Origin of the sequence: Serratia sp. S4, from assembly GCF_000347995.1 — a bacterium.
GTDB lineage: Bacteria > Pseudomonadota > Gammaproteobacteria > Enterobacterales > Enterobacteriaceae > Serratia > Serratia quinivorans.
The window spans coordinates 4,195,366-4,253,036 of sequence record NZ_KB661120.1 but is presented as its reverse complement, the minus strand read 5'-3'; the positions used below and the strand labels follow the sequence as shown (position 1 = coordinate 4,253,036).

General features: G+C 57.1%; 47 protein-coding genes (2 of these 47 only partly in view). 31 read left to right on the top strand and 16 right to left on the bottom strand.

The features are described 5' to 3' along the window. Positions 1–1,636, top strand: the 3' portion of a protein-coding gene (locus SERS4_RS0120515) for an ABC transporter ATP-binding protein/permease (RefSeq protein ID WP_026142513.1). Its footprint begins 131 nt before the window's first position; the window shows 1,636 of its 1,767 coding nt (coding positions 132–1,767); the start codon falls outside the window, past its left edge; it ends in the stop codon at positions 1,634–1,636. Positions 1,637–1,679: 43 nt separating this feature from the next. Here SERS4_RS0120515 and SERS4_RS0120510 read toward each other — a convergent pair whose 3' ends face one another. Continuing rightward, positions 1,680–2,069: a tautomerase family protein gene (locus SERS4_RS0120510; RefSeq protein ID WP_012146560.1), complete on the bottom strand. Its 390-nt coding sequence runs from the start codon at positions 2,067–2,069 to the stop codon at positions 1,680–1,682. A 140-nt stretch (positions 2,070–2,209) separates the two neighbouring features. On the opposite strand from SERS4_RS0120510, the gene SERS4_RS0120505 reads away from it, so the two are divergent. Next, positions 2,210–3,160, top strand: coding sequence for a LysR family transcriptional regulator (locus tag SERS4_RS0120505; RefSeq protein WP_017893842.1), 951 nt, complete (start codon positions 2,210–2,212; stop codon positions 3,158–3,160). A gap of 64 nt (positions 3,161–3,224) precedes the next feature. Here SERS4_RS0120505 and lldD read toward each other — a convergent pair whose 3' ends face one another. The 3 genes from lldD to SERS4_RS0120490 form a co-directional block, all read right to left on the bottom strand. Continuing rightward, a complete protein-coding gene (gene lldD, locus SERS4_RS0120500; protein WP_017893841.1) occupies positions 3,225–4,367 on the bottom strand; it encodes an FMN-dependent L-lactate dehydrogenase LldD in 1,143 nt (380 codons plus the stop codon). Between the two features lie 34 nt (positions 4,368–4,401). Next, positions 4,402–5,982, bottom strand: a complete 1,581-nt coding sequence (locus SERS4_RS0120495; protein WP_017893840.1) for an L-lactate permease — start codon at positions 5,980–5,982, stop codon at positions 4,402–4,404. A 334-nt stretch (positions 5,983–6,316) separates the two neighbouring features. Further along, positions 6,317–7,237 carry a LysR family transcriptional regulator gene (locus tag SERS4_RS0120490; RefSeq protein ID WP_017893839.1) on the bottom strand — a complete coding sequence of 307 codons (921 nt, stop codon included), beginning with the start codon at positions 7,235–7,237 and terminating at the stop codon, positions 6,317–6,319. Between the two features lie 152 nt (positions 7,238–7,389). Here SERS4_RS0120490 and SERS4_RS0120485 point away from each other — a divergent pair, with 152 nt between their 5' ends. From SERS4_RS0120485 to SERS4_RS27190, 3 genes are all read left to right on the top strand, one after another. Further along, the gene (locus tag SERS4_RS0120485) at positions 7,390–9,042 is read left to right on the top strand and encodes a multidrug ABC transporter permease/ATP-binding protein (RefSeq protein WP_017893838.1); all 1,653 of its coding nucleotides are present in this window, start codon (positions 7,390–7,392) and stop codon (positions 9,040–9,042) included. Positions 9,043–9,444: 402 nt separating this feature from the next. Continuing rightward, on the top strand, positions 9,445–9,558 hold the full coding sequence (locus SERS4_RS26570; RefSeq protein ID WP_017893837.1) for a YmiA family putative membrane protein: 114 nt from the start codon (positions 9,445–9,447) through the stop codon (positions 9,556–9,558). Between the two features lie 11 nt (positions 9,559–9,569). After that, a complete protein-coding gene (locus SERS4_RS27190) occupies positions 9,570–9,743 on the top strand; it encodes a hypothetical protein (protein ID WP_017893836.1) in 174 nt (57 codons plus the stop codon). On the opposite strand, the gene SERS4_RS0120470 is transcribed toward SERS4_RS27190, so the two are convergent. Next, positions 9,733–10,953, bottom strand: a complete 1,221-nt coding sequence (locus SERS4_RS0120470) for an MFS transporter (RefSeq protein WP_026142512.1) — start codon at positions 10,951–10,953, stop codon at positions 9,733–9,735. The genes SERS4_RS27190 and SERS4_RS0120470 overlap by 11 nt on opposite strands. A 513-nt stretch (positions 10,954–11,466) precedes the next feature. Between SERS4_RS0120470 and agaR the strand changes: the two genes are divergently transcribed. Genes agaR through agaF form a run of 6 tightly spaced genes read left to right on the top strand, consistent with a single transcriptional unit; the run spans position 11,467 to position 16,147 of the window. Next, complete coding sequence (agaR, locus tag SERS4_RS0120465) at positions 11,467–12,240, top strand: transcriptional repressor AgaR (protein ID WP_012146552.1); 774 nt, start codon at positions 11,467–11,469, stop codon at positions 12,238–12,240. A 23-nt stretch (positions 12,241–12,263) separates the two neighbouring features. Then, a complete protein-coding gene (locus tag SERS4_RS0120460) occupies positions 12,264–13,547 on the top strand; it encodes a D-tagatose-bisphosphate aldolase, class II, non-catalytic subunit (RefSeq protein ID WP_017893834.1) in 1,284 nt (427 codons plus the stop codon). 1 nt (position 13,548) lies between these two features. Then, complete coding sequence (gene agaV / locus SERS4_RS0120455) at positions 13,549–14,025, top strand: PTS N-acetylgalactosamine transporter subunit IIB (protein WP_017893833.1); 477 nt, start codon at positions 13,549–13,551, stop codon at positions 14,023–14,025. A gap of 14 nt (positions 14,026–14,039) precedes the next feature. Next, positions 14,040–14,819: a PTS N-acetylgalactosamine transporter subunit IIC gene (agaW, locus tag SERS4_RS0120450; RefSeq protein WP_012146549.1), complete on the top strand. Its 780-nt coding sequence runs from the start codon at positions 14,040–14,042 to the stop codon at positions 14,817–14,819. Then, positions 14,809–15,702, top strand: coding sequence for a PTS system mannose/fructose/sorbose family transporter subunit IID (locus SERS4_RS0120445; RefSeq protein WP_017893832.1), 894 nt, complete (start codon positions 14,809–14,811; stop codon positions 15,700–15,702). Before agaW ends, SERS4_RS0120445 begins: the two co-directional genes overlap by 11 nt. 10 nt (positions 15,703–15,712) lie before the next feature. After that, a complete protein-coding gene (gene agaF, locus SERS4_RS0120440) occupies positions 15,713–16,147 on the top strand; it encodes a PTS galactosamine/N-acetylgalactosamine transporter subunit IIA (protein ID WP_017893831.1) in 435 nt (144 codons plus the stop codon). Positions 16,148–16,187: 40 nt separating this feature from the next. Here agaF and SERS4_RS0120435 read toward each other — a convergent pair whose 3' ends face one another. Beyond that, positions 16,188–17,924, bottom strand: coding sequence for an ABC transporter ATP-binding protein/permease (locus SERS4_RS0120435; RefSeq protein WP_017893830.1), 1,737 nt, complete (start codon positions 17,922–17,924; stop codon positions 16,188–16,190). A 191-nt stretch (positions 17,925–18,115) separates the two neighbouring features. Between SERS4_RS0120435 and SERS4_RS0120430 the strand changes: the two genes are divergently transcribed. Next, positions 18,116–18,823 carry a hypothetical protein gene (locus SERS4_RS0120430; RefSeq protein WP_017893829.1) on the top strand — a complete coding sequence of 236 codons (708 nt, stop codon included), beginning with the start codon at positions 18,116–18,118 and terminating at the stop codon, positions 18,821–18,823. Positions 18,824–18,872: 49 nt separating this feature from the next. Here the strand turns inward: SERS4_RS0120430 and SERS4_RS0120425 are convergent, their stop codons facing one another. Both SERS4_RS0120425 and SERS4_RS0120420 read right to left on the bottom strand, forming a co-directional pair. Next, positions 18,873–19,523 carry a DsbA family protein gene (locus tag SERS4_RS0120425; protein WP_017893828.1) on the bottom strand — a complete coding sequence of 217 codons (651 nt, stop codon included), beginning with the start codon at positions 19,521–19,523 and terminating at the stop codon, positions 18,873–18,875. A 75-nt stretch (positions 19,524–19,598) separates the two neighbouring features. Further along, the gene (locus tag SERS4_RS0120420) at positions 19,599–20,483 is read right to left on the bottom strand and encodes an MBL fold metallo-hydrolase (RefSeq protein WP_017893827.1); all 885 of its coding nucleotides are present in this window, start codon (positions 20,481–20,483) and stop codon (positions 19,599–19,601) included. A 109-nt stretch (positions 20,484–20,592) separates the two neighbouring features. Between SERS4_RS0120420 and SERS4_RS0120415 the strand changes: the two genes are divergently transcribed. Both SERS4_RS0120415 and SERS4_RS0120405 read left to right on the top strand, forming a co-directional pair. Next, positions 20,593–21,501, top strand: a complete 909-nt coding sequence (locus SERS4_RS0120415; protein WP_012146542.1) for a LysR family transcriptional regulator — start codon at positions 20,593–20,595, stop codon at positions 21,499–21,501. 315 nt (positions 21,502–21,816) lie between these two features. Beyond that, positions 21,817–22,971, top strand: a complete 1,155-nt coding sequence (locus SERS4_RS0120405; RefSeq protein ID WP_017893825.1) for an MFS transporter — start codon at positions 21,817–21,819, stop codon at positions 22,969–22,971. On the opposite strand, the gene SERS4_RS0120400 is transcribed toward SERS4_RS0120405, so the two are convergent. Then, entirely contained in the window at positions 22,961–23,884 is a 924-nt protein-coding gene (locus SERS4_RS0120400) for a LysR family transcriptional regulator (protein ID WP_017893824.1), read from the bottom strand. The two genes, SERS4_RS0120405 and SERS4_RS0120400, sit on opposite strands and share 11 nt — an antisense overlap. A gap of 132 nt (positions 23,885–24,016) precedes the next feature. Between SERS4_RS0120400 and lysA the strand changes: the two genes are divergently transcribed. Beyond that, positions 24,017–25,279: a diaminopimelate decarboxylase gene (gene lysA / locus SERS4_RS0120395; RefSeq protein WP_017893823.1), complete on the top strand. Its 1,263-nt coding sequence runs from the start codon at positions 24,017–24,019 to the stop codon at positions 25,277–25,279. Between the two features lie 103 nt (positions 25,280–25,382). Here the strand turns inward: lysA and SERS4_RS0120390 are convergent, their stop codons facing one another. Continuing rightward, on the bottom strand, positions 25,383–26,393 hold the full coding sequence (locus tag SERS4_RS0120390; RefSeq protein WP_017893822.1) for a LacI family DNA-binding transcriptional regulator: 1,011 nt from the start codon (positions 26,391–26,393) through the stop codon (positions 25,383–25,385). Positions 26,394–26,547: 154 nt separating this feature from the next. On the opposite strand from SERS4_RS0120390, the gene SERS4_RS0120385 reads away from it, so the two are divergent. Further along, positions 26,548–27,003 (top strand): GNAT family N-acetyltransferase, encoded by a 456-nt coding sequence (locus tag SERS4_RS0120385; RefSeq protein ID WP_017893821.1) that lies wholly within the window; start codon positions 26,548–26,550, stop codon positions 27,001–27,003. Here SERS4_RS0120385 and galR read toward each other — a convergent pair. After that, positions 27,000–28,019 carry an HTH-type transcriptional regulator GalR gene (gene galR / locus SERS4_RS0120380; RefSeq protein WP_017893820.1) on the bottom strand — a complete coding sequence of 340 codons (1,020 nt, stop codon included), beginning with the start codon at positions 28,017–28,019 and terminating at the stop codon, positions 27,000–27,002. The genes SERS4_RS0120385 and galR overlap by 4 nt on opposite strands. Positions 28,020–28,238: 219 nt before the next feature. Between galR and SERS4_RS0120375 the strand changes: the two genes are divergently transcribed. The 3 genes from SERS4_RS0120375 to lplT all read left to right on the top strand — a co-directional run bounded on the left by SERS4_RS0120375 (position 28,239) and on the right by lplT (position 34,405). Further along, positions 28,239–30,497, top strand: a complete 2,259-nt coding sequence (locus SERS4_RS0120375) for a molybdopterin guanine dinucleotide-containing S/N-oxide reductase (protein ID WP_017893819.1) — start codon at positions 28,239–28,241, stop codon at positions 30,495–30,497. Between the two features lie 558 nt (positions 30,498–31,055). Beyond that, positions 31,056–33,209, top strand: a complete 2,154-nt coding sequence (aas, locus tag SERS4_RS0120370) for a bifunctional acyl-ACP--phospholipid O-acyltransferase/long-chain-fatty-acid--ACP ligase (RefSeq protein ID WP_017893818.1) — start codon at positions 31,056–31,058, stop codon at positions 33,207–33,209. Then, on the top strand, positions 33,209–34,405 hold the full coding sequence (lplT, locus tag SERS4_RS0120365) for a lysophospholipid transporter LplT (RefSeq protein WP_017893817.1): 1,197 nt from the start codon (positions 33,209–33,211) through the stop codon (positions 34,403–34,405). The genes aas and lplT overlap by 1 nt, the downstream gene beginning before the upstream one ends. A 53-nt stretch (positions 34,406–34,458) precedes the next feature. On the opposite strand, the gene SERS4_RS0120360 is transcribed toward lplT, so the two are convergent. The 4 genes from SERS4_RS0120360 to mutH all read right to left on the bottom strand — a co-directional run bounded on the left by SERS4_RS0120360 (position 34,459) and on the right by mutH (position 37,582). After that, a complete protein-coding gene (locus SERS4_RS0120360) occupies positions 34,459–35,499 on the bottom strand; it encodes an NADP(H)-dependent aldo-keto reductase (protein WP_017893816.1) in 1,041 nt (346 codons plus the stop codon). A 197-nt stretch (positions 35,500–35,696) separates the two neighbouring features. Continuing rightward, positions 35,697–35,915 (bottom strand): YgdI/YgdR family lipoprotein, encoded by a 219-nt coding sequence (locus tag SERS4_RS0120355; protein WP_012146530.1) that lies wholly within the window; start codon positions 35,913–35,915, stop codon positions 35,697–35,699. 168 nt (positions 35,916–36,083) lie between these two features. Next, positions 36,084–36,800, bottom strand: coding sequence for a TerC family protein (locus tag SERS4_RS0120350; protein WP_012146529.1), 717 nt, complete (start codon positions 36,798–36,800; stop codon positions 36,084–36,086). Positions 36,801–36,895: 95 nt separating this feature from the next. Then, entirely contained in the window at positions 36,896–37,582 is a 687-nt protein-coding gene (gene mutH / locus SERS4_RS0120345) for a DNA mismatch repair endonuclease MutH (protein WP_017893815.1), read from the bottom strand. A gap of 696 nt (positions 37,583–38,278) precedes the next feature. On the opposite strand from mutH, the gene rppH reads away from it, so the two are divergent. The 12 genes from rppH to recD all read left to right on the top strand — a co-directional run bounded on the left by rppH (position 38,279) and on the right by recD (position 56,914). Continuing rightward, positions 38,279–38,806 carry an RNA pyrophosphohydrolase gene (gene rppH / locus SERS4_RS0120340; RefSeq protein WP_012146527.1) on the top strand — a complete coding sequence of 176 codons (528 nt, stop codon included), beginning with the start codon at positions 38,279–38,281 and terminating at the stop codon, positions 38,804–38,806. Positions 38,807–38,818: 12 nt separating this feature from the next. Then, a complete protein-coding gene (gene ptsP, locus SERS4_RS0120335) occupies positions 38,819–41,065 on the top strand; it encodes a phosphoenolpyruvate--protein phosphotransferase (RefSeq protein WP_012146526.1) in 2,247 nt (748 codons plus the stop codon). Between the two features lie 193 nt (positions 41,066–41,258). Next, entirely contained in the window at positions 41,259–42,131 is an 873-nt protein-coding gene (lgt, locus tag SERS4_RS0120330; protein ID WP_012146525.1) for a prolipoprotein diacylglyceryl transferase, read from the top strand. A 7-nt stretch (positions 42,132–42,138) separates the two neighbouring features. Further along, positions 42,139–42,933 (top strand): thymidylate synthase, encoded by a 795-nt coding sequence (thyA, locus tag SERS4_RS0120325; protein WP_017893814.1) that lies wholly within the window; start codon positions 42,139–42,141, stop codon positions 42,931–42,933. 198 nt (positions 42,934–43,131) lie between these two features. After that, positions 43,132–43,641, top strand: a complete 510-nt coding sequence (locus SERS4_RS0120320; RefSeq protein WP_026142511.1) for a prepilin peptidase-dependent protein — start codon at positions 43,132–43,134, stop codon at positions 43,639–43,641. Next, positions 43,629–44,207 (top strand): prepilin peptidase-dependent protein, encoded by a 579-nt coding sequence (locus SERS4_RS0120315; RefSeq protein ID WP_017893812.1) that lies wholly within the window; start codon positions 43,629–43,631, stop codon positions 44,205–44,207. Before SERS4_RS0120320 ends, SERS4_RS0120315 begins: the two co-directional genes overlap by 13 nt. Continuing rightward, complete coding sequence (locus SERS4_RS0120310; RefSeq protein WP_017893811.1) at positions 44,204–44,650, top strand: YgdB family protein; 447 nt, start codon at positions 44,204–44,206, stop codon at positions 44,648–44,650. Before SERS4_RS0120315 ends, SERS4_RS0120310 begins: the two co-directional genes overlap by 4 nt. Continuing rightward, a complete protein-coding gene (locus SERS4_RS25850) occupies positions 44,640–44,981 on the top strand; it encodes a prepilin-type N-terminal cleavage/methylation domain-containing protein (protein WP_017893810.1) in 342 nt (113 codons plus the stop codon). Before SERS4_RS0120310 ends, SERS4_RS25850 begins: the two co-directional genes overlap by 11 nt. Before the next feature lie 33 nt (positions 44,982–45,014). Then, positions 45,015–48,386, top strand: coding sequence for an exodeoxyribonuclease V subunit gamma (recC, locus tag SERS4_RS0120300; protein WP_017893809.1), 3,372 nt, complete (start codon positions 45,015–45,017; stop codon positions 48,384–48,386). Between the two features lie 229 nt (positions 48,387–48,615). Next, complete coding sequence (gene ptrA / locus SERS4_RS0120295; RefSeq protein ID WP_017893808.1) at positions 48,616–51,504, top strand: pitrilysin; 2,889 nt, start codon at positions 48,616–48,618, stop codon at positions 51,502–51,504. Next, positions 51,501–55,052, top strand: a complete 3,552-nt coding sequence (recB, locus tag SERS4_RS0120290) for an exodeoxyribonuclease V subunit beta (protein ID WP_017893807.1) — start codon at positions 51,501–51,503, stop codon at positions 55,050–55,052. Before ptrA ends, recB begins: the two co-directional genes overlap by 4 nt. Further along, a complete protein-coding gene (recD, locus tag SERS4_RS0120285) occupies positions 55,049–56,914 on the top strand; it encodes an exodeoxyribonuclease V subunit alpha (protein WP_017893806.1) in 1,866 nt (621 codons plus the stop codon). The genes recB and recD overlap by 4 nt, the downstream gene beginning before the upstream one ends. Positions 56,915–56,950: 36 nt before the next feature. Here the strand turns inward: recD and argA are convergent, their stop codons facing one another. Then, positions 56,951–57,671, bottom strand: partial view of an amino-acid N-acetyltransferase gene (gene argA, locus SERS4_RS0120280; RefSeq protein ID WP_012146515.1) — the 3' portion only. The gene runs 605 nt beyond the window's last position; only the last 721 of its 1,326 coding nucleotides appear in the window; its start codon lies beyond the right edge, outside the window; it ends in the stop codon at positions 56,951–56,953.

Below are 57,671 nucleotides of genomic sequence, written 5' to 3'. Positions count from 1 at the left end.
GCTGGCATACAAAGCGATGATCGACGCCCTGAGTGGCGAAACCGCCAAAATGCTGGCCATCCCCATAGGATTGATTTTGGCCTATGGCGTGGCGCGCATCGGTGGGGCGTTATTTGAAGAGCTGCGCAACGTGATGTTTGTGCATGTCAGCCAGAATGCCACCCGACTACTGGGGCTGCGGGTTTTCAGACAGTTGCACGCGCTGAGCCTGCGCTTTCACCTGGAGCGCCAAACCGGCGGGTTATCGTTATCGATCGAACGCGGTACTCAGGCGGTGGCAACGGTGCTTTCGCGGCTGCTGTTCTCCATTTTCCCCATTTTGTTCGAGATCACCCTGGTCGCGGTGATCATGTGGCATCTGTTAAACGGTTGGTTTGCACTGGCCATTTTGCTGACGGTCGGCTGCTATATCCTGTTTACCGTGATGGCGGTCAGTTGGCGTAGCCGCTTTCGGCGCGAGCTTAATCAGGCGAATGCCGATGCCAATACCAAATCTATCGACAGCCTGCTCAATTATGAGACGGTAAAATACTTCGGTAACGAAGACTTCGAGGCCGAGCGTTTTAATATGTCGCGCCGGCTGTATGAATATGCCGCCATCAAGAACCAGTTCAGTTTTACCGCTCTGAACCTCGGGCAAACTGCCATTATTTCCATCGGCCTGATCGTGATGATGGCGATGGCGGCGCAGGGCATTGTGCAGGGGCGCATGACGATTGGTGATTTTGTATTGGTGAATGCCTATCTGCTGCAACTCTATCAGCCACTGAATTTCTTCGGTTTTATTTATGCCGAAGTCAGGCAGGCGCTGATCGATATGGAAAACATGTTCGATTTGTTGCAGGAAGAGCAGGAAATCGTCGATCGGCCGGATGCGAAGGCGCTGCACCTGGCTGCTGGCGAGGTGAGTTTTGACTCGGTCAGCTTTGGCTATGATGCGCGTCGGCCGATCCTGAAAAACGTCAGCTTCACTATTCCGGCCGGTAACACGGTCGCGGTGGTCGGAGCCTCGGGGGCGGGCAAGTCCACGCTGTCCCGGTTGCTGTTTCGTTTCTATGACGTGAGCGGTGGCTCGGTCTCGATTGACGGCCAGGATATCCGCAGCCTGAAACAGGCCAGCCTGCGCGCGGCGATCGGCATCGTGCCGCAGGACACCGTATTGTTTAACGATACGCTGGGCTACAACATTGGCTACGGTAAAACCGGCTCGAGCCAGGACGAGATCGAGCGGGCCGCCAGGTTGGCGCATATACATGAGTTTATCGTCAGCCTGCCCGACGGCTATCAAACCCGGGTGGGGGAGCGTGGGCTTAAGCTGTCCGGCGGTGAAAAGCAACGGGTGGCGATTGCTCGTACCATTCTGAAAAATCCGGCGATCCTGGTTTTCGACGAAGCCACCAGCGCGCTGGATACCCAGACCGAACGCGAAATCCAGTCGCACTTACGTGAAGTGAGCCGTGACCACACCACGCTGGTGATTGCGCACCGTTTATCGACGGTGGTGGATGCCGATGAAATTATCGTGCTGGAGGCCGGTGAAATCGTTGAGCGCGGACGGCATGAAGCCTTGCTGGCAGCCAATGGTCGCTATGCTGCGATGTGGCAAAACCAATATAACGACGAACAGCAGCCCTGAAGGTGTTGACCCCGGGCGCTTTACTGCGCCTGGGGATTGTCGTTTATAGATCGCCGGTCAGGTACTGCGCTACACCGTTGCCGAAACTCCAGTCGCCCTGACTGTTGGTGGTGATGGACACCATCAGGTCACTGCCTTCAATCCCACAGTTCTCCTTCAGCTCCCGGCTGAGATCGGCATAAAACCGCTGTTTCTGCTGCTCGGGTCGCGGGCTGGTAATCACCCGTACCACCACCAAATCGCGGGTGCGAGTCAGGTTAAGGCCGGTGTCTTCAATCACCATGTGGTGAGCCTTGTTTTCATGAACAATCTGGTACCTGTCACGCGGCGGGACTTCAAAGGCGCTGAGCACCGCGCGGTGGGCAGCATCGAGCAGGGTTTTCAGTTCGGCTTCGCTGCGGCCCTCAATGACTTCAAAGATAAGTAATGGCATTTTTATAATCCTGTCAGTGGGTTAATCTCGATGTGAGGCAGCGAGTTATCTTCGCCTTTGAGAACCCATCTTAGCCAAGCGGCGGTGTGGGAAGAAGCGCTATACTTGAACTCATTGTTTATATAAATGAACAGTCGACGATGAAAAACCCAAAAATAGAAACCCTGTGGACCCATTTGCACTGGCTCACCGTGCTGGCCGAGCAGGGCAGTTTTACCCGTGCGGCGGAGCGGCTGGATGTCAGCAAAGCGGCGATGAGCCAAAAAATCAAAGAGATTGAAACCTTGGCCGGGGTGCCGCTGGTGCAACGCACGACGCGCAGCGTCAGACTGACCGATGCCGGGCTGCGACTGGTGGAGGAACTGCGCCAGCCTTTCGCGCAGATAAAGCAGAGTTTCTCCGGCATTTGCGATTCGGCCGGGCCGCTGCGTGGTTCGGTGCGGGTGACGGCCCCGGTGGCATTTGCCCGTCAGCAACTGGTGCCACGTATTACCGGCTTTCTGCGTGCTAATCCGGAGGTGCGGTTGCAGCTTGAGGTGTCCGACCGGCTGGTGTCGTTAACCAGCGAAGGGTTCGATTTGGCGATCCGCCACAGTGACAACCTGCCCGATACCCATGTCGCCTGGCGACTGTGCCAGACCGAAACCTTGGCGGTGGCCTCGGCAGACTACGTGAAACGGCACGGCATGCCGGTTTCACCGGCCGATCTGCAACGGCATCAGTGTCTTTATTATCCCCGCAGCAGTGAATCCCCGAGCTGGAGCTTTGTCGCCAAACAGGCAGCAGAGGGCAAGACAGAAAAGATTCGGGTGCCGGTCAGCGGCCCGTTTGCCACCAATAACAGCGAGTCGATACGTGATGCGGCAGCGGAAGGCTTGGGCATTGCCCTGTTGCCAGACTTTAGCGCGCAGCAGGCATTGGCAGACGGCAGATTGATCGAGGTATTACCGGCCTGGCGGCCGATAGATGCCTTTGCTGACAGCCTTTATGTGGTACGCCCTTATTCGCCCCAGGTCTCGCGAGCGGTGGCGGAGTTCAGCCGTTATCTGCGCAGTGCCTTTGCCGAGGGGTTTTCGTCTGCCGGGTGCTGAATTGCCAGCGTTACCACCCACCAAGGCTGGCGCAATGGTAACGCTAATTGTAAGAACGATACGATTAACGCAGCCCCTGGACCAGCGAGTCGGCGCTGATGTCCGCGATGGTTTTCGCGCCGATCAGCGTCATGGCAACGCGCATTTCTTTATCGATCAGCTCGAGCAGGTTGGCGACTCCGGACTGCCCGGCGGCGGCCAGCGCATAGGCAAAGGCGCGCCCCAGCAGCACGCCGTCGGCGCCCAGAGCAATCATGCGCACCACGTCCAGCCCGCTGCGAATGCCAGAGTCGGCCAGCAGGGTGATATCGCCCTTCACCGCCTCTGCAATTGCCGGCAGCGCATGGGCAGTGGACAACACGCCGTCCAGCTGGCGGCCGCCGTGGTTGGATACCACAATACCGTCGGCCCCGAAACGCACCGCATCTTTGGCGTCTTCGGGATCCAAAATGCCTTTGATGATCATCGGGCCTTGCCAGAACTCGCGGATCCAGTCCAAATCCTTCCAGGAAATCGAGGGATCGAAGTTGGTACCCAGCCAGCCGATATAGTCTTCCAGGCTGGTGGGTTTGCCGCGATAGGCCGAGACGTTGCCCAGATCGTGCGGCTTGCCGCACAGCCCGACGTCCCAGGCCCACTGCGGATGGGTCACCGCCTGCAACATGCGGCGCACGGCGGCATTGGGGCCACTCATGCCGGAGTGGGCGTCGCGGTAACGCGCACCGGGCACCGGCATATCGACGGTGAATACCAGGGTTTTCACCCCGGCCGCTTTGGCGCGCTCCAGCGCATTGCGCATAAAGCCCCGGTCTTTCAATACGTACAGCTGGAACCACATCGGCCGATCGATTGCCGGTGCCACTTCTTCAATCGGGCAAACCGAGACCGTCGACAGGGTAAAAGGAATGCCTTTCTGCGCGGCGGCTTTGGCTGCCTGGACTTCACCGCGTCGGGCGTACATACCGGTTAACCCGACCGGGCCGAGGATCACCGGCATCGCCAGTTTTTCACCGAACAGGCTGGTTTCCAGGCTGAGGTCGGACATATTGCGCAGTATGCGCTGGCGTAGCGCGATGCCCGCCAGGTCTTCCATGTTGCGTCGTAGCGTGTGTTCCGCGTAGGCCCCGCCGTCAATATAGTGAAACAGAAAAGGCGGGAGCTTAGCCTGTGCTGCGGCCCGGTAATCGGTTGAAGCGGAGATGATCATATTTATACCTTATTTCGATAATGGGCTTTTACGCTCAGAGGATCATTGCCTGCGCCATCACAGCGGCGATCCCCCCGTACACCAACATGGGCAATACGGTCTTTTTGATAATTTTGCCTTCGGCATTGCCGATCCCGAGGATTGAGCAAACGGCGATAATATTGTTCAGGCATATCATGTTGCCCATCGCTCCCCCGACGGATTGCAGTGCCAGCGTCAGGTTGACGTTTAGCCCGCTGCTCAGGGCGATAGACTGCTGGATGCCGCCGAACGTCAGGTTGGAAACGGTATTGGAACCGGAGAAAAACGAACCCAGCGCCCCAAGGAAAGAAGAGAACAGCAGCCAGCTTTCCCCCGTCAATGCCGCCAACGCCTTGCCGATGAGGATCACCGGCGCATTGTCGCCGCCCAGCATCATCAGGTTGACCATCACCAGCGCACCAAACAGGGCGATAAAGGGTTTAGCCACGCGCCCACCGGTTTCTGCGAACATCTGTTTTACCTGCCTGCAGTTCAGCCGAAACAGGGGAATACACAGCACGACCACCAGCAAGAAAGGGATCAGTGCGGGTACATACAGCGTTTTGTAGCTGGCGGCGGCAGAAGTGCCGAACACCTGCTGCAATTCAATGATCAGGGCATTGCTGACGCGTAGCTCACCCACGTTGCCGAGGCTCCCTTGCCACAGCAGTGCGCTGCTGTTGAGCAGCGCTTTGATGCCCAACTGGTGGATACGGGTCACTATCAGAATAGCAATCAGCAGCAGGGTCGGGGTCATTGCCTTGATGACCTGAACGAATGGCACGGCCTGGGGAGATGTTTTGCCTTCGCAGCGGGTCAGGCCGATGCCGGCACGCGCCAACAGCACCGACAGCATCAGGCCAATGGCGCCGCCCACCAGAGCCGGGAATTCATAGTTAACCTGTGCCAGCAGCAGGTAAGGCACCGTGCAACTCAAGACGCTAAGTAAAATAAACGGCAGGTTATAGCGAATTTCACGCCAGGAAACGATAAAACGCAGCGCCAGCAATGGGATAACAAATCCGGCGACAAAGTGGATCAACGCGGTCTGACGGCCAATTTCCAGCAGGCTGGCATCGGATAACCCCAAATTGGCAAAGCCGAACCAGGTGGGCGTGCCGACGGCACCGAATGAGACGGGAACCGAGTTCATGACCAGCGTCAGCAGCGCAACGCGCAGGGGGTTAAAACCTAGCCCGACCAGAATGGGGGCGGCAATGGCGGCTGGCGTGCCGAATCCGCTGGCGCCTTCAATCATAAAGGCGAATGCCCAACCGATAATCATCAACTGAGCAACCGGATTGGGGCTGATATTTTCCAGCCAACGACGAACCACGTTTTCCGCACCGCTGATTTGCATCAGCTTATTCAGCAAAATCGCGCCGGCAATAATGGTTATCGGGGTGAAAACCGACACCAGTGCGGTAATGATATTGGCGTGCAGCAGCAGGGGCAGACTGTCGAACCAAAACATTTGCACGCCATACACGGCAGCGGCCGTTAAGGGCAGCGCGATATAAGAGGGCACACCGTTCTTTTTGGTCATCATCCAAATCAGCAGGACGATCGGCGCAATACTGAAAAACAGGGACATAAGAGCCTCAGCGTTATTATTGTTATTTGTAGAGGTATGTAGCCGGAAGGTTAATTACCGCAACATTTTCATTCTAATCACAACGCTGGCTGATGTTCTATTCTGCAATTTTCCAGGATGGGGATGTGGGGCGGTATAGTGACTCTGCGGGATGATTTCCGATTATTGGGTTTGTTTTTATTTGATTTAAAATCAATTGGATATAATTTTTTGTTGTGTGATGAATGTGCTGGGTCACATTGATTACACAATAATTACCAATAGATTATATTCAAAAATGGAGTAATCCCGCGGCTCGCTCACGAGCCAACGAAAAATAATTATGTGACTCACTTCAAAAATAGTGGCTGATATTCTGATAGGACGCAATGATATGTTCGATCAGCAGCCGGGTTTTTAACGGTAAATTGCGGGTATAAGGGTAAACCGCGTAAATACCTAATACCTTGCCACAGTGGCCGCTCAAAACCTCCACCATGGTCCCTTCCTGTAAATCCTCGTACACCATGCAGCGTGGCACCATGGCAATGCCATAACCGGCGATCACCGCCTTGCGGATCGCCCGGGCGTTATTGGCGGACAGGTTGCCACTAACCTGCAGTTCATAAATCTTGTTGCTGCCCGGCTGCTTCATCAGCCAGTTGTCGGTGCCGCTTTCCTGATAGGTATAGGTCAGACAGTTATGCTCGAGCAGGTCGCCTGCTGACTGCGGCTCAGAATATTGTTGCAGATAGCTGGGCGAGCAAACGATCACCCAGCGGGAGTTCAGGATCGGACGGGCGATCAGGCTGGAATCCGGCAGGGTGCCGGTGCGGATAGCCAGATCTATCCCTTCGTTGACCAAATCAGCGAAGCGATTTTCCAGCCGCATTTCCACCTTCAGGTTCGGGTGAAGGGCACAAAATTCCGCCACGCTTTCACTTAACAACAATTCCCCTGAAATGGTTGGCACCGACATGCGGATGATGCCGGTCAGTTCATCGCTGTGTTCACTGATGACGTTCAGGGCTTCCTGAGTTTTTGCGCTGATTTCTTTGGCCTGACGGTACAGGCTTTGGCCGTTTTCGGTTAGCGTCAGGCTGCGGGTGGTGCGGTACAGCAGGCGTGCGCCGAGAGATTTCTCCAGGCGACCAATGCGCTTGCTGACCACCGAGCTGGTGATGCCGGCGGTTTCAGCGGCTTTGCTGAAAGAACCGCAGTCAACAATCAGGGCGAACAGGATCAGGTCGTTGGCGTATTCATGTGTGGGCAGCATCGGTGGGTGTTTCCTCGTCCCGGAGTAACGGCCAGTGTAAATCCTCAGGTTCAGGAATCAATCGTTGGCGACAATATGAGAATTGTTATTGATATCACTTTTTGGCCGCTTACAATGCCTGCCATCTCAAGATTTCAGGCTAAGGGTTCTTCATGGAGTTGCTACGGGTGGTTTACCGCCAGTATCGCTGGCCGTTTCTGGCGGTAATGGCGTTGACCATGGCCAGTGCGGCGCTGGGTATAGGCATCATCGCCTTTATAAATTTGCGGCTGATGACGGTGGCGGGTAACCCGCTGGCCGTATTGCCTGAGTTCCTCGGGCTGCTGGCGTTGCTGATGGCGGTCACGCTGGGCTCGCAGCTGGCGCTGACCACGCTCGGCCACCATTTTGTGTTCCGACTGCGCGGCCAACTGGTGAAACAGATCCTGGATACCGATATCGAGCGGATAGAGCAATTGGGCAGCGCCTCACTGTTGGCGAGCCTGGCCAGTGATATACGAAATATCACCATTGCCTTTGTTCGCCTGCCGGAGCTGGTGCAAGGGGTGATACTGACGCTGGGGTCGGCAGCCTATCTGGGCTGGCTATCTCCGCAGATGCTGGCGGTCACCGCCGTTTGGGTCGCGGTGACGGTATTTGGCAGCGGCTGTCTGGTCTCGCGGGTGTATCGTCATTTGACCAGCGTGCGAGAGGCCGAAGAGCGCCTCTATGAACACTATCAGTCTGCGATTGACGGCCGCAAAGAGCTGGCATTGAACCGCGATCGTGCAAAAGCGCTGTACCAGCAGGCCTACCAGCCGGATGCCGAAGATTATCGACAGCACATTATCCGCGCCGATACCTACCATCTCAGTGCGGTGAACTGGTCGAATATCATGATGTTGGGGGCGATTGGTTTGGTGTTTTACATGGCCAACAGCCTGGGCTGGGCCGATACCACCGTCGCGGCCACCTACTCGCTGACGTTGTTGTTCCTGCGTACCCCGTTACTGCAGGCGGTGGGGGCATTCCCGACGCTGATCGGTGCCGAAGTTGCCTTCGGCAAGGTCAAAGCGCTGCGACTTGCCGATTATCAACCCGAGTTTCCTGCGGTAGCGGCCAAAGCCTGGCAAACCCTGGAGCTGCGCGATGTGATGTTCCACTATGGCGCGACGGAGCAAAAAACGGGGTTCGCCGTTGGGCCGATCGACCTGAGGTTGCAACGTGGTGAACTGGTCTTCCTGATAGGCGGTAACGGCAGTGGGAAGTCGACGCTGGCGATGTTGCTGACCGGGTTATATCAGCCGGTCAGTGGACAAATCTTGCTGGATGGCGTGCCACAGACTCCGAACGATATGTCTGACTATCGTCGTTTGTTCTCCGCCATTTTCACCGACTTTCATCCGTTCCACCATTTGCAGGGGCCTGAAGGCGAACAGCCGGATGCCGAACTGGTGGAAAGCTGGCTTAACCGTTTGAACATGAAAAGCAAATTGCAATTCGACGGCCTGCGGGTAACTAATCCACAGTTGTCGCAGGGGCAGCGCAAGCGACTGGCGCTGCTGCTGGCAGTGGCGGAGAAGCGGGATATTTTGCTATTGGACGAATGGGCGGCGGATCAGGATCCGCAATTTCGTCGAATATTCTATCGTGAACTGCTACCGCAGTTACGCGCTTTGGGTAAAACGGTGTTTGCCATCAGCCATGACGATCATTACTTCGAACATGCCGATCGGCTACTGCAAATGCGTGACGGGCGCCTCAGCGAGTTGACCGGCAGCGAACGTGAACGTGCCAGCAAGGACTCGGTTTCGCAGATTGACTGAAATTAATATCACCCGGCCTGCACTATTGGGCTGGGTTATCCATTCTTCTCGCATGGCGCTATCCGCTAAAATCAGCATATCCCCGCGTTTCAGAGTCACTCTCCGGCCTAAATTGTCGCCAATTTAACTTAAGTTATGCTGATTAATTGTGTTTTGATTTATTGAATAGTGGTTTAATTTTGATCTACCTGCTTGTGCCACACTGCGGCTTGTCGATTAATCTACCCCAAATCTGGCGCCAATGACCTGACTAATCCTGTTGTCTTTCTGCTGCATACCTGACTTTAGGTACATGACTAGCAGATATTTTTTAAATTTCTATAGGAACAAACTTCTTTATTGATCGTTTAAATAGATCAATAATTGCATTTTGATTAGTTTAATCTATTAGATGAGGCGGCTGTGATAAGCAAGGATGACGCGGATATCAAACGTAAAGCTTGGCTGTGCGTATTTATCGGCTGCGGGGTGTTTTGGCTGGCCGTTGCCGCCGTGATTTATTGGCTGCTTATTTAGGAAACAAATCGATGGACAAAAAGCGCGTAAAGAAGAAAGGGGGCGCCCGGGATGACAGCCCGGTCAAGATCCCCCCTTTATGGCAGTTGACCCAACAACAACGGGATTTTATCAACGATCTCTGGCAGGACGATGCCACGGAACCCGTACCGAAACCGGCCACCCGGCCCGGCGTTAACGAATAACCCTATTGCGCCCGGCCAATATGCCGAACAGCATCTGCAGCAGCGTCAGGCCCAGCAGAATGCTCAGCGGCAACTGCCAGCCCTGAGTCAGGTCATGTAACAGACCGAACAGCGTCGGCCCCAGCGCGGCCAGTAAATAGCCTACCGATTGCGCCATGCCTGACAGTTGCGTGGCCTGGTGATGATGGCTGCTGCGCAGGCCAAAGAACGACAGCGCCAGTACCAAAGAACTTCCCGCCCCCAGACCGGCAAAAATCAACCAAATCAGAGAATAGGTTGGCAGCAGTAGCAGCCCGGCGACGCCGATAAAAATCAGCAGTGAACTGCACAGCGCAATAGCCCGCTGATCGCGTGCGCGCGGCAGAATAAACACCATCACAAAGTTGGCGGCGATGGCCACCACCTGATAGATAAACAGCTCAAACCCCGCCTGCTGCGGCGAGGTGCCATGGCTGGCGGCGAAGGCGCTAAACCAGCCGATAATGGTATAGAAGGTGATGGACTGCAGGCCCATAAACAGCGCCACCTGCCATCCGAGCGCACTGCCCCAGGGGGAGCGGGGTGACGCCGGCTGAACCGCCGGGGCATCGGCAGTCACCGAAGTTGCTGGACGGCGCAGCTGCGGCAGCCAGACTATCAGCGCCAATAACGCAGGCAGGCTCCAGCACAGCAGGGAAAAGCGCCAACCGAGACCATTCAACCCCGCCAGCGGCACCGCCAGACCCGAAGCGGTTGCGGCCACCAGTGACATCACCGCCGCGTAACCGGCAATCATGGCGGCGGCACGGCCTGGAAAGTCGCGTTTCACCAACGTCGGCAGGACCACGTTGGCAAATGCGATAGCCGCGCCGATCAGGATAGTGCCCAGCCATAACATGCCGGGCTGCGGCAGGGAACGCAGTGCGATGCCGAAAACCAGCAACAACAGTGCCATACCCAGAGTGCGTTCAATCCCCAGGCGTTTGGCCAGGCCAGGAGTCACTGGTGACAGCACGGCAAACAGGATTAACGGCAACGAATTAAGCAGGCCGGCCGCGGTGGCGGACAGCAACAACTGCTGCTGGATCTGTTCCAGTAACGGTCCGACGCTGGTGAGCGCGGCGCGCAGGTTGGCCGCGACCAGCATAATGCCGGTGACCAGTAATAATGGGTGGCGTAAACGGCTGCGTTTTAGGGGAGCAGACGTTGGGGGTAAGACAGATTGGGGCATCAGTTCCTCGCACCAGGGCAGGCAGTCAATCAATACTGCATGGCATGATGCGTTGATTGACGTTAACGCTTACGCATCGGCAGCGGCCAATGTCTGCGCGCAAGTGTAGGGAAGAACCCCTGACCTGACAAGGGGCAGGTTTTGCGATGTATGCGCCGTTCCGGCGTCTGCGACGCAATGCCGGGAGGGGATAATTGCTGTTATGTGATCCCGATCACCTGATGAAATAAAAGTCAGCCAGCCGGGCAGCTGCACCCCCTCTTTCGTTTTCTGCCGCGCATTAGACTCCTCACCCCGGCAGCCGCGCCCACGCAGAGATTTCACTTTGCCTTTCACTGCCGCTTAATATTTTCATTTCATTTCGATCCGAAAGGTTTTTAGCCTCTTTTTCTGCTAAAACAGCGCTGTAACCCCGATCACAATTTCATTGCTTTCGCTTTGTTGTAATGCCAGCGCAGTAGAGCGAAAGCCATCTTCTCCCCGGCCCGGCCGGAAACCTGAGGACCGCAGCTCATGCCAGTGAATACCGCAAAGCGACGTGAACACATTATCGACTTGTTATGCGAGCACGGCAGCGTGCGCGTGGAGCAGCTCAGCAAACAATTTGCAGTATCCACGGTGACGATCCGCAACGATCTGCGCTTTCTGGAACGAAAAGGGTGTGCGCTGCGGGCTTATGGCGGCGCGATGCTCAATCAGCAATTCGCCTTCGATCGCCCGTTGCATGACAAAGGGCGGTTAAACCGCGACGTGAAGTCGCAGATCGCAAGCGTAGCGGCCAGCTATGTGCGTGATGGCGATGCGCTGATACTCGATTCCGGTTCCACCACCACTCAGATAGTGCCGTTCCTCAAAGGGCGACGCGATCTGGTGGTGATGACCAATGCGCTGAACATTGCCTATGAGCTTTCAGGTAACGATGGGGTGGAGGTGATGGTGCTGGGCGGCAGCGTGCGCCGTAACTCCTACTCGCTCTACGGTCCGGCTGCCGAGCAGCAATTGCGCCAGTACCGCTTCGACAAACTGTTTTTGGGTGTCGACGGTTTCGATCTGGTTGCCGGCATCACCACGCCTCACCCCGGTGAGGCCCACCTCAATCGCGTGATGTGCGAGGTGGCGCGCGAGATCATCGCCGTGGCGGATGCCAGCAAGTTTGGTCGCAAGAGCTTTTGCATGATTCGCGAAGCCGGACAAATTCATCGGCTGATTACCGACAGCCTTCTTCCGGACGATTACGAGCGGGCGTTAACCGAGTTGGGCGTGGAGGTTGTCATTGCTGACCGGTAGTACGGCGCCTGCGTGGGGGTTTCATGCAGCAGTTGTTACAGCTTGTTGAGCAGCACAAGGCCGGAAAACCGGTTGGGGTATTTTCCGTTTGTTCCGCTCACCCCTGGGTGCTGAAAGCGGCCCTGCGACAGGCCAAAGCGCGTGGCACGCCGGTGCTGGTTGAGGCCACCTCGAATCAGGTCAATCAGTTTGGTGGTTACACCGGCCAGACGGCGCAGCAGTTCCGCGATGCGTTGTGGCAACTGGCGGATGAAGTGGGGTTGGCGCGGGATCGTCTGTGGCTGGGAGGCGATCATCTCGGCCCCAATGCCTGGCAGGATCGACCGGCGGAAGAGGCGATGCAACTGGCGGAAACGCTGATCGACGATTATGTGCGCGCGGGTTTTCGCAAAATTCACCTCGATTGCTCCATGTCCTGCGTTGGCGATCCTTTCCCGCTCAATGATGAAACCGTGGCCGTTCGTGCGGCCCGGTTATGTAGCGTCGCGGAACGCGCCTGGCAGCAAAGTGGCGGCGAGCCACCGGTGTATGTCATAGGTACCGAAGTGCCGGTGCCGGGCGGCGCGCAGGAGGCGCTGGAAGGCATGCAGGTCACCACGCCACAGGCGGTCCAGCAAACGCTTGAGGTACATCGCCTGGCCTGGCAACGGGCAGAGCTGGTCGATGCCTGGAGGCGAACCATTGCGCTGGTGGTACAGCCGGGCGTGGAGTTTGATCATCACAGCGTAGAACACTACCAGCCACAGCGGGCTCATGAACTGAGTCGTTTTATCGAACGTCAGCCGGGCATGGTCTACGAGGCGCATTCAACGGACTACCAACCCCCGCAGGCCTATCGGCAACTGGTGGGCGACCATTTCGCCATCCTGAAAGTCGGCCCGGCGCTGACCTTTGCCCTGCGTGAGGCGCTGTTCGCCCTGGATCATATTGAACGTGAATGGCTGGGCGAGCATCAGTCGGCGCAGCTGTGCGCCACGCTGGAACAGGTGATGCGCGAGCAGCCACAGCAGTGGAGTCGCTATTACCACGGCAACCCGCATCAACAGTATCTGGATCGCCACTACAGCCTGAGCGACCGGGTGCGTTACTACTGGCCGCAGCCGCAGGTTCAGCAGGCGGTAGAGGGGCTAATTGACAACCTGCGCCGCAATCCGGTACCGCTGGCGTTGTTAAGCCAGTATCTGCCTGAGCAGGCCCGCGCGATGAATGCCGGCGAACTGAGCGAGGATCCGCAGGACTGGGTGATGCACAAGGTGACGCAGGTGCTCGATGATTATCACGCTGCCTGCTACCCGGAGGTGCACTGAAATGCCGAATATCCTGATGACCCGCATTGATAACCGACTGGTACATGGCCAGGTCGGCGTTACCTGGACCAACACCCTGGGGGCCAATCTGGTGGTGGTGGCCAACGATGAAGCGGCGGCCGATCCGGTGCAGCAGAACCTGATGGACATGGTGGTGGCGGAGGGGGTGCAGACGCGTTACTTCACGCTGCAGAAAACCATCGACGTGATCCACAAGGCAGCGGATCGCCAGAAGATCTTTTTAGTGTGCAAAACGCCGCAGGATGTATTGCGGCTGGTGCAGGGCGGGGTGCCGATCCGCTTCGTGAACGTCGGCAACATGCATTTCGCCGAGGGCAAGCGGCAGGTGCATAAAACGGTCTCGCTGGATGAGGGTGACGTGGCCGCCTTTCGCGAACTGGCGGCGCTGGGCGTCGAGTGTGAGGTGCGTCGGGTGCCGGATGAAGCGGGTGAGCCTGTCGACAAATTGCTGTTTTGAGTTTGGGGGAAATCATGTTGACTGATGCGTTATTGATTGCACTGCTGGCCGGGCTGGCGGGGGTCGATCTGTTCGACGGCCTGACCCACTTCCACCGTCCTGTGGTTCTGGGGCCGCTGGTCGGCCTGATCCTCGGGGATGTCTACACCGGCTTGCTGGTCGGTGGCACGCTGGAACTGGTGTGGATGGGCATGGTGCCGCTGGCGGGGGCTCAGCCGCCGAACGTGGTGATCGGCGGGGTGATTGGCACGGCGTTCGCCATTCTGACCAAAGCCGATCCCAAGGTGGCGATTGGCGTTGCGGTGCCGTTTTCGATTGCGGTGCAGGGCTGTATCACGCTGCTGTTCACCCTGTTTTCACCGATGATGCATCGCTGCGATCGCATGGTGAAAGAACTGAACTGGCGCGGTATTGAACGGGTGAACTATCTCGGTATCACCATCCTGTTCGCGTTCTATTTTGTGGTGGCGTTTCTGCCGATTTATTTCGGTGCCGACGCGGCCAGCGCCATGGTGCAAAAGGCCCCGGTCTGGCTGTTGGACGGCTTGGCGGTGGCCGGTGGCATGATGCCGGCGATTGGTTTCTCACTACTGATGAAAGTGATGATGAAAAAAACCTATGTGGCCTATTTCATCCTCGGTTTTATTTCCGTCACCTTCCTTAAATTGCCGATCCTGGCCGTGGCGCTGGGCGCGCTGGCGATCGCCCTGATCGACTTCTTTAACAGTCAACGGGCCGCTGCCGACCCGCTCAAACAACCTGTACCCCAGGAGGATGCTGAAGATGGCATTTAACGATACCGACGATCTGCTGGCGCAAAAAGCGGAAAAACGTATGGCGCAGGCGCTGGCCACCAGTCAGGTGGAGCAGGACGACTACGTCGATAGCCAGCCTGCCGAGGCGTTGACCCGCGGCGATATCAACCGGATGGCCTGGCGCTCGTTGCTGTTGCAGGCGTCGTTCAACTATGAGCGTATGCAGGCCGGTGGCTGGCTGTATCAGTTGATCCCGGCATTGCGCAAGATCCACCGCAATCCGCAGGATCTGTCCAACTCGATGAAAATGCACATGGAGTTTATCAATGTGCATCCGTTTGACGTCACCTTCCTTTCCGGGTTGGTGCTGGCGATGGAGCAAAACAAAGAGAAGATCTCCACCATCCGTGCGGTAAAAGTGGCGCTGATGGGGCCGCTGGGCGGTATTGGTGATGCGCTGTTCTGGCTGACGCTGCTGCCGATCTGCGCCGGGATTGGTGCCTCGCTGGCGCTGGAGGGCAGTCTGTTTGGGCCGATCGTCTTCCTGCTGTTGTTTAACGTCTTTCACTTCGGGCTGCGCTTCGGGCTGGCTCATTATGGTTATCAGGCCGGTACCAGCGCGCTGGCGCTACTGAAAACCCATACCCGGCGAATATCCCACGCCGCCTCGATTGTCGGCATGACGGTGATCGGTGCGCTGGTGGCTTCGTATGTTCATCTTTCAACCCCGCTGGTGATGCATGCCGGCAAAGCCAGCGTGGCGCTACAGACTGATGTGCTGGACAAGCTGATGCCCAACCTGCTGCCGCTGTGCTTTACGCTGCTGATTTTCTTCCTGATGAAGCGCGGCTTCTCACCGGTAAAACTGATCGGCGTGACGGTGGTGATTGGCGTGGTGGGCAAGTTTATCGGTTTATTGTGAGGAGCGATTTATGCCAGGCATTGTGATTACCGGTCACGGCGGTTTCGCCAGTGGCCTGTTGCAGGCGGTTGAACAGGTGGTGGGGCCGCAGCCGTACTGCGTTGCGGTCAATTTTCCCGAGCAGATGAGTACTGGCGAGTTAAAAGCGGCGTTGATCTCGGCGTTGGCCGAAGTGGCACAGCCGGACGGCGTGGTGTTTCTCACCGATATGCTCGGCGGTTCGCCGTTTCGCTGTGCCAGCGAACTGGCGGATACGCACGGGGATTGTGAGGTACTGACCGGGGTGAATATGCAGTTGGCGGCGGAAATGATGCTGGAAAGGGACGGGCTGAGCCTGGACGAATTCCGCGAAGTGGCATTGGAGTGCGGCAAGCGTGGGTTGACCAGCCTGTGGCACGAAAGACGCCGGGTAAAATGTGAAGACGTACAGACCGACGGCATTTGAGGCAAGCCGGGTGACGCTGCGATGAGCACCACCCGGTTGATTAACCGGCGATAGGCAGGGGGCTTAGTGCCATACGGGCCGGTTGATTCTCTTCTGCGCGGCTAAAGCGCCAGCAGCTCTGGTGGTATTTCGCCACGCTGTTGCGGTGCGCCACGCTGACCAATGTCACCTGCGGCAGCTCATCGACTAACAGGCAATACATCAGTTGCTCAGTTTCATCGTCCAGCGCGCTGGTGGCCTCGTCGAGGAACAAAATATCCGGGCGGGTCAAAATAGCGCGGGCGAATGCCAGCCGCTGTTGCTCGCCTGGCGACAGGCGGTGGCTCCAGTTGGCGCTGGTGTCCAGCCAGCGTTGCAGATGCTTCAGACGGCAATTTTCCAGCACTTTCAGCAGTTGCTCATCACTGTATTCGGCCGCAAGATGCGGATAACTGAGCGCCTCGCGCAGCGTGCCGATGGGAATATAGCTGCGTTGTGGCAGGAATAAGGCGCTGCTGGCCGCGTCGCGGCCAATGGTGCCGGAACCGTAGGGCCAGATCCCGGCGATAGCACGCAGCAGCGTGGATTTACCGCAGCCCGAAGGGCCGACGACCAGCACTTTCTCACCGCGTTTCAGCGTCATCGACGTTGAGCCCAGTAAACTTTGACCGTCCGGCAGTTGCAGGCTGAGACGATCGAGGATCAGCGGTTGGTCGTTCTCTGCTTGCAGTTGAATGCCGCGTTGCTGATGGTGTACCTGATCCACGGCGGCGTTAAAACCGGCCAGACGGTTAACGCAGGCTTTCCAGGTCGCCAGATCGCTAAAGGCATCGATAAACCATGACAGCGCCCCCTGTACCTGGCCAAAGGCGGAGGCGATCTGCATCATGCCGCCCATCTGGATAGCGCCGGAGAAGTAACGCGGAGCCGCCACCAACAGCGGGAAAACAATGGCAAACTGGCTGTAAAAGTTAGAGGCGATGTTCAGCCGACGGGTGATGCGCATGATTGACCCCCAGTTGGTACGGATGTTGTCAAAGCGGTCACCCAACTGTTGCGCTTCGCGCGGTTCGCCGTGATAAAGCGCGATGGCATCGTTGTTTTCCCGGATACGGATCAGCCCAAAACGGAAGTTTGCCTCATAGCGCTCCTGATTAAAGCCGAGCTGGACCAGCGGCTTACCCACCCACCAAATCAGCAGCGAACCCAGCACCGCATACAGCAGGGCGAACCACACCATATAGCCGGGCAGGGTGACGGCATGCTGATGGATAACAAAGGTCATTGGCCCGCTGACGTGCCAGAGAATGGTGATAAAGGAAAACAGCGTCACCAGGCTGGAGAGCAGCCCGAGCGACAGCGACAGCGTGTACTGGGTCAGTACATTGAGATCTTCGGCAATACGCTGGTCCGGGTTATCGACGATCTGTTGCTGTTCGGTATGGTAATAGGCCTGATGCGCCAGCCATTTACCCATAAACTTTTCCGTCATCCAGCGCCGCCAGCGCATCTGCAGGCCCTGCGTCAGGTAAATTTTATAGACTGCCAGCACGATAAAGATCAGCGCCAGATAGGTAAAACGCCACAGTTGTGCTTTGAATACCGGATAGTTTTTGTTTTGCAGCGCGTCGTAAAACACCTGGTTCCACTCATTGATCTGTACGCTGATGTACACCAGCCCGAGCGACAAAGCGACAATGGCGATCAGCATCGACCAGGCTCGCAGTTTCTCTTCCGATACCCAGAAGGGCTTAATCAATTGCCAGACGGCGTGTTTGGGGGTTGGGGTTGCGTTCATGAGGTCTCGTTAATTCTGCATTTTTTTCAGCATGGGCCGCAGGCAAGTAACAAACAAACCGGGACTGTAAGCAGTTTTAACGCGGCTAACCTTTTGAAATATTGTGATTGAATCGTCAGAGGTGAAGCCGAGAGGGATGGCGGTTATACTGGCGCCGAAATTTGGCTTGTTTACTGCGGAAAGGATGAGTGATGAAGGCGTGGGTTCCCCTGCTGTTGGCCTATGGTGCGCTCACCAGCGGCCTGGCGACGGCACAGATTGATGAGCCGGATATTGATGCCGATTGTCACAAGGTGGCGAGCTATGCCGAGCTGGGGAAAAGTGCCTACCAGCGCGGTGATTACCCACGCGCAGCCGACGTTTTCCGCGATCAGGCCGCCTGGAGTGAGTTCTGCGGTCTCGCCAATCAGGCGACCGCCACTGCTTACAACAATGTGGCGCTGGCGCTGATGCATGCCGGTGAACTGCTCAAGGCACGCGCCTATCTGGAACTGGCGCCACAGGACAGTAAATCCCAACATAATTTGAAACTGCTGCAGCAGCGCCTGGCGAAGCAACCGCCGTCGAACGGACCGGGTGGCGTCTACTGGCAGTACGCCGGGCGCGGCGTATGGAGCGAAGTGGAGGTCAAGCCACAGGACGGCCGCTGGCTGATCAATTATTCCGGCTATTATATGCCGCAAATGGGGTTGTATTACGGCCCGAATATGGGCGAATTCGCCGAGGTGTTGCCGATTGAACAGGGCAAGGCGCTGTACCGTCAGCGGGAGCCGGAGGACTCGATGGCTTGTGATGTGACGATGCAATTCAGCGCGGATGCGCTGGAAATGCACACCAAAGGCGACTGCGGTTTTGGTTTTAACGTGCGGGCGGAAGGACGCTTCGTGCGGGTCGAATAATCAGCCCCGGACATTCAATATCCTGAATGTCCGGGCACTGTAACAGGCATTACGCCCAGGTAGCGGCACCGCTCAACAACTCTTTCCAGGCTTCAACATTCCCCAGATAGTTGCCCGCCGGGATCTGGCGCAGCTGGCCTTCACTGTCTTCAAGCGCAAAGGTCGGGAAGCCTTGTCCCTGAACTTTGGCCAGCAATGCCCGGCTTTGCGCGATGTGTTGCGCGGTCGGGGCACCGGCGTTAAAGCGCATCTCGGCGATGAACGGGGCAGAGGCCAGGCCCAGCTCTTTCGCCAGGGCCTCCAGCACCGGCGTATCGGCGATGCGTCGACCTTCCTGATAATGCGCTTCCTGAATGCGATGCAGCATATCCAACCCGCGTCCCGCCAGCGCTTGCGCCGCCAGTATCGCGGTAATCGGCGGCTCTGAGTCCATCACTGCGCTGGTATCACGCAGCAAGCCATTGAAATAGGCTTCGCCAAAGGTTTGTCCGGTTAACTCCGCAATACGTTTGTCGTGCGGGATAACATAATTACGCCATTCGTCCGTGATTTGGCGGCGGTTGTTGCCGGTCATCATGCCACCGGCGTGCAAGGCAATATTCAGCCCTGGAATGGTTTTGGCCGCCTTCACCAGCGGGGCTGCGCCATAGCACCAGCCACACAGCGGATCGAAAATGTAATGCAGAGTCGTGCCGGTCATATTTATTCCTCGTTATCCCCGCCCTCTTTCAAGGGCGGGTTGCAGTAACGCCGTAGTCTGTTTATTAAGGCGGGCTTATTGCGGCCACTTCATTTCGCCTTTCAGCACCTTGGCGCTCAGTTCCAGGCTCGATTCATCTTTCAGGTTCGGGTAATGCTTTTTCATTGCCGCCACCAGTGCAGCAGAATCTTTGGCTTTCGGCAGTTCAGCTTCCAGCGTGGTCAGATAGTTCTGGGTAAAGGTCACGGATTTCAGCGTCTGGTCGGCACCCGGCAGGAAATGGCCAGGGACAACGACTTTCGGTTTCAATGCTTTGATGCCTTCCAGCGTTTGCTGCCAGTGCGCGCGGGATTCAACGCTCTGGTTATCGGCGACCCACGGATGGATGTTGTCGCCCGCGACCGGAACACCGCCCACTACCGCTTTCAGCGCCGGGATCCACACATAGGTACGCTCCGGCGTTGGGCCGGTCAGGCCTTTCACTTCCACTTTCTGGCCGTCAACGGTGAAGCTGTCACCCTGCAACGCCTGTGGAACCACCACCGCTTTCGGTGCATTGTCTTTCAGGATCGGGCCCCAATAGGCGACTTTGCCGTCTTTGGTGGCGTTGATTTCTTCGATGGTGCCTGGGGACGCGATGATTTTCGCCTGTGGGAACGCGGCTTTAATCACGTCCAGACCAAAGTAGAAATCTGGATCTGAATGGCTGATGTAGACGGTGGTCAGCTTTTTGCCGGTGGCCTTGATCTTTTTCACCAGTTCTTCTGCGTCGTTGCGCTGGAACTGGGCGTCAATCAGCGCCACTTCGTGTTTACCGCTGATGATCTCAGAGGACACCGGGAACACGCTTTTCTCACCTGGGTTGTACACTTCCATGGTCAGAGTGTCGGCGGCGGTGGCGTAGGCGCTAAAGGTGGTGATGCCGGCGAAGGCCAGGGTCAGTAATGATTTGTTAAACATGGGCAGAGGTCCTTGGGTAGCGATTAAATGTTGTGTAGATGTTAGGTTGCATAAAGCGATAGAAAAACCGGATAATGAGCAATTATTCATTGCGTAAATCGGACGAATCATGGATCGCATTACCGCAGCTGAGGTTTTTATCACCATCGTTGACCGTGGCAGCATGATTGCGGCGGCAGAAACGCTGGAAATGTCGCGAGCCATGGTGACGCGTTATCTGGCCCAAATGGAGCAATGGGCCGGGGCACGTTTGTTACACCGAACTACCCGTAAGCTTAGTCTGACTGACGCCGGTGAGCGTACATTAGAGCGCTGCCGACAGATGCTGGCGCTGGCGGGGGAAATAGACCTGGTCGAGGGGGAACAGAGTGATGAACTACGCGGCCTGCTGCGGATCACCTGCTCGCAGTCGCTGGGCCAGACGGCGCTGGTGGGCGCGGTAGCACAATACCTTAAGCGTCATCCGCAGGTGGCTGTGGATCTGCAAATGAATAATCGCGCAGTGAATCTGGTCGAAGAGCGTATCGATTTGGCGCTGCGAATTACCAATGAGCTGGATCCCAATCTGATCGCCCGACCGCTCTCTTCCTGCGCCTCGGTGGTCTGCGCTGCACCGGCCTATCTGGCGGCGCATGGCACGCCGCGTCATCCGCAGGATCTGGCGCTGCACAACTGCCTGACTTACTCCTACTTCGGTAAAAGCCTGTGGCATTTTGACCACCAGGGGGTGAAGTCGGCAGTCGCGGTCAGCGGTAATCTGAGCGCCAACGAATCGGTGGTATTGATGGCGGGTACGGTGCAGGGGGCAGGGGTTTCCATGCAACCTTATTATTCGGCGGCACCGCTGCTGGCCAGCGGCGAACTGATTGAGCTGATGCCGGATTATCGGCCCCAGTCTATGGGCATTTACGGCATTTATACTTCGCGTCGGCAGATGCCGGCGACTCTGAGGACCATGTTGGACTTTTTAGTGGAGTGGTTTGCCACCGATGCCGGCTGGCGAGCGACGTTGCGCTGATATCATTAACGCCGCAGTAACATTTTCACACATTTTTCATCATTAGCGCATTCAAGCGGTTAGCGAGTTTACCGGGGCATTTTGTGCGCTGTCGCGGCTCTGTCACTGGTTAACTGATGGGGCGACGTGTAGTTTTTGTAGCGTGAGAAGAGTGAATAAGACTTAATAATTATAGGGTTAAATAGATATCCCGGCTCTTTGAACATCCTCTCTGACCTTTTCACGGGCAGCCTGTCAGGCTGGCCGATAATTTTGTGTTTTTTTACCAGCCTCGCGCGCCTGACGCCGGGGCTTTGTTGATTGGGAGCGTTACGCATGCCTGTTTCTCTGCTCGCACTGGCATTAAGTGCATTTGCTATCGGCACCACCGAGTTCGTAATTATGGGGTTGCTGCCGGAGGTCGCGAGGGATCTGCAGGTCTCTATTCCTTCCGCCGGCTGGTTGATCAGCGGCTATGCCCTTGGCGTGGCTATCGGTGCACCGATCATGGCGCTGCTAACGGCGAAGCTGCCGCGCAAAAAGACTCTGCTGCTGCTGATGGTGATTTTCATCTTCGGCAATATTATGTGCGCGCTGAGTTACAGCTACGATTTCCTGATGCTGGCGCGCATTATCACCGCCCTGTGCCACGGAGCATTCTTCGGCATTGGCGCTGTAGTGGCGGCGAATCTGGTGGCTCCCAACCGTCGGGCTTCCGCCGTGGCGTTGATGTTCACCGGTCTGACATTGGCCAACGTGCTGGGGGTACCGATCGGCACTGCACTGGGGCAAGCATTGGGCTGGCGCTCAACCTTCTGGGCGGTGACGGTAATCGGCGTATTATCCCTGTTGGCGCTGTATAGCAAGCTGCCGACGGTCAAGGATGAACAACCGACCGACCTGAAAAAAGAGCTGACGGCACTGCGTGGCGGCGGCATCTGGCTTTCGCTGCTGATGACCGTGGCCTTTGCCGCATCGATGTTCGCGCTGTTTACCTATATTGCCCCGTTGCTGACCGAAGTGACCGGAGTTTCGTCACATGGCGTGAGTTGGACGCTGTTGTTGATGGGGGTTGGCCTGACGCTGGGTAATATCCTTGGCGGCCGTCTGGCAGACTGGCGTTTGCCGCTGACCCTGACCTGTACTTTCCTGGTTATCGCCTGTTTTGCGGCGCTGTTCAGTTGGACCAGTCACTCAATGGTGCCGGCGGAAATCACCCTGTTCCTGTGGGCCGCTGCGGCGTTTGCCGCGGTGCCTGCATTGCAGATCAACGTGGTGACCTACGGTAAAAAAGCCCCCAACCTGGTCTCTACGCTGAATATTGCCGCGTTCAACGTCGGTAATGCCATCGGTGCCTGGGTAGGCGGCGTGGTGATTGCGCAGGGGCTGGGCTTGACCAGCGTACCGCTGGCCGCAGCAGGGATTGCGCTGCTGGGGCTGCTGCTCTGCATAGTGACCTTCAGCCGTGCCAAGCGCCCGGCTAGCGTGTAATTACCGCAGCCAGGCGGGCGGGGAGTGTCTGCGCCTGCTGTTGCAAATGCTGAGTAAAGGCCGTGACCAGCGCCGACGATGGGCGATGCAGCGGCCGGATCAGACTGACGGTAAAGGGGACCTCAACGCTGAATGGCCGCACATGGACGCCGCTGCCGGCGTAATCGAGCGCCGTCAGCGGGTTAACGACCGACACTCCCACTCCCGCTTTAACCATGGCGCAGACCGATGCGGCGCTATGGGTTTCCATCACCAGACGGCGGTTGACTCCTTCCTCACTGAACAACGAATCCAGTAGCTGGCGATAGCTGTCGGTGTTCGACAGGCTGATAAAGTTTTGCCCGGCAAAGTCCTGCGGCGTCAACACCGTTTTCGCCAGCAGGGGATGCCCGGCCGGCAGTACGCACACCTCGTTCAGAGTCATCAGCGTCATGCGCTCGGTCCCCGCCGGGGTCAGGGTATTTTCTGTGAGTCCCAAATCGTGGCGCTGCGCCGACAGCCACTCCTCCAGCAGTGGTGATTCCTGCGGTATTACGCTGAAATTCACTTCCGGATAGCGATCGATAAAAGGTTTGCACACCGCGGGCAGCAGTGATTGCGAGAACACCGGCAGGCAGGCAATCGACAGCTGCGCCTGCCGGAACTGGCGGATACTGGCGGCGGCGGCGGTGATACGATCCAGACCGTAGTAGGAGCGCTGAACCTCTTCCAATAGCCGCAGGCCTTGCACCGTTGGGGATAACCGCCCGCGAACCCGTTCGAACAATTGCAGCTGGATTAGCTTCTCAAAGCGCGCCAGCTCACGGCTGACGGTGGGCTGCGAGGTTTGTAGCAGCGCGGCGGCTTCAGTCAGGTTGCCGGTGGTCATCACCGCATAGAAGATTTCAATCTGGCGTAGCGTTATCGCGTGCATCGGCAGCTCTTTTAATCAGTAAAGCCATATCATAAATGAATAGACTCTGGCTAAATAGATATTTTCCATCCAGGAAAGCGTGCGGCAATATTGGGGTATTAGAGTCACTAAATTTTATTCAGGGATACCACCATGCCACGTGCTTTACACGATACGACGACTGCCCTCAATGCCGCTAACCTGTTGGCCCTGCCTGAGCGCTTTGGTTGCCCCGTATGGGCTTATGACGCCGCTATCATTAGCGAGCGCATCAGCCAGCTGCGTCATTTCGATGTTATTCGTTTTGCCCAAAAAGCCTGCTCGAATATCCATATTCTGCGCCTGATGCGTGAGCAGGGCGTCAAGGTGGACTCGGTGTCGTTGGGGGAGATTGAGCGTGCATTGCAGGCCGGTTTTCAGCCGGGTGGTGAGCCAAGTGAGATTGTGTTTACCGCCGACGTGCTGGATCACGCGACCCTGGCGCGCGTCAGCGAATTGAAAATTCCGGTTAACGTCGGTTCGATCGACATGCTGGAACAACTGGGCCAGCTTTCTACCGGACATCCAGTGTGGCTGCGCATCAACCCAGGTTTTGGGCACGGCCACAGCCAGAAAACCAATACCGGCGGCGAAAACAGCAAGCACGGCATTTGGTATGCCGATTTACCGCAGGCGGTGGCGAAAATTCAGCAGTACGGCCTGAAATTGATCGGTGTGCATATGCATATCGGTTCGGGCGTGGATTACCAGCATCTGGAGCGGGTGTGTGACGCCATGGTGCAGCAGGTGATCGATCTCGGCCAGGATATCAGCGCCATTTCCGCCGGTGGCGGCCTGTCAATCCCTTATCAGTACGGTGAAGAGGCTATTGATACCGAGCACTATTTTGGCCTGTGGAACAGTGCCCGTGAGCGCATTGCCGCGCATCTGGGGCATCCGGTGAGCCTGGAGATTGAACCTGGGCGTTTCCTGATGGCGGAAGCCGGGGTGCTGGTGGCCGAGGTGCGCGCGGTGAAAGACATGGGCAGCCGCCACTTTGTGCTGGTGGACGCCGGTTTTAACGATTTGATGCGTCCGGCGATGTACGGCAGTTACCACCATATTTCTCTGCTGCCGGCCGATGGCCGCGATACAGCCAACCAGCCGCTGCGCGATACCGTGATTGCCGGGCCGCTGTGCGAATCCGGTGATGTCTTTACCCAGCAGGCCGGTGGTGGCATTGAAACCCGCGAACTGCCGCCGGTGCAGGTCGGTGATTATTTGGTGTTCCATGACACCGGTGCTTACGGCGCGTCAATGTCATCGAACTACAACAGCCGTCCATTGCTGCCGGAAGTGCTGTTTGAAAACGGCGAAGCGCGATTGATTCGCCGCCGCCAGACCATTGAAGAGCTGATTGCGCTGGAACTGATCTGATGCTCTCGGGCGCAGTTCAGTACTGCGCCCGTTTCACAGAGACATTCGCCGGTGCTGGCCGTTGGGGAGCGCGGTGCGCAATCAGCGCCAGCGCCCGAAGGAATCAGTTGGCGTAAGGCCCCGGTATCACGGACTCCCGCAGCCGAAGTTCACCGGTGAAAGGCGTAAGTGGCTGTATATCCTCCCCCTTAATCAGGCGGAAAGCCTGGCTGATGGCGGCTTCGATCATCACGTCGATCGGCAGATAAACGGTAGACAGCGCCGGTTGCAAATAGGCGGCGCTGGGTTCGTCGTCAAAGCCGAACAGTGAGACATCCTGCGGCAGGCGTTTGCCTGCATCGTGCAACGCTTTCATTGCGCCGACCGCCATGTCGTCGTTACAGGCAAACAGGGCGCTAAAGCCGCTACCCCTGGCCAGTAAACTACGCACAGCCTGGTAGCCGCTCTGTACGCTGCTGTCACCATAGGCTACGCGGGCGTCGTCGAAGGCAATGGTGTGATGCTCAAGTGCCTGCCGATAACCGGCTAACCGAGCCAGGGCGGTAGGCGTGGCAATCGGCCCGGTAATGCAGGCTATCTCGCGATGTCCTTGCCGAATCAAATAATCCACCGCATGGAAGGCGGCTTTCTGCTGTTCGAAGGACACACAGCGTGCGCGGGCCTGTGGCAGATCGCGGTTGATCACCATGATCGGCACCGGCAGGCTGTCCAACAGGTTCATCAGCGTGGGCTCGGACATAAAACGGGTATACAGGATGATGGCGTCACAGCGGCGATCGGCCAGCAGTTGCACCGCCTGCAGTTCGTCTTCCGGCGTGTCGTGGCCATCGGTGACAATCAGATGTTTGCCGCTGGCCTCGATCAGCTTGGCGGCTTTACGCAGCAGGCGGCCGAAGTAGGGACCATCGAAGTTGGAAACCACCAGCCCGATACTGTTGGAGCTTTTATTTGCCAGCGATTGGGCCAGGAAATTGGGGCGGTAGCCAAGGTCGTCCATGGCCTTGAACACCGCGTCGCGGGTGCTCTTTTTCACCTGGCCGGTGCCATTCAACACACGTGAGACCGTGGCTTTAGATACCCCCGCGCGAATGGAAACATCCAACATGGTGATCATCAATGGCTTACCCCTTTCAACATCCGCTGTGGCAAATAATGCTCAGTCTAGCATAGGGTTAGCCCTTGGCTGCGCGGCTTTTTATCGCAGTGATTGCGTTGTGGTGAAACGCTCGTAGACTGTTCTCTGGCAATGAGAATAAGGGGAAGGCTGGATGACTGATATTGTGCTTCTGGCAGATTATCCGCAGCACCGGCAGCGGGTGATCAACTGGCTATGGCAGGCATTCGGCAGTGAAAACAGCAGGGCATTTTTCGCCAGCGTGGTGGACAGTGGTCTGCGTGGGGCAGACCTGCCCATCACTTTTATTGCCTTGCAGGGGGACGAACTGGTCGGCACCGTCGGTCTGTGGCGCTGTGATTTAATCAGCCGCCAGGATCTGACGCCCTGGCTGGCGGCGCTGTATGTCGATGAAAGCCAGCGCGGCAGCGGCCTGGGCTTGCGGCTGCAGCAGCATGTACAGGACTACAGCCGCCAGGCCGGCTTTGACGAGCTGTATCTCTACAGTGACTTCAGCGGCTATTACGAACGTCACGGCTGGCACTATATCGGCGACGCGCTGGACTACCCTGACCGCCCGGTGCGGCTCTATCACCGCGAGCTGGGCTAGTTCTGCTCGTAAACGTTATTGATGCTGGCCACCGAGTGGCGGCGCACCAGCGTCGGGCTGAACATATTGGTGATCTCCGGCAGCGGCTGGTTATTGGCCAGCGCCAGTGCCAGTTCGGCCGCCTGGGTCGCCATGGCCACCACTGGATAGCGGATGGTGGTCAGGCGGGGGCGCAGATAGCGTGAAATCAACACGTCATCAAAGCCAATCAACGACATTTGGCCCGGCACATCCACGCTGTTGTCGCTCAGCACCGAGAGCGCACCGGCGGCCATCGAATCGTTATAACAGGTCACTGCGGTGAAGTTTTTACCGCGCCCGAGCAACTCGGTCATCGCTTGTTCACCGCCGATTTCGTCCGGCTCTCCGTAGGCAATCAGCCTTTCATCTACCGCAATGCCATGCTCCTGCAATGCATCGAGATAACCCTGCAGGCGGTCTGCGGCGTCGGAAATTTGGTGGGTGGAGCAGACGATGGCAATACGCTGATGCCCCTGTTGAATCAGATGGCGAGTCGCCAGCCAGGCACCATAGCGGTCGTCCAGCGCCACACAGCGCGATTCAAAGCCCGGCAGCGTGCGGTTAATCAGCACCATCCCCGGGATCTGCTGCATCCAGCCGCTTAACTCAGTATCGGTCAGCTTTTTGGCATGCACTACCAGTGCTGCACAGCGGTGACGCACCAGTTGTTCAATCGCCTGACGCTCTTTTTCCGCCTCATGGTAACCGTTGCCAATCAGCAAGAAGTTGTGGGTAGCGTAGGCCACCTGTTCGACCGCTTTGACCATAGCGCCAAAAAAGGGATCGGACACGTCGGAGACGATCAGCCCCAACGTTTCGGTCGATTGCTGCGCCAGCGCGCGGGCGTTGGCGTTTGGGTGGTACTGCAGTTGTTCCATCGCGGCCAGCACGGCGGTGCGTGAGCTTTCACTGGCCTTCGGGGAATGGTTTATTACGCGGGATACCGTGGCCACGGAAACACCCGCCAGCCTGGCAACATCCTTTATGGTAGCCATATCTGTCATACATCCTGGGTAATCGCTTACATTCCTCAGTCTTGCGGAAAAAACCCGGGGCTGCAAGCGCTGGCGATCGCAACTTGTGGCGGCTGTTGCAGATATGGGCGATTTATTCTGTGCTTAGACCTGCGTAGCTCAGTAATAGAGCCATTTGTGCTTTGGTGGCGCACGGCAGCTAATGTTACTTTTGTGCATCCCATTTTGTTTGAGAACCGCATGTCGATTAAACGTTACCCGCAACTCGCTCACTGGGGGGCGTATACCGCCGTGGTTGAAGACGGCAGGCTTATCCGCTGTGAGCCGTTTGCAGGCGATCCGGATCCTTCCCCGATGCTCGACTCCATCGCGCCGATGGTCTATTCCGACAAACGCATCCGCAAGCCGGCGGTGCGCCGTTCCTGGCTGCAAAAGCGTGAAGGCAGCGACCGCACGCTGCGTGGCCGTGAGGATTTTGTCGAAGTGGACTGGGATCTGGCGCTCGATCTGGTGGCGGAAGAAAACCGCCGCGTGCGCGATCGCTACGGCCCCTCGGGCCTGTTTACCGGCTCCTATGGTTGGTCATCCGCCGGGCGTTTGCATCATGCGCGTTCGCTGGTGCGGCGCTTTTATTTCGGCGGTGGCGGCGGTGTTGATCAATTAGGCAACTACAGTTGGGGCGCTGCGCAGTTTTTCCTGCCGTATGTGATTGGTACCTTCACCCCATTGACCGGGCGCGTCACCAGTTGGCCGAGCGTGGTTGAGCACTGTGAGCTGTTTGTCGCTTTCGGTGGGTTGGCGCTGAAAAATGCCCAGGTATCGTCCGGTGGCGCGGCGGAACACTCGCTCAAACCATGGTTGCAAAAACTGGTGCAGAAAGGCACCCCGGTTATCAACATCAGCCCGATGCGTGATGACTGCCCGGCATTTGTGAATGCCGAATGGATCCCGATCCGCCCGAATACCGATGTGGCGTTAATGCTGGCACTGGCGTATGAAATTCAGCGTCGGGGCGCGCAGGACGAAGCATTCCTTTATAGCCACTGTGCCGGTTATGACCAACTGGCGAGTTATCTGCGCGGCACCGATGACGGCGTGGCGAAAACCCCAGAATGGGCCAGTGCGATCACCGGTATCCCGGCGGCGCGCATTGGCTTGCTCGCACAGCAACTGATTGGCGTGCGAAGCTTTCTTACCTGCTCCTATTCCGTTCAGCGCGCTCATCGTGGCGAACAGCCCTATTGGATGATGATTGCCCTGTCGGCGATGCTCGGCCAGGTTGGGCTACCGGGCGGCGGCTTCTCGTTTGGCCACGGTTCCATGAACGGCGTTGGCAACCCGCGCGTGGATACGCCGGGGCCAATGATGCCGGTGGGGTCAAATCCTTGCGGGTTGGCGATCCCGGTGGCACGCATTTGCGATATGTTGTTGCAACCGGGTGAACCCTACCAGTTCCGTGGCGAGACGCTGCATTACCCGGATATCCATCTGGTGCACTGGGCCGGGGGTAACCCGTTCCATCATCACCAACAGTTAAACCGGCTGGTGGAAGGCTGGCAGAAGCCGGATACGGTGATTGTGCAGGATATCTGGTGGACTCCGGCCGCCAAAATGGCGGATATCGTGCTGCCGGTAACCACCTCGCTGGAACGTAACGATATCGGCGGTTCATCGCGCGATCGCTACGTGTTGGCGATGCATCAGGCCATTGCGCCTCAGCATCAGGCGCGTAACGACTTTGATATTTTTGCCGACCTGGCGGAGCGACTGGGTTACCGCGAACAATTCACCGAAAATCGCGATGAACGAGCCTGGATCGAATCTATCTATCAGCAGTGCGGACAGGCGCAGGCCGGTACCGGTGTGGAATGGCCCGAATTCGAGGATTTTTGGCGTAAAGGCTATGTCGAGCTGCCGGCACCGGCGAAAGAATTTGTGTTCTTTGACGATTTCCGCGCCGACCCACAGGCCAACCCGCTGCAAACTCCGAGCGGCAAGATTGAGTTGTTCAGCGAGAAAATTGCCGGCTACGGTTATGCTGATTTTGCCCCGCATCCGCAGTGGCAGCCGCCGGTCGAATGGCTGGGGGCGCCACAGGCCAAAGAGTGGCCGCTGCACCTGATTTCCATCCAGCCGAGCGATCGTTTACACAGTCAGATGGACCCGGCCCCCCTGGCGCAGGGCAATAAAACCGCCGGGCGCGAAACGCTGTATATGCACCCGCAGGATGCTATAACACGCGGTATTGTCGATGGCGTTGAGGTGTTGGTCAGCAATGCGCGCGGCAGTTGTCTGGCGGGCGTCGCTATTACCGACGGCGTTACACCGGGCGTGGTGCTGATGGCCACCGGTGCCTGGTTTGATCCGGGCTTCGGCAGCCAGCGGCTGCAGGTGGAACAGTCCGGCAATCCGAACGTATTAACGCTGGATATTGGCACCTCGCCGCTGACCCAGGGGCCGAACGCCATGAGCTGCCTGGTCGAGGTGAGCGCCCGATAATTGACTATACCCTATGAATTTCGAGTTGCGGCCAGGCGACGGGTATAAACAGCTGGTTACACTTTGCGCCCCAATGTTGCGATTGCCTGCTGGCTGGTTTTTGCCGGCACGGGGTAAATTGAACGTCCCAGAGGTATTGATTGGTGAATCTCAGCAACTTGTTGTTGAACCCATATTAATTTGCACCAACCTACGCAGATGCGTAGGTTTTTTTTTGTCTGATGCCTTGCCATCCCGCCTGCACAAAATTCGATTTTGTATTTTTCTGTTCCAGGACTGTTTAAGTTTCATTGAGTTATTTCCGTAAATTGCGGGAAATTTACAGCTGGTTGCATTTAGAGCAAAACTCTTGCGATTGGTCGGTAGTTTCTTGATCGCTACCTCTCTAGAGTAGGTGATCCCAGAGGTATTGATTGGTGAGAAATCAGCATACTCTGTATGTTGAAGCCATTTTCAATTGCACCAACCTACGCGGATGCGTAGGTTTTTTTTTGCCTGCCATATAGTATTCTTTTCCCTACAACCATTTACGCTCATCTTGGCCAAGGGGAGAAGGGCATGATCTTTTCTATACTGCGGGTGCTGTTCCGCCTGCTGTACCGGGTACGTGTCGAGGGCGACGTCCGGCATTTCGACCAGCAAAAACTGCTGATTACGCCCAATCATATCTCCTTCCTCGATGGCGTTTTGCTGGCGTTGTTTTTGCCGATCAAACCGGTATTTGCCGTCTATGCCAGTATTGGCGATCGCTGGTTTATGCGCTGGCTGCGGCCCTATATCGACTTTGTCTCACTCGACCCTACCAAACCCATGGCCATCAAACAGCTGGTGCGCACGGTGGAACAGGGCAGGCCGGTAGTGGTGTTTCCCGAAGGGCGCATAACCGTTACCGGTTCGCTGATGAAGGTTTATGACGGTGCCGCGTTTATCGCCGCCAAATCGGGGGCGACCCTGGTGCCGATACGGCTCGATGGCGCCGAGTTCAGCCCCTTTGGCCGCATGGCCGGAGTGTTCAAGATCCGCTGGTTCCCGCAGATCAGCATCCGTATTTTACCGCCGACCTCGCTGCCGATGCCGGTAGCGCCGCGCGCCCGCGATCGCCGTGCATTGGCCGGGGATCGGCTGCACCAGATCATGATGCAGGCGCGAATGGATACCCGTGAGCCGCAGACCCTGTTTCAGGCTCTGCTGGCGGCGCAGCACCGTTATGGCCGCAGCAAGCCGTGTATCGAGGATATTAACTTCAAGGAGGACAGTTACCGCACGCTGACCAAGAAAGCGCTGGGCGTCAGCCGCATCCTGCAACGTTTTACCGCCGAGGGCGAACATGTCGGCATGTTATTGCCGAACGCGACCATCACCGTAGCGGTTATTTTTGGCGCCTCCCTGCGCAACCGCATTCCGGCGATGCTCAACTACACCGCCGGTTCCAAGGGCCTGAAAAGCGCCATGACCGCCGCCAGTCTCAAAACTATCGTCACGTCACGTCAGTTTCTCGAAAAGGGCAAGCTGACCCATTTGCCGCAGCAGGTGCCGGAGGCCAACTGGGTGTACCTGGAAGACCTGAAAGATACGGTGACCCTGGCGGACAAGCTGTGGATCCTGCGCCATCTGTTCCAACCGGCGCGGGCCATGCTGCCACAGCAACCTGACGATGCGGCGCTGATCCTGTTCACCTCGGGTTCGGAGGGCAATCCGAAAGGCGTGGTGCATTCCCATGCCAGCCTGTTGGCCAACGTTGAACAGATCCGTACCATCGCCGATTTCACCCCGCGTGACCGCTTTATGTCATCGCTGCCGTTGTTCCATTCATTCGGCCTGACGGTCGGGCTGCTGACGCCGCTGATGACCGGCAGCCGCATCTTCCTTTACCCCAGCCCGCTGCATTACCGTGTGGTTCCGGAACTGGTGTATGACCGTAACTGCACCGTGTTGTTCGGCACAGCGACCTTCCTTAATAACTATGCGCGTTTCGCTCACCCGTATGATTTTGCCCGTTTGCGCTATGTGGTTGCCGGTGCGGAAAAGCTGGCGGACAGCACCAAACAGATTTATCAGGACAAATACGGCATCCGTATTCTGGAAGGCTATGGCGTGACTGAATGCGCACCGGTGGTGTCGATCAACGTGCCGCTGGCGGCCAAGGTCGGTACCGTCGGCCGTATTATGCCGAACATGGAAGCGCGGCTGATGAAGGTGCCGGGTATCGATAACGGCGGGCGCCTGCAGTTGAAGGGGCCTAATATCATGAAAGGTTATCTGCGGGTCGAGCGTCCGGGCGAACTGGAACCCCCGGCGGCTGAGGATGAGCAGGGTAACCTGCAGCCGGGTTGGTACGATACCGGCGATATTGTCACATTGGACGAGCAGGGTTACTGCGTGATCCGCGGCCGGGTGAAGCGCTTTGCCAAGCTGGCGGGGGAAATGGTCTCTCTGGAAAGCGTGGAGCTGCTGGCACAGCGCGTCGCGCCGGAAGCCCAGCATGCCGCCACGGTAAAAAGCGACAGCAGCAAGGGCGAGGCGCTGGTGCTGTTTACCACCGACGCCGGCATCACCCGTGAAGCTTTGTTGAAGGTGGCGCGTGAATTGGGCAGCCCTGAGCTGATGGTGCCGCGTGATATCCGTATTTTGAAAACCTTACCGGTGCTTGGCAGCGGTAAACCTGACTTTGTGACCCTGCGTAACATGGCTGAACAGCCGGAGATTGCCTGATGAACCCGACGTTACCTACTGATTCACCTTTGCTTTCTCGCAGTATGATCGCCGTAATTTGCGCCCAGTTTCTGTCCGCATTCGGTGACAATGCATTGCTGTTCGCCACTCTGGCCTTGATCAAGCAACAGCTCTATCCCGACTGGAGCCAACCGATTTTGCAGATGGCGTTTGTCGCCACCTATATCATCCTCGCGCCCTTTGTCGGTCAGGTCGCCGACAGCTTCGCCAAGGGGCGGGTGATGATGGTGGCCAACGGCCTGAAACTGGCCGGCGCGTTGGTGATCTGTTTCGGGCTTAATCCGTTCCTCGGCTATACCCTGGTCGGCGTAGGGGCAGCCGCCTATTCACCCGCCAAATACGGCATTCTGGGTGAGATCACCAGCGGCGAAAAGTTGGTCAAAGCCAATGGCCTGATGGAGGCTTCTACCATCGCCGCGATCCTGATCGGTTCGGTGGCCGGCGGCATATTGGCCGACTGGCACATTGTGGCGGCGCTGGCGGTGTGTGCGGTGGTCTACGCGGCGGCGGTGATCGCCAATCTGTATATTCCACGTTTGCCGGCGGCACATCCTGCCGTTTCCTGGACGCCGCGTGCCATGACGCAGGCTTTCTTCAACGCCTGTGTGGTGCTGTGGCGCGACGGTCAGACGCGTTTCTCTTTGATCGGTACCAGTCTGTTTTGGGGGGCCGGGGTCACGCTGCGCTTCCTGTTGGTGCTTTGGGTGCCGGTGGCACTCGGTATCGCCGACAACGCTACGCCGACGTTGCTCAATGCGATGGTGGCGGTCGGGATAGTGATAGGCGCCGGGGCAGCCGCGCGTTTCGTCACGCTGGAGACGGTGAAGCGCTGTATGCCAGCCGGGATCCTGATCGGCGTAGCGGTGGCAATATTCGCCCTGCAAACCTCCCTGTTTAACGCTTATGCACTGCTGTTGATTATCGGCGTATTGGGCGGTTTTTTTGTGGTGCCGTTGAATGCGCTGTTGCAGGAACGGGGCAAAAATTCGGTGGGGGCAGGCAATGCGATCGCGGTACAGAACCTGGGGGAGAACACCGCCATGCTGCTGATGCTCGGGTTGTATTCGCTGGCCGTTAAAGTCAGCGTGCCGGTGGTCGGCGTGGGAATTGGCTTTGGCGTGGTGTTTGCATTGGCGATTAGCGCGCTGTGGCTGTCGCAGCGGCGGGCAAAATAGCAGAAGGGGCGCGGATTAGGCGCCCCATCTTATTGATGGCGCAGGACGTGTTTTTATGGTGCCGGAATAGTAAAGCGGGTGTGGATCTCTTCCAGCCCCTGCAGTACGTCTTCATTCAATACCACGTCGAAACTGTCGATGTTGGTTTTCAGTTGTTCCAGCGTGGTTGCACCCAGCAGGGTGCTGGCAACGAACGGCTGCTGGCGCACAAACGCCAGTGCCATCTGCGACGGATCCAACCCGTGCTTTTTGGCTAACGCGACATACTCGGCAATCGCCAACTGCGTTTGTGGCGCAGAGTAGCGGTTAAAGCGCGTGAATAACGTGTTGCGTGCACCGGCAGGCTTGGCACCGTTGAGATACTTGCCGCTCAGGGTGCCGAACGCCAGGCTGGAATAGGCCAACAGTTCGACCCCTTCGTGCTGGCTGATCTCCGCCAGGGCAATCTCAAAACTGCGGTTCAGCAGGCTATAGGGGTTTTGAATCGAAACGATGCGCGGCAACTCATGTTTTTCAGCCAGTTGCAGGTAACGCATTACGCCCCATGGCGTTTCGTTAGATACCCCGATATAGCGGATTTTACCGGCGCGTACCTGTTCGGTCAGCGCTTCCAGCGTTTCCAGCAGGGTGACGGTGGCCTTATCGTCGGTGTATTGATAATTGAGCTTGCCGAAGTAGTTGGTCGGGCGCTGCGGCCAGTGCAATTGGTAGAGATCGAGATAATCGGTGTTGAGTCGTTTCAGGCTGGCGTCCAGCGCGACACGAATATTTTTGCGATCCAGCGCCTGCTGCGGGCGGATGCTGCTGTCGGTACCGCGCACCGGCCCGGAAATCTTGCTGGCCAGCACTATCTTTTCACGGTTGCCGCGTGCCTTGATCCAACTGCCGATGTATTGCTCGGTTAGCCCCTGGGTTTCAGGGCGGGGCGGTACCGGGTACATCTCTGCGGTGTCAATCAGGTTGACGCCAGCGGCTAATGCATAGTCGAGTTGCGCATGGGCATCGGCTTCACTGTTCTGTTCGCCAAAGGTCATGGTGCCCAGTCCCAGCACGCTCACTTCTAAAGAACTGTGGGGAATACGGTGGTATTGCATTAACGGCCTTCCTTTCATGTTAGCGCTTACGGGCTGAACCGCCCGGTGAAACAGGAGCCAAAGGGCAGGCTGTGGCAAACAACCTGCAAGGCGGTGTACTGCCTTTGCCGACTATAACCAAGCCGAGAAGATGGGGGAAGCGGATTCAGTGCGGGGAGGGCTATCGCGCACTACGAGAGCGATAGCCGACGGGGAATTTAACGTTCGATAACCTGTGAAACCTGATCGCCGTTGATTTGGCGGCTGTTGCCTTTTTCATCTTTATAGCTGATCAGGCCGGTATCTTGGTCAATCTCCGGTTTGCCCTCGGTCAGGATCATATTGCCGTCTTTGGTCGCCATTACGTAATCGCTGGAACATCCCGCCAACCCGGCGGCGATCACCAACGCAGACACTGCCATTACCCACTTTTTCATCCTGCGGATCCTCAGTTATATATGCAAAAAAGAAGCTTCTTTTAAGATTAGCAAAATATGGATGCGCCGTGTTTCGGATAAGTCTTTATCTTGATAGGGAAAGTGACGCTGAAACAGGGCAGCAGAAAATAATAACGGGAGTGGCTGACGCGCACTCCCGTGGGGGAATTACTCAGAGACGGTTTTTTTCTTGCTGCGCATCAGGTTGAGCGCTTCGACCGACATTGAGAAGAACATCGCAAAGTAGATGTAGCCTTTCGGTACATGCACCTGGAAGCTTTCCAGCATCAGGGTGAAGCCCACCAGGATCAGGAACGCCAACGCCAGCATCTTCACCGAAGGGTGGCGGTTAACGAACTCACCAATAGGTCGGGCGGCAAACATCATGACGCCAACGGCAATCACCACTGCGGCCATCATAATAAACAGATGGTCGGACAGGCCTACCGCGGTAATCACCGAGTCCAGGCTGAAAATGATGTCCAGCAGCATAATCTGCACGATGGCGCCGAAGAAGCCGTGCACCTTGGTGTGGTGCTCTTCATCAGAGCCTTCGATGGTTTCATGGATCTCTTTACTGGCTTTCCAAATCAGGAACAGCCCACCCAGCAGCAGGATCAGATCGCGTGCCGAGATGCTGTGGTCCATGACGCTAAACAGCGGATGGGTCAGACGGATCACCCAGGCGATGGAGGCCAACAGTCCCAGACGCATTAACATTGCGCCAGCCAGCCCGATGCGGCGAGCCTTGTTCTGCTGCGCTTTCGGCAGCTTGGACACCACCAGCGAAAGGAAAATAATGTTATCAATACCCAGAATGATCTCAAGAATGGTCAGCGTACCTAACGCTAACCAGGCATTGGGATCCATAATCCACTCAAACATTGTCGAGCCACACCTTAATAAAAAACAAAGGCTGAATTATACGCGTTTATTGATACAGCGACACTGTTACCTAAACGCGACCTAAACAAAAGGGATCAGACAAAGAAATGTCTTGCCAATAACGCACCGGTGAAGCTTTTTTTCAGGTAAAAACCGCGTGGCAATGTGAGGATCGGCTGCCCTTGTTCGCCGATAGCTTCGGTCAGGGCCTTACTGTTGGCCGCCTTGGGACGCAGTTGCAGCACCTCACCGTGGCGGGCGGTGATCCGCTCTACGTGGCCGAGCACGATCAAATCCATCAGTTCCTCCCAGTCGCGGCGCAGCATCTCTTCTTCTTCGGCGTTTGGGCTCCACAACAGCGGTGAACCGATACGTCGCTGCTCCAGCGGGATTTGTCGCTCACCTTCTACCGGGATCCACAGCACCCGTGCCAGCTTATGACGTACATGGCTGCTGGCCCAGGTGACACCGCTGTTGCCGGTTAAGGGGGCTACGCAGACGAAGGTGGTTTCCAGCGGTTTGCCGGCGGCGTCTATCGGGATGGTTTTCAGCTCGATGCCCAGTTCGGGGAAATCCTGCTCCGGCTTGCTGCCCGCCATGGCGCCAAGATATTGCTCCAGCAGCATGCCAACCCAGCCTTTATCACGCTTCAGATCCCTGGGGATAGCCAACCGCGCACCTTCGGCCAGTTCGCCCAGGGAACAGCCGGCAAGCCGCTGCGCCCTTTCAAACAGCTGTTGTTCGTTTTCTGGAGGAGGGGGCAAAGGAGATAAAAACGCCATAATACAAGCCTGTTAGATTTGGTTGAAAAACGTACTGTATTTGTCCACAGAGAACTTTGACCGGAAAGGACTGGGGAAAAGAATAATAGTAGCATGATTTTCCATGACTTTTTCTCTCTCACCCGACAGAGGAAAAATTCCGGCTGACGCTTGTGCACCTGTAGCCACCGACAATAAACAGGATCTTACACCTATTTATCCACAGATTTATGGGATAACCCAAATTTTTACCGATCACTGGTTCGATTTACAGCCTTGACGCAGGCACTTTTTTGCGAAATTGTCCGATTTGTGCGTAACTCATACGGATAATCTGTGGATAAAATCGACGTTGGTGGATCTTTCGCCAGGGTAAGATCCTAAACGGACATAGATCACATTTTTGCTCTGTGTAGGGCTGTTGATAATTACGTATTAATATGTTTTTAAAGGGTTAATGTGATTTTTGTATTTCCGGGGTTTTTAGGCTCACCAGAGTTTTACCGGCTTATCCCTTGAGTTCTTCACATACCTATCCACAGAAAAAGTGAATAAAACCCGGTGTAAATCGTTCCGCATGTTTATAACTTTGCCATTATCTGTGAGTTATCCCAATGTTATCCGGTTTGCAGCGCCGCAAAGCAGTGGTTTACCGCCTGTAGCTTGTGTGAAACAATCAGGGTATCTATGCGAATTTAAGCTTATCGAGGTAGTCCGGTGATCGATGATGATGGCTACCGCCCGAATGTTGGTATCGTAATCTGTAATCGTCAGGGGCAAGTCCTGTGGGCTCGCCGTTACGGTCAACACTCCTGGCAGTTTCCCCAAGGTGGGATTAACCCTGGTGAAACCGCAGAACAGGCCATGTACCGTGAGCTGTTCGAAGAAGTGGGGCTGAGTAAAAAGGATGTCCGTATCCTGGCCTCAACCCGCAACTGGTTGCGCTATAAATTGCCAAAACGTTTGGTGCGTTGGGACACAAAGCCGGTTTGTATCGGCCAAAAGCAGAAATGGTTTCTGTTGCAGTTAATGTGCAATGACGCTGATATCAATATGCAACGCAGCAGCACGCCGGAGTTTGACGGCTGGCGCTGGGTAAGTTTTTGGTATCCGGTGCGCCAGGTGGTGTCGTTCAAACGCGACGTCTACCGCCGGGTGATGAAAGAATTCGCCGTCACCGTGATGCCGATGCAGGAGCAGGCAGCACAGCGGCAGACCCCCGCTTATCGCCGGAAGAGAGGTTAAGTTAAGCCGACTATGCTCACGCGCTTGCGAGAAATTGTTGAGAAGGTGGCCGCGGCGGCCAGTCTGACAGATGCGCTGGATCTTTTGGTCAATGAAACCTGTCTGGCAATGGATACAGAAGTCTGTTCCATCTACCTGGCGGACAACGACCGCCGCTGCTATTACCTGATGGCGACACGCGGGTTAAAAAAACCGCGTGGGCGCGCTATCGCACTGGCATTTGATGAAGGTATTGTCGGGTTGGTCGGACGCCGTGCGGAGCCGATTAACCTGGCAGACGCGCAGAGCCACCCCAGCTTCAAATACATTCCCCAGGTGAAAGAGGATCGTTTCCGATCCTTCCTCGGCGTGCCGATCATTCATCGCCGCCAGTTGCTGGGGGTATTGGTGGTGCAGCAGCGTGAACTGCGCCAGTTTGATGAAAGCGAAGAATCCTTCATGGTGACTCTGGCCACGCAAATGGCCGGGATCCTTTCGCAGTCACAGCTTAACGCCATTTTTGGTCAGTATCGTCAGACGCGTATTCGTGCACTGGCGGCATCGCCGGGCGTCGCAGTAGCTGAAGGCTGGCAGGACAGCAGCCAGCCGTCTCTCGACCAGGTTTACAAAGCCTCGACGCTCGATACCGCCAGCGAACGTGAACGCCTGACTCAGGCATTGGAAGAGGCCGGCGCGGAATTCCGCCGTTTCAGCAAGCGCTTTGCCGCCAGCTCGCAAAAAGAGAGCGCGGCGATCTTCGATCTTTACTCTCACCTGCTCAACGACGCTCGCCTCAAGCGCGAACTCTTTGCCGAGATTGATGCCGGCTCCGTGGCGGAATGGGCGGTTAAACAGGTGATCGAAGTCTTTGCCGCCCAGTTTGCCAGCCTGCAAGACACCTATATGCGTGAGCGTGCCAGCGATCTGCGCGCGCTCGGCCAGCGTCTGCTATTCCATCTCGATGACACCACCCAGGGCGCTACCCAGTGGCCGGCGCGTTTTGTGCTGGTAGCCGATGAACTGACCGCGACTCTGCTGGCTGAAATGCCGCAGGACAGGCTGGTCGGCGTGGTGGTGCGCGACGGTGCCGCCAACTCCCATGCAGCCATATTGGTGCGGGCGATGGGCGTACCGACGGTGATGGGCGCGGATATTCAGCCTGCGCTGCTCAGCCAGCGGCTGCTGATTGTCGACGGTTATCGCGGCGAACTTTTGGTCGACCCCGAACCGGTGTTGGTGCAGGAATACCAACGGCTGATCAGCGAAGAGCTGGAATTAAGCCGGTTGGCGGAAGATGACGTTGAGCAACCGGCCCAGCTTAAAAGCGGCGAGCGAGTTCAGGTGATGCTTAATGCCGGCCTCAGCCCGGAACATGAAAAGCTGCTGGGCGGGCGGGTTGACGGTGTGGGTCTGTACCGTACCGAAATTCCTTTTATGCTACAGAGTGGCTTCCCTTCCGAAGAGGAGCAGGTCGCCCAGTATCAGGGCATGTTGCAGATGTACCCGAATAAGCCAGTGACGCTACGTACGCTGGATATCGGTGCAGATAAACAACTGCCTTATATGCCGATCAGCGAAGAAAACCCGTGCCTGGGCTGGCGTGGTATCCGAATTACCCTGGATCAACCGGAGATCTTCCTGATCCAGGTGCGAGCCATGCTGCGCGCCAATGCCGGCACCGGCAATCTGGGCATACTGCTGCCGATGATCACCAGCCTGGAAGAGATCGACGAGGCTCGCAGGTTGATCGACCGGGCAGGGCGGGAAGTGGAAGAGGTGCTGGGGTATGAAATCCCAAAACCCAAATTGGGCATCATGCTGGAAGTCCCTTCGATGATCTTCATGATCCCGCATCTGGCCGGGCGCATTGAGTTTATTTCGGTGGGGACCAACGACCTGACCCAATACCTGCTGGCGGTGGATCGCAACAATACCCGTGTGGCCTCACTGTACGACAGCCTGCATCCTTCCATGTTGCAGGTGCTGAAGCTGATAGCCGTTCAGGCCAGGGCCGTCGGGCTGCAGGTCAGCCTGTGTGGTGAACTGGCCGGCGACCCAATGGGGGCGCTGCTGCTGGTGGGGATGGGCTACCGCAACCTGAGCATGAACGGCCGCAGCGTGGCGCGGATAAAATATCTGCTGCGACACATTGAGTTATCCGACGCCGAAGTGCTGGCCCAGCGGGTGCTTAACGCCCAAATGACCACCGAAGTGCGCCATCAGGTGGCGGCATTTATGGAACGTCGTGGTATGGGCGGTTTGATCCGCGGCGGCAAGTAAGGCCGCGGGCTGACTGATTTTTTTACAGAACTTTTCCCGGCGGGCCAGTCCGGTGGTGGTTAAGCTTATGCTATTATCCGCTTCCTCAACTGCGTTGAAAGCCACGGGAAAATAGTGTTCCCGCTGAGTTTCACCGCGTTTGGCACCTGCCGCCCCCGGATGGGGAAGAATAATAGACATGTTGTGGTGATAGATGACCAATAGCTATCTGGCGTTTCCTAAATTTGATCCGGTGATTTTCTCGATCGGCCCGGTTTCTCTGCATTGGTACGGTCTGATGTACCTGGTTGGCTTTGTTTTTGCCATGTGGCTGGCGGTACGCCGGGCTAACAAACCAGGCAGCGGCTGGACCAAGGATGAAGTAGAGAACCTGCTGTACGCCGGTTTCCTCGGTGTGTTCGTCGGTGGCCGCGTGGGTTATGTGCTGTTCTACAACCTGCCGCTGTTCATGGAAAACCCGCTCTATCTGTTTAAAGTCTGGGATGGCGGCATGTCGTTCCACGGCGGTTTGATGGGGGTGATCCTGGTGATGTTCTGGTTCGCTCGCCGCACCAAACGCACCTTCTTCCAGGTTTCTGATTTTATTGCCCCGCTGATCCCCTTCGGCCTGGGCGCCGGCCGTTTGGGCAACTTTATCAATGGTGAACTCTGGGGCCGCGTGACTACCGATACCCCATGGGCGATGCTGTTCCCAAGCTCGCGTGCAGAAGACGTGGCGCTTGCTGCCGCCGATCCGAAACTGTTGCCTATCCTGAACCAATACGGCGTGTTGCCGCGTCACCCGTCCCAGCTGTATGAACTGCTGTTGGAAGGCGTGGTGCTGTTTATCATTCTGAACCTGTTTATCCGCAAGCCGCGGCCGATGGGCGCCGTTTCCGGCCTGTTCCTGATTGGCTATGGTGCATTCCGTATTATTGTCGAAGCTTTCCGCCAGCCGGATGCCCAGCTCGGCCTGTTCGACGGCGTAATCAGCATGGGGCAGATCCTGTCCGTCCCTATGGTGGTGGCCGGTATTATTATGATGATTTGGGCGTATCGTCGCCGCCCGCAGCAACAACTGTCGTGAGGAACAAATGAAACAGTATCTGGATTTGATGAACAAAGTGCTCGCCGAGGGCACCCCTAAAGCCGACCGTACCGGCACTGGCACCTTGTCGATATTCGGCCACCAGATGCGTTTCAATTTGCAGGAAGGGTTTCCGCTGGTCACTACCAAAAAGTGTCACCTGCGTTCAATCATCCATGAGCTGTTGTGGTTCCTGAACGGTGACACCAACGTGGCTTACCTGAAGGAAAACAAAGTCAGCATCTGGGACGAGTGGGCCGACGAAAACGGTAGCCTTGGCCCGGTGTACGGCAAGCAGTGGCGTGCCTGGGGGACGGCGGACGGTCGTCAGATCGATCAATTGACCACCGTGCTGAACCAGTTGAAACAGGACCCGGATTCACGTCGTATCATTGTTTCAGCCTGGAACGTGGGGGAGTTGGATCAGATGGCGTTGGCACCGTGCCACGCGTTCTTCCAGTTCTACGTGGCGGATGGCAAATTGTCTTGCCAACTGTACCAGCGTTCTTGCGATGTGTTCCTCGGCCTGCCGTTCAACATTGCCAGCTACGCGCTATTGGTACATATGATGGCGCAGCAATGTGACCTGGAAGTGGGTGATTTCGTCTGGACCGGCGGCGACACTCATTTGTACAGCAATCATATGGAACAAACCCAGCTACAGTTGACGCGTGAGCCGCGTGCCTTGCCGAAATTGGTGATCAAGCGCAAGCCGGCATCGCTGTTTGATTACCGTTTCGAAGACTTTGAAATCGAAGGTTACGATCCGCACCCAGCCATTAAGGCACCGGTTGCCATCTGATTTTTACCTTATGATTGATCCCCAGGGGCGCACAGGTTGCGCCCTTTTTTATTTCTGCCGATCCGCCTTGGTTGTTTCTGCGTTCCTCATCGCATTTTGTTGGTTTCTCCCGTCAGTTTCATAGAAAGGTTGCGCGGTGCGCTTCAGGCCGGATAACGCCGTCTTTATCCTGTGGTGCCCCTGGTTACACTGGCCGCCATGAACGACAAGATGATTTTCAATAATATTGATGGCCAGCGCGGGATGACGCTGATTGAGCTGCTGGTGGTGATAACCCTGGCAGGCCTGCTGACCGGCTGGGGGGTTAGCCATTGGCGTCATTATCAACAGGCCCTGCGGCTGGAACATACCGCGCAGCAACTGTTGGCATTTCTCACCCGGTTACAGGCAGACGCCAACTGGCGCAACCGCACGGCACTGCTGGGGTTTAAAACCGGCGATCCCTGGTGCATCGGCAGCGGTCAAGCGCCAATGGATTGCGCAGCGCTCGGCGATGATGTGTTCAGCCCCGGCTATCGGGACGTGCAACTGGCGGGGTTTACTCAAAAGGATATGGGGTTTTATGGCCTGCGTAACAATGCGCAGGCCGGGCATATCTTGCTCAGCAATGGCGCTGGCCGCCTGCGGTTGGTGCTGTCTGCCAAGGGGCGGCTACGGCTATGCAGTGAAGGCGCGAGCATAAGAGGGATTGCGACATGCCAGCCCTAGCGCGCGGTTTTACCTTGCCGGAGGTGATGCTGGCGCTGACGTTTGGCAGCCTGATTGCGCTGGCTGCCGCTAAAACTTATCCGGTCTTGCGTCAGCACAGTGTCGATGTTGGTCGGCATTATCGGCTGGAATCGGTGCTGCGGCAGTTAGCTTTTGGCATTGAGAAGGATCTGCGCCGCGCCGGCTTCTGTGCCGGCCAGTGCCAGGGGCAACCATTGTTGATTAGCCGGGCGGGCGGAGAGGCCGTGGGCAGTTGCGTGATAGTCGCCTATGACATCACCCGCAGTGGGCGTTGGGAAACCCTTAGCGCCGACGCCGGATACTTCGGTTACCGCTTACGGCAAGGCATGCTAGAGGGGCAACGTGGGGTGAGACACTGCCATGGCGCTGGTTGGGAGCGTCTGCTGGATAACGACGAAGTACGCATTGAAGCCTTCAACATCAAGATGAATGCGGGCGAAGGCGGTAAACGCTGGGTAACGCTGACCTTGAGTGGCCGTTCAAAAGCGGATGGCGGCATACGGCGCAGTCTGCAGTGGGCGGTTAATATGGCCTCGCTGCCATGAACGCTGCCGGGCAGCGGGGAGGTAGCACCCTGGCGGCAGTGATGATGCTACTGGTGATGGGGATGATGCTGTTGAATGCCCAGCACCGCCAACTGGACAGTGCTTTGCTGCTGGCAGCCGACGAGAAGCAATATTTACAGGCTTACAATCAGGCCGCCTCGGCGCTCAGTTGGGGCGTCGCGCAGTCCTGGCCACGCGGCCGGCTCGCTGCCAACGGCTGGTGGTGCCAGCAAACCGGCCAGCTGCGGGCCTGTGCAAAACTGTCCTCTCAGGCAGGTATTGTGCTGGTACGTGGTGATGCGCAGGTGAGCCGTGGGGAACCGCTGCGGTTATATCAACGCACCAGGCCTGATGGCTCAGGGGGCGACATCGGGCTAAGAGCGGAAACCGGCGGCTGGCTGGATTTTTGCCCTGAAAAAAAGCAGGCTGACTGTGCGGAGTAGCCAGCGGGGCTTCAGCCTGCCGGAGGTGCTGATTGCCGCGTTGCTGTTCGCGGTGTCACTGCTGGGATTGTTACAGTATCATCAGGTGCTGTTGCAGTCGTTCCAGCGTCAATGGCAGTATCGACAGGCCTGGTCGTTGGCGCATCAGCAATTGGAAGTTTTCGCTGCTACCGGGCGGGCGGACGTCGGGCTACCGCTACCGACATCCGGATGGCAGCGTCAGACCGGGTTAAGCACCCCGCAAGTCGCCTGCCAGCGGCTGACGGTAAGAATACAAACGCCCCAGCGGCAGTGGGCGGAACTCAGTCGTTGGTACTGCATGCGTCAGTGATCCGGCAGATATTTTGTTTTAAGGGAGCTCCCAATGTTTAGGGTTTATCATTCCAATCAGTTGGATTTGCTGAAAACGTTAACCAGCGCGTTGATAGCCAGAGAGCCATTGGCCGATCCTTTTCAACAGGAAGTGGTGCTGGTGCAGAGCCCGGGTATGGCGCAGTGGCTACAGATGCAACTGGCTGAACAGTTTGGCATTGCTGCCAACATCGCTTTCCCATTGCCGGCGACCTTCATCTGGGACATGTTTACCCGGGTGTTACCGGGTATCCCGAAAGAGAGCGCCTTCAGCAAAGACGCCATGACCTGGAAGCTGATGTGGCTGCTGCCCGATCTGCTCACTCAGCCTGAATTTGCCCCGCTGCAGCATTACCTCACCGACGACGGCGACAAGCGGAAGATTCACCAGCTTGCCGGCCGGGTAGCCGACCTGTTTGACCAATATCTGGTGTATCGCCCGCAATGGCTGGAAAGCTGGCAGAAAGGCGAACGCATCGACGGACTGGCGGAAGCACAGCAGTGGCAGGCACCACTGTGGGCGCGACTGGTCGAATACACCCAGGAACTGGGGCAGCCGGAATGGCATCGTGCCAACCTGTATCGCCGTTTTATCAGCGCGTTAGATAAAGCTGAAACCCCACCTGCGGGGTTGCCACCGCGGGTATTTATCTGCGGCATCTCGGCCTTGCCGCCGGTCTATCTGGAAGCGCTGCAGGCGCTGGGCAAGCATATCGATATTCATCTGATGTTCACCAACCCCTGCCGCTACTATTGGGGGGACATTCAGAGCCAGTCCTTCCTGGCGAAATTACAGAGCCGCAAAAGACAGCATTATCGCGATAAAACGGAATATTCGTTATTCAGGGATCCAGAAAACGCCTCTGCATTGTTTAATGACGCCGGCGAGCAAGACCTGCCGAACCCGCTGTTGGCCTCATGGGGCAAGCTGGGGCGCGACCACCACTTTTTACTTTCGCAGATCGAGACCTCAGAAGAGGTTTTTGCCTTTGTGGATATCCCTGCGGACAATCTGTTGCATGGCATTCAACACGATATGTTGGAGCTGAAGAACAGTGCGGTGATCGGCACCACGCCGGAAACGCTGGAGAGCAGCGACACCAAACGTCGACTGGATCCGGCCGACAGGTCTATCAGCCTGCACGCCTGCCATAGCCCGCAGCGTGAGGTCGAGGTGCTGCATGACCAACTGTTGAGCATGCTGGCGGACGATCCTGAGCTGACGCCGCGGGACATCATCGTGATGGTGGCGGATATCGACAGTTACACCCCTTATATTCAGGCGGTATTCGGTAACGCCTCGCCCGAACGCTATCTGCCGTTTGCCATTTCTGACCGAAAAGCCAGCCAGGCGCACCCGGCGCTACAGGCGTTTATCTCGTTGTTGGATCTGCCGCAGAGCCGCTTTACCTCAGAACAGGTACTGGCTTTGCTGGAAGTTCCGGCACTGGCGGCACGTTTCTCGATTCGGGAGGAAGGATTGCGCCTGTTGCGCCATTGGGTTGGTGAGTCTGGCGTGCGCTGGGGGCTGGATGACGACAATGTGCGTGAATTGGATCTGCCCGCTACCGGCCAGCATACCTGGCAATTTGGCATTACACGCATGCTGCTGGGTTACGCGATGGACAGCAATGCCGGTGATTGGCAGGGCGTTTTGCCTTATGACGAGTCGAGCGGGCTGGTGGCAGAACTGGCCGGGCAACTGGCGGAACTGCTGGCAGCGCTGAGTCGTTGGCGGCAACGTCTGGGGCAGGCGCGCTCTTTGCCTGAGTGGCAGCCACTGTGTCGTCAACTGCTTGAGACTTTCTTTGAGCAGGACGGCGAAACGGAAGTGGTGTTGGCACTGATAGAGCGGGAGTGGAACAGGCTGTTCGAGTTCGGGCTGGCGGCGCGTTATCCCGATGAGGTGCCGCTGTCTATCCTGCGGGACGAGTTGGCAGCGCGCCTCGATCAGGAACGCATCAGCCAGCGTTTCCTGGCCGGGCAAATCAACTTCTGTACGCTGATGCCCATGCGTTCTATCCCATTCAAAGTGGTTTGCCTGCTGGGTATGAACGACGGGGTTTATCCGCGCACTCTGCCGCCGTTAGGCTTTGATCTGATGGCGCAACAGGTCAAACGCGGTGACCGTAGCCGCCGTGATGATGACCGTTACCTGTTCCTGGAAGCGATTTTGTCGGCTCAGCAACGGCTGTACATCAGCTTTATTGGCCGCTCCATTCAGGATAACAGCGAGCGTTATCCTTCGGTACTGGTGACCGAACTGCTGGAGTATCTGGAGCAAAGTTATTGTCTGCCGGGCGATGAACATCTGGACGCCGATGGCAGCGCACGGCGTGTGGGTAAACACTTGCTTAACTGGCATTCACGCATGCCGTTTGCCGCCGAGAACTTCCTGCCTAATACCGAAGCGCAGAGCTATGCGGCAGAATGGCTGCCTGCCGCCGATCGGCGCGGTGCGGCGCATCCGCCGTTTAATCAGCCCCTGTTGCCGGATGAGAAAACTCAGATCTCGCTGGACGATTTATTGCGCTTCTACCGCCACCCGATCCGCGCCTTCTTCCAACTGCGGCTGGGGGTCAGTTTCATCCTGGAAGAAACCGAACTGCCGGATGAAGAACCCTTCACCCTGGATAACCTCAGCCGCTATCAGTTCAACAGCCAACTGCTGAACACCCTGATTGACGGTGAGGATGCCAGCCGCCTGTTTCAGCGGGTGCGTGCCGCCGGTGGGTTGCCTTTTGGCCCCTTCGGCGAAATTTACTGGCAGAAACAACAAGAAGAGATGAGCGAGCTGGCCGAACAGGTACGCGCCGAAAGAAGTGAAGGGCACAGCCTGGAACTGGATATCGACATTGCCGGTGTGCGCATCAGCGGCTGGTTACATCAGGTACAAGGCGATGGGCTGCTGCGCTGGCGGCCATCAACCTTATCGGCAGTCGATGGCATATTGCTGTGGCTGGAGCATCTGGTGTATTGCTGCGTCGGGGGGAGCGGCGAAAGTCGCATTTACGGGCGCAAAGGGGCTGTCTGGCGCTTTGCTGCATTAAGCGCGCAAGAGGCCCACGAACAATTGGCCGAACTGGTGGCGGGTTATCAGCGCGGCCTGTGTCAGCCGTTACTGCTGCTGAACAAAAGCGGCTGGGCGTGGCTGAGCCAGTGCTACCAGCCACAAACGCAGCAGATTGACTGGGATGAAGAGGTGCAAATCAAGGCCCGGGCCAAGCTGCTGCAAACCTGGCAGGGCGACCAGCGTATTCCGGGCGAAGGTGAAGACCCTTATGTGCAGCGGGTATTCCGCCAGTTGGACAATATTTATTTAGCGCAAATTCTGGACGAAACAGAGCGTTATCTGTTGCCGGTGGCACGGCATAACCTTGGGTAACAATCCCCCGGTGGTACTGATTGCCCTGAGGTGGTAAAAATAATCAGGGTTATATTCAACTATCGGGGTTAGCTCCGGTCTTACATAACGTACAGGCATATAGACCCGTCGCCTTTCAAGCTACAGCTTGAAATTCATAGGGTATAGATTTTGAGTGTGTTGTTTTGATGTACGCCGTCAACGTCAGGGATGTGGCGCGACGGCGTCTGAATAGGGGTTCATTTTGGATATGCGCAGACAGTTGGCCCGCATCACCGGGTTGGTATTAGTGGTTATGTTTTGGACGCCGTTGAGCTGGGCCGCACAGGGATGGCAACCGCTGGCGGAGAAGATCAATAAAAGCGATCACGATCCGCGCCAGTACCAGGCGATCAAACTGACGAACGGCATGACCGTGCTGTTGGTTTCTGATGCACAGGCACCGAAATCACTGGCGGCGCTGGCACTGCCGGTAGGCTCGCTGGAAGATCCGAACAGTCAGTTGGGGTTAGCGCACTACCTGGAGCACATGGTGCTGATGGGTTCCAAGCGCTATCCGCAACCCGAAAACCTGTCGGAGTTCCTGAAGAAGCACGGTGGCAGCCATAACGCCAGCACCGCGTCTTACCGCACCGCGTTCTATCTGGAAGTGGAAAACGACGCGCTGGCCCCGGCGGTAGACCGCATGGCGGACGCGATCGCCGAGCCACTGCTGGATCCGGGCAATGCCGATCGTGAACGTAATGCGGTCAACGCCGAACTGACGATGGCACGCTCACGCGACGGTATGCGCATGGCGCAGGTTGGGGCAGAAACGCTGAACCCGGCTCACCCGAGCGCGCGTTTCTCAGGCGGTAACCTCGATACCTTAAAAGACAAACCGGGCAGCAAGCTGCACGATGAGCTGACGGCATTCTACCAACGTTATTATTCTGCCAATCTGATGATGGGGGTGCTGTACAGCAACCAGCCATTGCCGGAACTGGCTGAACTGGCGGCCAAAACCTTTGGCAAGGTCCCTAACCGAGACGCCAGCGTACCGCCGATCACAGTCCCGGCGGTCACCCCTGAACAGCAGGGCATCATTATTCATTATGTGCCGGCCCAGCCGCGTAAACAGTTGAAAGTAGAATTCCGCATCGACAACAACAGTGCCGAGTTCCGCAGCAAGACCGATACCTACATCAGTTACCTGATAGGCAACCGCAGCCAAAATACCCTGTCTGACTGGCTGCAAAAGCAGGGGTTGGCGGATGCCATCAATGCCGGGGCCGATCCTATGGTTGATCGCAACGGCGGCGTGTTCTCGATCAGCGTCTCGCTGACCGATAAAGGCCTGGCCAAGCGCGACGAAGTGGTGGCGGCCATCTTCAACTACCTGAAAATGTTGCGCAGCGAAGGCATCAAGCAAAGCTATTTTGATGAGATTTCCCACGTACTGAATCTGGATTTCCGCTATCCGTCGATCACCCGTGATATGGACTACATCGAATGGCTGGTGGATACCATGCTGCGCGTGCCGGTCGAGCATACGCTGGATGCGCCTTACCTGGCCGACCGCTATGACGCCAAAGCGATTGCCGAGCGTCTGGACGCCATGACGCCGCAAAATGCGCGTATCTGGTTCGTCAGCCCGAATGAGCCGCATAACAAGATGGCCTACTTCGTCAATGCGCCGTATCAGGTCGATAAAATCACCCCGCAGCGCTTTGAGCAGTGGCAGCAACTGGGGAAAGGCATCAGCCTGTCGTTACCCACGCTGAATCCGTATATTCCTGATGATTTCAGCCTGACCAAACCTTCGCACGAGTTTAAAAAACCGGAGGTGGTGGTCGACCAACCGGGCCTGCGCGTGTTGTATATGCCGAGCCGTTACTTTGCCGACGAGCCGAAGGCTGACGTCACAGTAGCGTTCCGCAATGCAAAAACCATGGATTCTGCACGCAACCAGGTGTTGTTCTCTTTGACTGACTATCTGGCCGGCATTTCACTGGATCAACTGAGCTACCAGGCTTCGGTTGGCGGGCTGAGTTTCTCAACCTCGCCGAACAACGGTCTGGAGTTCAACGCCAACGGCTTTACCCAGCGTCTGCCGCAATTACTGACCTCGCTGATCGAAGGCTACTCCAGCTTTACGCCGACGGAAGATCAACTGGCGCAGGCCAAATCCTGGTATCTGGAACAGCTGGATTCTGCCGAGAAAGGCAAAGCCTTTGAACTGGCTATCCAGCCGGTGCAGATGGTTTCCCGCGTGCCTTACTCAGAACGTAGTGAGCGCCGCGAGGTGCTGAAAACCCTGACGCTGAAAGATGTGCTGGCCTACCGTGACAGCCTGCTGGCTGAGGCGACGCCGGAGTTGTTGGTGGTGGGCAATATGAGCAAGCAGCAGGTGGATACCCTGGCCTCTACGCTGAAACACCGTCTGGGTTGTACCGGTGTTACATGGTGGCATGGCGAAGATGTTGAAGTGACTAAAAGCCAGTTGGCCAATCTGCAGCGGGCAGGCAGCAGCACCGACTCGGCGCTGGCGGCAGTGTATGTGCCGACCGGCTACGACGAAGTGACCGGCATGGCTTACAGCTCGCTGCTTGGCCAAATTATCCAGCCATGGTTCTACAGCCAATTGCGTACTCAGGAACAGCTGGGCTACGCGGTGTTTGCTTTCCCGATGTCCGTCGGCCGTCAGTGGGGGATTGGTTTCCTGCTGCAAAGTAACAGCAAGCAACCGGCGTACCTGTATCAGCGCTATCAGGATTTCTACCCGAAAACCGAGAAACGCCTGCGAGAGATGAAAGAAGCAGACTTCGAGCAGTATAAGCAGGCGATGATCAACGAATTGAAGCAGCGTCCACAAACCCTGAGCGAAGAAGCCGGCCGTTTCTCCAATGACTTCGACCGTGGCAACTTCACCTTTGATACCCGCCATAAGCTGATTGAGCAAATCAAGCAGCTGACGCCGACCAAACTGGCGGATTATTTCCACCAGGCGGTGATTAAGCCGCAGGGGCTGGCGGTGCTGTCGCAGGTGAGTGGTAGTGGGCAAGAGAAGGCGGATTATGCGGTGCAGCCGAATTGGGTGACTTATCCAAACGCCTCTGCGCTGCAGAAAACTCTGCCGCGTAAGGTGGCGACACCATGACAGAGACCACCCCGCAGCGACTTGATCCGCTAACGTTGCCGCTATTTGGCGAGCGGTTGATAGAAGCGTCGGCGGGGACCGGTAAAACCTTTACCATCGGTGCGCTGTATCTGCGCCTGCTGCTTGGCCTGGGCCAGGCAGCGGCCTTTCCCCGGCCGCTGACGGTAGAGGAGATCCTGGTGGTGACCTTTACCGAGGCCGCCACCGAGGAGCTGCGTGGACGTATCCGCAGCAATATCCATGGCTTACGCATTGCCTGCGTGCGGGGCAGCAGTAAAGACCCGTTATTTAATGCGTTAATGGCGGAAATTGACGATCTGCCCGATGCTGCCGCGCAACTGCTGGCTGCCGAGCGGCAGATGGACGAAGCGGCAATCTACACCATCCACGGTTTTTGCCAGCGTATGCTGACCCACAACGCCTTCGAGTCCGGCATTCTGTTTGAGCAGACGCTGGTGCAGGATGAACTGCCGCTGCGCCGCCAGGCCTGTGCGGACTTTTGGCGTCGCCATTGTTATCCGTTGCCGATTGGCGTTGCCCGGGCGGTGAGCCAGGAATGGAGCGACCCGGAAGCGCTGCTGGCCGATCTTTCCGGCTATCTGCATGGCGAAGCGCCGATGCTGCGTCGGCCGCCGAAGGATGAAGAAACGGTGCTGATGCGCCATGAGCAGATCGTGGCGCATATTGACGCCATCAAAGCGCAGTGGCTGGCAGCAGCGGGCGATCTGGAGGCGTTAATCAGCCAGTCCGGCGTTGATAAGCGCAGCTACAGCAGCAAGCACCTGCCTAACTGGCTGCACAAAGTCGGTGAATGGGTGGTGCTGGAAACTCAGGACTACCAACTGCCGAAAGAGCTGGATAAATTCCGTCAGTCGGTGCTGCTGGATAAAACCAAAAAAGGCGAACCGCCGCACCATGCATTGTTCGTGGCGATCGACGAACTGTTCGATGAACCGCTGACACTGCGTGACCTGATCATGGCGCGGGCGCTGAGCGAGATACGTTTGTCCATTCAGCAGGAGAAACGCCAGCGGGCCGAGCTGGGTTTTGACGACCTGTTAAGTCGTCTGGACAGTGCATTGCAGAGCGAAGGTGGTGAACGTTTGGCACAGGCGATTCGCCAGCGTTACCCGGTGGCGATGATCGATGAGTTCCAGGATACCGATCCACAGCAATACCGCATCTTCCAAAAACTCTATGTCGGCAGGCCGGAATGCGGCCTGCTGCTGATCGGCGATCCCAAACAGGCAATTTACGCTTTCCGCGGTGCCGATATCTTTACCTATATGCGCGCTCGTTCAGAGGTAAGCGCCCACTACACGCTCGAAACCAACTGGCGCTCCTCACCGGCGATGGTGAACAGCGTTAACCATCTGTTTGCGCAGGTGGAAAAACCTTTCCTGTTCGGCCAGATTCCCTTTATTGAGGTGGCCGCCGCCGAGAAAAATCGGGGGCTGGCGTTTGAGCTGCAAAATCAGCCGCAGCCGGCGATGCAGTTCTGGCTGCAGCAGGGGGAAGGTGTTGGCGTTAGTGAGTACCAACAATTGATGGCGCGCCTGTGCGCCACGCAAATTCGCGACTGGCTCAGCGCCGGACAAAACCAACAGGCCTGGCTGGTCGACGGCGAAAAACGGCGGGCGGTAGAGGCGTCAGACATTACCGTGCTGGTGCGCAGCCGCAATGAGGCGGCGTTAGTACGTGATGCCCTGAGTGCGCTGGCGATACCTTCGGTTTATTTGTCCAACCGCGACAGCGTGTTCGATACGCCAGAAGCCAAGGATTTGCTGTGGCTGCTGCAGGCCGTGCTGGCGCCGGAGCAGGAACGTACGCTGCGCAGTGCCATGGCTACCGGGCTGATGGGGCTGGATGCGCAGGCGCTGGACGGATTGAACCGAGATGAGCGCGCCTGGGATGCGCTGGTCAACGAGTTCGACAAATATCGTACGCTGTGGCTGCGCCGCGGCGTGTTGCCGATGCTGCGTGAGGTGATGAATCAGCGCCATCTGGCAGAAAACCTGTTGGCCAGCCTCGGCGGTGAGCGCCGGTTGACCGACGTGATGCATCTGGGCGAGCTTTTGCAGGAAGCTTCTGCACAGCTCGACAGCGAGCATGCGCTGGTGCGTTGGCTGGCGCAGCAGATTGCCCAGCCCAATCGACAGTCGGACAACCAGCAGCTACGGCTGGAAAGCGACCGCCATTTGGTACAGGTGATCACCATCCATAAATCCAAAGGGTTGGAGTTCGATCTGGTATGGCTGCCGTTCGTCGGCAATTTCCGCCAGCAACAGCAGGTGTTGTACCACGATCGTCACAGTTTCCAGGCCCTACTTGACCTCAACGCCGATGAGCAAAGTATTGAGTGGGCGGAGGAGGAGCGGTTGGCGGAAGATTTACGCCTGTTGTATGTCGCGCTGACCCGTTCGGTATACCACTGCAGTATCGGCATTGCGCCGTTGATTCAGGGTACCCGCAAAAAACAGGGTGATAGTGATTTACACCGCAGCGCGCTGGGCTATCTGGTACAGGCTGGCCAAGCCGGCGATGCGGCTTATCTGCAGCAATGTCTGCAACAGTTGGCTGTCGATGGCGTTGCGCTGTCGCTGGCCGGAAACCTGGACGAGCAACCCTGGCAGCCGCAAACGCCAGTCTTGACCGAGCTGTCGGCGAAACACTTTACGCGCCAGGTGCAGGATTTCTGGAGGGTGACCAGCTATACCGGTTTGCAACAGCACGGTACGAGCCTGATGCAGGATTTGTTGCCGCGGTTGGATGTTGATGCCGCCGGCGAGCAAGCGCAGGACAGTGAGCCAGCGCTCACACCGCATACCTTTCCTCGTGGCGCCGGTCCGGGGACCTTCCTGCACAGTCTGTTTGAAACGATCGACTTTACCCAACCCCTCGATGAGGCGTGGTTGCTGGAGCAGTTGCAACAACAAGGATTTGGCGAACACTGGCAACCGATACTGTTGGCGTGGATGCAGGTGCTGTTAAACACCCCGCTTAATGATACCGGCGTCGCCTTGTCGGCGCTGGCTCCGCAGCATAAGCAGGCGGAGTTGCAGTTTTATCTGCCTATCGAGCAGCTGTTGCAGGCGCGTGAGCTGGATAAGCTGGTGAAAAGTTACGATCCGCTTTCTGCCCGCTGCCCTGAGTTGGATTTTCAGCAGGTGCAGGGAATGCTGAAAGGATTTATCGACCTGGTGTTCTGCTGGCAGGGGAAATATTACCTGCTGGACTACAAATCCAACTGGTTGGGTGAAGACAGCAGTGCCTATACCCAACCGGCGATGGAGCAGGCGATGGCGGAACATCGTTACGATTTGCAGTACCAGCTATACACGCTGGCACTGCACCGCTATCTGCGCCATAGGTTGCCGGATTATGATTATCAGCGGCACTTCGGCGGGGTGATTTATCTGTTCCTGCGCGGTGTGGATGCACAGCATCCGGGCAATGGCATTTTTGCCTGCCGTCCGCAGGAGCAATTGGTGGAAGGCATGGATTTGTTATTCAGCGGTAAAACCGCTGCGGTGGAGGATGCATCATGATCGCTCTACTGGAACAGGCGCAAGCGCTTGGCGTGTTACGTCCACTAGATTTGCAGTTCGCCCGCGTAGTCGCTGGAGCGGATGAGCCTGAGATACTGTTGGCTGCCGCCTGCCTCAGCGCGGAGGCTGGCGCGGGTCACGTTTGCCTGATGCTGGAGCAACTGCTGCCGGAAAACCTTTTTGACGGACGTCAGCCGGAGCTGGCGCAGGCCGTGTGGTTGGCGGCAGGGCAGTTGGATGTGGCCGGTTGGCAACGTCGGCTGTCGGCCAGTGCGGCGGTGAGCGACGGCAGCACTGCGACGCCGATGGTGTTACAACCACAGCGCTTGTATCTACAGCGCATGTGGCAGAACGAGGGGGAGGTGGCCGCCTTTATCCGTGGTGACAGTATCAGCAGCGACAGTCTGCCTCAGGCGGTTGAAGAGGCCGACCTGCGCACCATTCTCGACCAATTATTTGGTGAGGCGACCGATGAACCCGACTGGCAAAAAATTGCTGCCGCGGTGGCCGCTACGCGACGTATTGCGGTGATTTCAGGCGGACCGGGCACCGGTAAGACCACCACGGTCGCCAAATTGCTGGCGGCGCTGGTGCAGCTCGATGAAGGGCGACGTTTGCGCATCCAACTGGCGGCGCCTACCGGTAAAGCAGCGGCGCGTTTAACCGAATCGTTAGGCAGTGCCGGCAAACAACTGGCACTAACCCCGGAGCAGCGTGCGCTGTTCCCTACCGAAGCTTCCACCTTGCATCGCCTGCTTGGCGCTCAGCCCAACAGTCAGCGTATGCGTTATCACAGTGGCAATCGGCTGCATCTGGACGTGCTGGTAGTTGATGAGGCCTCTATGGTCGATCTGCCTATGATGGCGCGTTTGATTGCCGCCTTGCCCACTCAGGCACGGGTGATCTTCCTGGGCGATCGCGATCAACTGGCTTCGGTAGAGGCCGGGGCGGTACTGGGAGATATTTGCCGCTTTGCCGAACAAGGTTACAGCGTGGCGCGGGCGGAGCAACTTTCGCGGCTGACCGGCTGCCGGCTGCAGGGGCAAACCGCCCAGGCGGAAGCTGCGGTGCGCGACAGTCTGTGCCTACTGCGTAAAAGCTACCGTTTTGATGCCAATTCGGGTATTGGTCAATTGGCCTTTGCCGTGAACGCCGGTGATGGCAAGCGGGCAATGGCGGCGCTCAGCGGCAGTTTCGCTGACGTTAGCGGTTATCCACTGGCGGAAACGCAGGACTATCAGGCACTGTTGGATGCCTGCGTGGCGGGTTACCGTGATTATTTGCGGCTGGTGGGTGAAGGTGCAGACGCAGTGGCGGTGTTGGCGGCGTTCGGTCATTTCCAGGTGCTGTGCGCGCTGCGCGAGGGGCCTTTCGGCATCGCCGGGTTAAATGACCGGATTGAGACGGGGCTGCAACGTGCCGGTCTAATCCAGCGTAAGCCGGGAGCCGCTGGGCGTTGGTATTCCGGCCGTCCGGTGATGATTGGTCGCAATGACAGCGCTCTGGGGCTGTTTAACGGCGATATTGGCATTGCCTTGCGGGACGAGAGCGGCGAACTACGTGTTCACTTTCAACTGCCGGACGGCAGCATCAAGTCGGTGCAGCCGAGCCGTTTACCGGCGCATGAAACCGCTTATGCGATGACGGTGCATAAATCACAAGGCTCGGAGTTTGACCATACGGTACTGGTGCTGCCCAATCATTTCCTGCCGGTGCTGACCCGTGAACTGGTGTACACCGCGATCACCCGCGCTCGCAGGCAGCTTTCGCTGTACGCCATCGATGCAGTTTTGATGCGGGCGATCCGCACTCCGACCCAGCGGCGTAGCGGGTTGGCGGAGCGGTTGCAGCTCAAGGCTTAAGTGCCCATGGGCGCAGCACGCTGCGCCCGCCAGCAATTACAGATCCGCCAGTAAAATCTTTGAACGGCGTTGGTAGTTGTACAGCGCCTGTTTCTCAACCGGCAGCACGTCGACTTCCGCCGGCGTGAAACCACGTTCCTGGAACCAGTGGATGCTGCGCGTAGTCAGCACAAACAGCTTACGCAGGCCCATCTGGCGTGCCTGACTCTCCACCCGTTGCAGCAGCATTTCACCCCGTGACGAGCTGCGGTAATCAGGATGAACCGCAACGCAGGCCATCTCGCCAATCTTCTCTTCTGGAAACGGATACAGCGCCGCGCATGCGATGGTCAGGTTATCGCGCTCAATAATGGTGAATTTGTCGATCTCCATCTCTAGTTGCTCACGTGAGCGGCGCACCAAAATACCCTGCTGCTCAAGCGGACGGATCAGCTCGAGGATGCCGCCGATATCGTTAATCGTCGCCCGGCGCACCTGTTCAGCGCTCTCCATCACTATCTGGGTGCCTATACCATCGCGTGAAAACAGTTCCTGCACCAGCGCACCGTCTTCCTGATAGCTGATCAGGTGGCTGCGGCGTACGCCGCTACGGCAGGCCTTCACCGCGCCACGCAGGAAACGCACGGTGCCGGAATGATAGTCGCCATGCTCTTCCAGCTCCTCAATGCGTTTTTGCGCGTCGTTGGGGAACAGTTCGGAAATGATGGTGCCTTCCTGATTGGTGACCCCCTGTGACGAACAGAAGCCGATCATTTTC

What these genes read in the sequence shown, in the direction of transcription:
- SERS4_RS0120510 (WP_012146560.1), bottom strand. Translation starts at nt 2,069, where the DNA reads ATGCCATTACTTATCTTTGAAGTCATTGAGGGCCGCAGCGAAGCCGAA.
- SERS4_RS0120505 (WP_017893842.1), top strand. Translation starts at nt 2,210, where the DNA reads ATGAAAAACCCAAAAATAGAAACCCTGTGGACCCATTTGCACTGGCTC.
- lldD (WP_017893841.1), bottom strand. Translation starts at nt 4,367, where the DNA reads ATGATCATCTCCGCTTCAACCGATTACCGGGCCGCAGCACAGGCTAAG.
- SERS4_RS0120495 (WP_017893840.1), bottom strand. Translation starts at nt 5,982, where the DNA reads ATGTCCCTGTTTTTCAGTATTGCGCCGATCGTCCTGCTGATTTGGATG.
- SERS4_RS0120490 (WP_017893839.1), bottom strand. Translation starts at nt 7,237, where the DNA reads ATGCTGCCCACACATGAATACGCCAACGACCTGATCCTGTTCGCCCTG.
- SERS4_RS0120485 (WP_017893838.1), top strand. Translation starts at nt 7,390, where the DNA reads ATGGAGTTGCTACGGGTGGTTTACCGCCAGTATCGCTGGCCGTTTCTG.
- SERS4_RS27190 (WP_017893836.1), top strand. Translation starts at nt 9,570, where the DNA reads ATGGACAAAAAGCGCGTAAAGAAGAAAGGGGGCGCCCGGGATGACAGC.
- SERS4_RS0120470 (WP_026142512.1), bottom strand. Translation starts at nt 10,953, where the DNA reads ATGCCCCAATCTGTCTTACCCCCAACGTCTGCTCCCCTAAAACGCAGC.
- agaR (WP_012146552.1), top strand. Translation starts at nt 11,467, where the DNA reads ATGCCAGTGAATACCGCAAAGCGACGTGAACACATTATCGACTTGTTA.
- SERS4_RS0120460 (WP_017893834.1), top strand. Translation starts at nt 12,264, where the DNA reads ATGCAGCAGTTGTTACAGCTTGTTGAGCAGCACAAGGCCGGAAAACCG.
- agaV (WP_017893833.1), top strand. Translation starts at nt 13,549, where the DNA reads ATGCCGAATATCCTGATGACCCGCATTGATAACCGACTGGTACATGGC.
- agaW (WP_012146549.1), top strand. Translation starts at nt 14,040, where the DNA reads ATGTTGACTGATGCGTTATTGATTGCACTGCTGGCCGGGCTGGCGGGG.
- SERS4_RS0120445 (WP_017893832.1), top strand. Translation starts at nt 14,809, where the DNA reads ATGGCATTTAACGATACCGACGATCTGCTGGCGCAAAAAGCGGAAAAA.
- agaF (WP_017893831.1), top strand. Translation starts at nt 15,713, where the DNA reads ATGCCAGGCATTGTGATTACCGGTCACGGCGGTTTCGCCAGTGGCCTG.
- SERS4_RS0120435 (WP_017893830.1), bottom strand. Translation starts at nt 17,924, where the DNA reads ATGAACGCAACCCCAACCCCCAAACACGCCGTCTGGCAATTGATTAAG.
- SERS4_RS0120430 (WP_017893829.1), top strand. Translation starts at nt 18,116, where the DNA reads ATGAAGGCGTGGGTTCCCCTGCTGTTGGCCTATGGTGCGCTCACCAGC.
- SERS4_RS0120425 (WP_017893828.1), bottom strand. Translation starts at nt 19,523, where the DNA reads ATGACCGGCACGACTCTGCATTACATTTTCGATCCGCTGTGTGGCTGG.
- SERS4_RS0120420 (WP_017893827.1), bottom strand. Translation starts at nt 20,483, where the DNA reads ATGTTTAACAAATCATTACTGACCCTGGCCTTCGCCGGCATCACCACC.
- SERS4_RS0120415 (WP_012146542.1), top strand. Translation starts at nt 20,593, where the DNA reads ATGGATCGCATTACCGCAGCTGAGGTTTTTATCACCATCGTTGACCGT.
- SERS4_RS0120405 (WP_017893825.1), top strand. Translation starts at nt 21,817, where the DNA reads ATGCCTGTTTCTCTGCTCGCACTGGCATTAAGTGCATTTGCTATCGGC.
- SERS4_RS0120400 (WP_017893824.1), bottom strand. Translation starts at nt 23,884, where the DNA reads ATGCACGCGATAACGCTACGCCAGATTGAAATCTTCTATGCGGTGATG.
- lysA (WP_017893823.1), top strand. Translation starts at nt 24,017, where the DNA reads ATGCCACGTGCTTTACACGATACGACGACTGCCCTCAATGCCGCTAAC.
- SERS4_RS0120390 (WP_017893822.1), bottom strand. Translation starts at nt 26,393, where the DNA reads ATGATCACCATGTTGGATGTTTCCATTCGCGCGGGGGTATCTAAAGCC.
- SERS4_RS0120385 (WP_017893821.1), top strand. Translation starts at nt 26,548, where the DNA reads ATGACTGATATTGTGCTTCTGGCAGATTATCCGCAGCACCGGCAGCGG.
- galR (WP_017893820.1), bottom strand. Translation starts at nt 28,019, where the DNA reads ATGGCTACCATAAAGGATGTTGCCAGGCTGGCGGGTGTTTCCGTGGCC.
- SERS4_RS0120375 (WP_017893819.1), top strand. Translation starts at nt 28,239, where the DNA reads ATGTCGATTAAACGTTACCCGCAACTCGCTCACTGGGGGGCGTATACC.
- aas (WP_017893818.1), top strand. Translation starts at nt 31,056, where the DNA reads ATGATCTTTTCTATACTGCGGGTGCTGTTCCGCCTGCTGTACCGGGTA.
- lplT (WP_017893817.1), top strand. Translation starts at nt 33,209, where the DNA reads ATGAACCCGACGTTACCTACTGATTCACCTTTGCTTTCTCGCAGTATG.
- SERS4_RS0120360 (WP_017893816.1), bottom strand. Translation starts at nt 35,499, where the DNA reads ATGCAATACCACCGTATTCCCCACAGTTCTTTAGAAGTGAGCGTGCTG.
- SERS4_RS0120355 (WP_012146530.1), bottom strand. Translation starts at nt 35,915, where the DNA reads ATGAAAAAGTGGGTAATGGCAGTGTCTGCGTTGGTGATCGCCGCCGGG.
- SERS4_RS0120350 (WP_012146529.1), bottom strand. Translation starts at nt 36,800, where the DNA reads ATGTTTGAGTGGATTATGGATCCCAATGCCTGGTTAGCGTTAGGTACG.
- mutH (WP_017893815.1), bottom strand. Translation starts at nt 37,582, where the DNA reads ATGGCGTTTTTATCTCCTTTGCCCCCTCCTCCAGAAAACGAACAACAG.
- ptsP (WP_012146526.1), top strand. Translation starts at nt 38,819, where the DNA reads ATGCTCACGCGCTTGCGAGAAATTGTTGAGAAGGTGGCCGCGGCGGCC.
- lgt (WP_012146525.1), top strand. Translation starts at nt 41,259, where the DNA reads ATGACCAATAGCTATCTGGCGTTTCCTAAATTTGATCCGGTGATTTTC.
- thyA (WP_017893814.1), top strand. Translation starts at nt 42,139, where the DNA reads ATGAAACAGTATCTGGATTTGATGAACAAAGTGCTCGCCGAGGGCACC.
- SERS4_RS0120320 (WP_026142511.1), top strand. Translation starts at nt 43,132, where the DNA reads ATGAACGACAAGATGATTTTCAATAATATTGATGGCCAGCGCGGGATG.
- SERS4_RS0120315 (WP_017893812.1), top strand. Translation starts at nt 43,629, where the DNA reads ATGCCAGCCCTAGCGCGCGGTTTTACCTTGCCGGAGGTGATGCTGGCG.
- SERS4_RS0120310 (WP_017893811.1), top strand. Translation starts at nt 44,204, where the DNA reads ATGAACGCTGCCGGGCAGCGGGGAGGTAGCACCCTGGCGGCAGTGATG.
- recC (WP_017893809.1), top strand. Translation starts at nt 45,015, where the DNA reads ATGTTTAGGGTTTATCATTCCAATCAGTTGGATTTGCTGAAAACGTTA.
- ptrA (WP_017893808.1), top strand. Translation starts at nt 48,616, where the DNA reads ATGCGCAGACAGTTGGCCCGCATCACCGGGTTGGTATTAGTGGTTATG.
- recB (WP_017893807.1), top strand. Translation starts at nt 51,501, where the DNA reads ATGACAGAGACCACCCCGCAGCGACTTGATCCGCTAACGTTGCCGCTA.
- recD (WP_017893806.1), top strand. Translation starts at nt 55,049, where the DNA reads ATGATCGCTCTACTGGAACAGGCGCAAGCGCTTGGCGTGTTACGTCCA.